The following is a 55,945-nucleotide window of genomic DNA, read 5'->3' as shown; positions in this document are numbered from 1 at the left end:
GATGCACCCAACAGCGGCTGGACCCGCAACGAGGTATCCGACCTGCTCTTTTATGGCTTCCTTGGGGTGATCCTGGGTGGCCGTATCGGCTATGTGCTGTTCTACAACTTCGATCTCTTCCTTGCCGACCCGACCTATCTGTTCAAGATATGGACCGGTGGCATGTCGTTCCACGGCGGCCTCATCGGGGTGATCACCGCCATGATCTGGTTTGCCCACAAAACCCAGCGCCACTTCTTCACCGTGGCGGATTTCGTGGCGCCGCTCATTCCGTTCGGCCTCGGTGTTGGCCGCATCGGCAACTTCATGAACGGCGAGCTGTGGGGTCGGGTCACCGATGTCCCCTGGGCCATCATCTTCCCCGAGGCTGGGCCCGAGCCGCGTCACCCGTCCCAGCTTTACCAGTTCGCGCTGGAAGGGGTGGTGCTCTTCATCATCCTGAACCTGTTCTGGCGCAAGCACCCACCCCGTGGCGCCATTTCCGGGATGTTCCTGCTCTTCTATGGCCTGTTCCGCTTCCTGGTGGAGTTTGTTCGTCAACCAGACAGCCAGCTGGGTCTCTACTTCAACGAGATCAGCATGGGTCAGATCCTCTCTACCCCGATGATAGTGGCGGGGGGGCTCATGGTCTGGGCCGCCTACAAGCAGCCCCGTCTGTTCGGCAATGCACCGAAGGAGGCGAAGTAATGCGTGCCTATCTCGACCTGATGCAGAAAATTCTGGATGAAGGGACCGTCAAATCCGATCGCACCGGCACCGGGACAGTCTCCTTGTTCGGTCATCAGATGCGCTTCAATCTGGCGGAAGGATTCCCGCTGGTGACCACCAAGAAGTGCCACCTGCGCTCCATCATTCATGAGCTGCTCTGGTTCCTCAATGGCGATACCAACACCGCCTATCTGAAAGAGCACGGTGTCAGCATCTGGGATGAGTGGGCCGACGAGCACGGTGATCTGGGGCCTGTCTATGGTGCCCAGTGGCGCTCCTGGCCAGCGGCCGATGGATCTGTCATCGACCAGATCCAGAAAGCGGTGGATGACATCAAGCACAACCCGGATTCCCGCCGCATCATCGTCTCCGCATGGAACGTGGGCGAGCTGGACAAAATGGCGCTGGCACCCTGCCACGCCTTCTTCCAGTTCTATGTGGCGGATGGCAAGCTCTCCTGCCAGCTCTACCAGCGCAGTTGTGATGTTTTCCTTGGCCTGCCGTTCAACATTGCCAGCTATGCGCTGCTGACCCACATGATGGCGCAGCAGTGCGATCTGGAAGTGGGGGACTTTGTCTGGACCGGTGGCGATGTGCACCTCTATTCCAACCACATGGAGCAGACCGCACTGCAACTCACCCGCGAGCCGCGCCCCCTGCCGCAACTGGTGATCAAGCGCAAACCTGACTCCATCTTCGATTACAGATTCGAGGATTTCGAGATCCAGGGCTATGATCCCCATCCTGGGATCAAGGCGCCTGTCGCTATTTGAGTAAGTAGTGAGCCTGGGGCGAGTCCCGCCTCTCAGGTGACGATGAATTGACACTCAGCTGTTAGAGGCGCCTGCGGGCGCCTTTTGCATTTTATGTGAATTTATATGCGATGTTCCGGGTGGAGAGAAGGCTCTTGAAAGAGGGTAGTAATCGGCTTATAGCAGGCATTATCTGTTTTGCTTTCGGTTTTTTCGTTGTTATCGGCCGTTAGAAACGATTTTTCATTGAGCTACTCGGCCCCTAGACTGAAAAAATGGAATCTTATGGGTAGTTAGATATGAGCGATGTATTCAAGCGTTTTCTCAAACTGGAGTCTGCTTCCGGGATCATTCTGATCCTGGCCGCCCTGCTTGCCATCGGCCTGGCCAATTCGGCGCTGGCGCAACACTATCAGAGCTTCCTCAATACCGAGGTGCAGGTTCGCATCGCGGCGCTCGACATCAACAAGCCGCTGCTGCTCTGGATCAACGATGGCTTCATGGCGATCTTCTTCCTGCTGGTGGGTCTCGAGGTGAAGCGAGAGATGCTGGAGGGGGCGCTTTCCTCCCGGGTGCAGGCAACCTTCCCGGCCATTGCCGCCGTGGGGGGGATGTTGGCACCGGCCCTCATCTATAGCTTCTTCAACTACGGAGACGAGGCTACCCGGGCTGGCTGGGCGATTCCGGCCGCAACCGACATCGCCTTCGCTCTCGGGGTCATGGCGCTGCTGGGCAAGCGGGTACCGACCAGCCTCAAGGTCTTCTTGCTGGCGCTGGCTATCATGGACGATCTGGGGGTCATCATCATCATTGCCCTCTTCTACACCCAGCAACTGTCGCTGACTGCGCTGGCGATAGGTGTGGTGGCCACTCTGACCTTGCTCTGGATGAATCGCCGTGGTGAGGACAGGATTGGACTCTATATGCTGGTTGGTCTGGTGCTCTGGGTTGCCGTGCTCAAGTCCGGTGTCCATGCGACCCTGGCGGGGGTCATCGTGGGCTTCATGATCCCCCTCAACGGCAAGCGTTACGCATCGCCACTCAAGCATCTGGAGCATGTGCTGCACCCCTGGAGCGCCTTCCTGATCCTGCCGCTGTTCGCTTTCGCCAACGCCGGGGTATCGCTGGAGGGGATCAACTTCTCGGCTCTGCTCAATCCGCTCCCCATGGGGATCATCCTGGGGCTCTTCGTCGGCAAGCCGCTCGGGATTTTCACCATCAGCTGGCTGGCTGTGAAATCAGGCATTGCCCAATTGCCGCAAGGAGTGAACTTCAGACAGATCTTTGCCGTCAGCATCCTGTGTGGCATCGGCTTCACCATGTCGATGTTTATCGCATCGCTGGCATTCGAGCATGGCGGACTGGACTACGGCAGCTACTCGCGCCTCGGGATCCTGGCAGGTTCCACACTCGCGGCCGTGATCGGTTACATCGCCCTGCGGATATCGCTGCCCAATCGGGAGGCGAATCAAAGTACGGAGGGGTTATGAGAAAACTAGGATGGTTAGTCATGCTGGCGAGCCCTGCACTCTGGGCAGATAGTCTGGCCGATTGTCAGCGGGATGCCACCTCGGCAAGTTGTTCTGCCTATCTCAACGGGGTGGTCGACAGCGCACTCATGCTGGGGGACTCACAGGTAAAAGCCCGGTTCGGAGAGACCTTCGCCGAACGGGCTCTGAGCAGTCGTGCCGGCGAGCGAGTCAAGCTGTCCAACAAGCGCTATTGTACCGAGCGAATGCCGGATGCCGGTCGTCTCAAGGCCCATCTGCAGGCACAGTTCGACGCGAACAAGGTTGACTCGATCAGCGACATGTATGACATTCTGGCGGTTGAACTCAGCTGCTACCGGAGCCCGCCTGGCGCGGGAACCCCATCGGATGTCACACCTTAACTACAACCATCTCTACTATTTTTGGATGACTCAGAAGAAGGGCTCCGTCACGCAGGCGGCGGAAGCCCTCTTTTTGACCCCACAGACCGTGACCGGTCAGATCAAGCTGCTTGAGCAGCGTCTTGGCGGCAAGTTGCTGATCAGAAAGGGGCGCTCCCTTGAGGCCACCGAGCTTGGCCAACTGGTATTTCGCTATGCAGACAAGATGTTCAGCCTCTCCTACGAGATGCTGGATATCGTCAACTACCGCAAGGAGAGCCAGATCCTGTTCGACGTCGGCATCGCCGATGCACTCTCCAAGCGTCTTGCCAGCCGGGTGCTGCTCTCCGTGATCCCCAATGATGGTTCCATTCACCTGCGCTGCTTCGAGTCGACCCATGAACTTCTCCTGGAGCAGTTGAGCGAGCACAAGCTCGACATGATCCTCTCTGATTGCCCGGTGGACTCCAGCCAGCATGCCGGGTTGCTGTCCAAGCGTCTGGGGGGATGCGGCGTCAGTTTCTTCTGCAAGGCGCCTCTGCCCTCCCAGCCTTTCCCTGCCTGCCTGGAAGAGCGCAAGCTGCTCATCCCGGGCCGTCGCACCGCCATGGGTCGTCAACTGACCCAGTGGTTCGAGCAGCAGGGAATTTCCCCCAGCATTCTGGGAGAATTCGACGATGCGGCGCTGATGAAGGCGTTCGGCTTCTTCAACCAGGGCATCTTCATGGCACCGACCATTTATCGGGAGGAGATCCTGGAGGGGGAGGAGGTGATGCTGCTGGGTGAAACCCAGGATCTGATGGAGGAGTATTACGTCATCTTTGCCGAGCGGATGATCCAGCATCCTGCGGTCAAGCGGGTATGCGAGAGTGATTTCTCCTTCCTCTTTGCGGGGCAGGAGGATTTCACGGCCATTCAGCCGGCAAGCCTCTCGTTTTAAATCGAGGGTGACGGCGCTATGATGCCAGTCTTGGAAGAGGAGGGTGAGATGCGATTGGAAGAGATGGAAGCGAATGCCGGGCGTGCCGTCACCCTGCTCAAGGCATTGGCCAATGAGCGACGGCTGTTTATCTTGTGCCAGTTACTGGATAGGGAGCTGTCGGTCGGCGAGCTGAACGAGGTCTTGGGATTGAGCCAGTCAGCCATGTCGCAGCATCTGGCGGTGTTGCGCCGGGATGAGCTGGTGGCGACGAGGAAGGAAGCCCAGACGGTCTATTACTCCCTGCGCAGCCATGAGGTGCGCGAGATGATCGGATTGTTGCACAGACTGTACTGTAGCGACCCCAAATAAAAAACCGGCACTAGGCCGGTTTTTTCAGCTTTCATCAGCGGATGCTGATTAAGCCATGGCTTTGATCTGGGCAGACAGGCGGCTCTTGTGACGAGCAGCTTTGTTCTTGTGGATCAGGCCTTTGGTCGCCATACGATCCATGATCGGCTGAGCAACAGCGAAAGCGGCAGTGGCAGCAGCCTTGTCACCAGAGGCGATGGCAGCGATCACTTTCTTCAGGTAGGTACGGGTCATGGAACGACGGCTGGCGTTGTGCTGACGACGTTTCTCTGACTGAAGAGCACGCTTCTTAGCAGATTTGATGTTAGCCAAGGTAAAACTCCTAAAACTGTCTTAGCGAGTGTATTGAAAAGGCCCGGAAATATGCCTTCCCAACCACATATTGTCAAATGATTTGTGCAAATAAACACCGCCCCCCGGTGGTGTGTCAGATGGGAGACGGTTAAACTGTCGGCCGATTCTAACAGCATTCTTTTCTTTCCGACAGTTCCAGAGGCCTCGTCTTGAGTAAGAAATTGATCAAATCCGGCATGATAGTGTCCGGAATGACGCTGGCATCCCGTGTGATGGGCTTGGTGCGCGATGTGGTCATCGCCAATTTGCTCGGTGCCGGGGTGGCCGCAGACGTCTTCTTCTTCGCCAATCGCATTCCCAACTTCTTGCGCCGGCTCTTTGCCGAAGGGGCATTCAACCAGGCCTTCGTGCCCGTGATGACGGAGTACAAGAAAAATGGTGACGAGCAGGCGGTTCGGGAGCTGCTGGCAGCGGTGGCGGGCACCCTGGGTGGCATCGTCACCGTGGTCACCCTGCTCGGGGTGCTGGGTTCCGGTGTCCTGACGGCTCTCTTTGGCTGGGGCTGGTTCTGGGACTGGCTGCATGGCGGACCGGCGGCGGAGAAGTTCGAGCTGGCCAGTCTGATGCTCAAGATCACCTTCCCCTACCTCTGGTTCATCACCTTCACCGCCATGGCGGGGGCTATTCTCAATACCTTTGGCCGTTTTGCCGTGTCCTCCTTCACGCCGGTATTCCTCAACATCACCATGATTGCGGCGGCCTGGTGGATCGCGCCCTTGATGGAGCGCCCCGAGATCTCCCTGGCGATCGGTGTCTTTCTCGGCGGTCTGGTCCAGTTTTTGTTCCAGTATCCTTTTCTGCGCCAGCTCAACATGCTGGTCTGGCCCAAGTGGGGTTGGCACCATCCCGGGGTCGTGAAGATCCGTACCCTGATGATCCCGGCCCTGTTCGGCGTGTCGGTCAGCCAGATCAACCTGCTGATCAACACCATGCTGGCCTCGTTTCTGGCCACCGGCGCCATCAGCTATCTCTACTACTCTGACAGGTTGCTGGAGTTCCCCCTCGGCCTCTTTGCGGTGGCCATCAGCACGGTGATCCTGCCTGCCCTGGCCAGGAAACACGTGGATGCGGATCCGGCGGATTTCTCTCGCACCATGGATTGGGGAGTACGCATGGTGATGCTGCTCGGCTTGCCAGCCATGGTCGGTATCGCCGTGCTGCGCGAGCCCATACTGCGGGTGCTTTTCATGCGCGGTGAGTTTGGTCTGCACGAGGTGAGCATGTCGAGTGCCAGCCTGCTGGCCTCCACCACGGGGCTGCTCTCCTTGATGCTCATCAAGGTGCTGGCCCCCGGTTATTACGCCCGCCAGGATACCAGGACGCCGGTGCGTATCGGCATCATGGCCATGGTTGCCAACATGGTGTGCAACCTCATCTTCATCTATCCGCTCGGCTACGTGGGGCTGGCTCTCGCCACCGCCTGCTCCGGCACCCTGAACGCCGTACTGCTGTTCAAGGGGCTCTATCAGCAGGATGTTTATCGCCCTTCCCGCAACACCGGGCTGTTCTGCCTCAAGCTCTTGGCGGCAACGGTCTTGATGGGGGGGCTTCTGGCCTATCTGTCACCGGATCTCGCCCAATGGGGGGCCTGGAGCATGGGCAAGGCCAGCCTGGAGTTGACCCTGCTGCTCTGCCTGGGCGGAGCGCTGTATGGCATTGTCCTCTTGGCATTGGGGATCCGGCCACGGCACCTGAGAGCCGGTCAGCAATAAGGAGCCAGCTGCAAGGGAGGGGACAGTACAGGGTCGATGGGGGCGGTCTCAGGGGCTGTCGGGTTGGCCCGCCAACGAGGTGCGATGCTCCTGGCCAAGTCCGAGAAGCGAGCGGGATGGCTAAATCGGGTCAACGGCAGGGCTGACCCTGCCTGCTGCCTGATATATAATCCGCCGATTTCCATGGCAGCAACGCACAAGGCACTGATGGAGCTTATTCGCGGCATTCACAATATCAAGCCCCGTCACCGGGGCTGTGTATTGACCATAGGCAACTTCGATGGGGTTCATCAGGGGCACCACGCGGTGTTGGCCCGTTTGCAGGATAAGGCCGCCCAACTTGGCCTGCCAGCCTGCGTCATGTTGTTCGAACCCCAGCCGCTGGAGCTGTTTGCGGGCAGTGCCGCGCCCGCCCGCCTCAGCCGCTGGCGGGAGAAGTACGAAGCCCTCAAGGGAATGCAGATCGATCGCATGCTCTGCGTGCGTTTCACCCATCGTTTTGCCGAGCAGGCAGCCAGCACCTTCATCGAGCAACTGCTGGTGGAGAAACTCGGCGTGCACTATCTGGTGGTCGGCGACGATTTTCGCTTCGGCAAGGGGCGGGAAGGGGACTTCCACCTGCTGGAGGAGGCCGGTCGGCGCTTCGGGTTCGAGGTGATCAGCACCCAGAGTTTCCAGCTTTCCCGCCAGCGGGTCAGCAGCACCCTGGTGCGTGAGGCCCTCAAAGCGGGCCGCATGGCGGAGGTGGAGCTGATGCTCGGTCGCCCCTATGCCATCAGCGGCCGGGTGGCCCACGGCGATAAGCTGGGGCGCACCATAGGTTTTCCCACCGCGAATCTGGCCCTCAAACGCCAGGTTGTCCCGGTCGGTGGCGTGTTTGCGGTGGAAGTGATATGTTCCGGCAAGACTTTCCCCGGCGTCGCCAATGTGGGTGTACGTCCGACCTTGAGCGGTACACAAGCCAGATTGGAAGTACATCTATTTGATTTTTCTGGTGATCTATATGGTCAGCAGGTCAAGGTGCTGCTTCGCCACAAGCTGCGCGAAGAGCAGAAATTTGACTCTTTCACCGCCTTGAAAGAGCAGATCGAACGAGATGCCCTGGCGGCCCGAGCCTGGTTCGGGCTGCCACAATTTCATTTACCCAGCACTCTTTTAGAAAAGAAGGGAACCCAGGACTGATGAGCGACTATAAACACACCCTGAATCTGCCGGAAACCGAGTTTCCGATGCGTGGCGATCTGGCCAAACGCGAACCCAACATGTTGAAACGTTGGTACGATCAGGATCTTTACGGCGCCATTCGCCGCGCCAAAGCGGGCAAGCCTTCTTTCATTCTGCACGATGGCCCCCCCTATGCGAACGGCAGCATTCACATCGGTCACTCGGTCAACAAGATCCTCAAAGACATCATCATCAAGTCCAAGGGCCTCTCCGGCTTCGATTCCCCCTATGTGCCGGGCTGGGATTGCCACGGTCTGCCCATCGAGCTGAAAGTGGAAGGCATGGTCGGCAAGCCGGGCGAGAAGGTTTCCGCCGCCGAGTTCCGAGCCGAGTGCCGCAAATACGCCAAAACCCAGATCGAAGCGCAGAAGACCGACTTCATCCGTCTGGGCGTGCTGGGTGACTGGGAACACCCCTACCTGACCATGGATTTTGGCACCGAAGCCAACATCATCCGCTCCATGGCCAAGATCGTTGAAAACGGCCACCTGCACAAAGGCTCCAAGCCGGTGCACTGGTGTACCGATTGCGGCTCCGCGCTGGCTGAAGCGGAAGTGGAGTACTACGACAAGAACTCCCCCTCCATCGACGTGCGCTTCAAGGCCGTCGACGAGGCTGCCGTTGCCGCCAAGTTTGATTGCGCCGAAGGCCACACCGGCAAGGGCGCGCTCTCTGCCGTGATCTGGACGACCACCCCGTGGACCCTGCCGGCCAACCGCGCCATCGCCATGCATGCCGATCTGGACTACGCACTGGTGCAGGTAGAGGGCGACAATCCCGAGCGCCTGATCCTGGCTGCCGAGCTGGTCAAGGACGTGATGGATCGCGCCGGCATCGAGCATTTCCACAACCTGGGCTATGCCAAGGGTGCTGCACTCGAGCTGCTGCGCTTCAACCACCCCTTCTACAGCTTCGACGTACCTGTGGTGCTGGGTGACCACGTCACTCTGGACGCCGGTACTGGCGCGGTACACACCGCCCCTGGTCACGGTCAGGAAGACTTCGTGGTCGGTCAGAAGTACGGTCTGGAAGTGGCCAACCCGGTTGGCAGCAACGGCGTCTATCTGCCGGATACCGAACTGTTTGCTGGCCAGCACGTGTTCAAGGCCAATGCGGCCGTGGTCGAGGTGCTGACCGAGCGCGGCGCCCTGCTGCATCACAAGGTATTCAACCACTCCTACCCGCATTGCTGGCGTCACAAGACCCCGATCATCTTCCGTGCCACCCCCCAGTGGTTCATCAGCATGGAGCAGAAGGGTCTGCGCAAGCGTGCTCTGGAAGAGATCGAGCGTATCGAGACTCAGGGCATTGCCCAGCATGGCCAGAGCGGCTGGGTCCCGGCCTGGGGCAAGAATCGCATCCAGGCGATGGTCGAGAACCGTCCCGACTGGTGTATCTCCCGTCAGCGTACCTGGGGCGTGCCCATCTCCCTGTTCGTTCACAAGGATACCCAGGCGCTGCACCCGGATTCCGTGCGCCTGATGGAAGAGGTGGCCAAGCGGGTCGAGCAGTCCGGCATCCAGGCCTGGTGGGATCTGGACAAGGCCGAGCTGCTGGGCGCCGATGCCGACAACTACGAGAAAGTGCCTGACACTCTCGACGTCTGGTTTGACTCCGGTTCTACCCATGCCTCCGTGGTCGATGCCCGTCCCGAGTTCAACGGCAAGCCGGCCGACATGTATCTGGAAGGCTCTGACCAGCACCGTGGCTGGTTCATGTCCTCCCTGATGATCGGCGTGGCGATGAAAGACAAGGCTCCCTACAACCAGGTGCTGACTCACGGCTTCACCGTTGATGGTCAGGGTCGCAAGATGTCCAAGTCCATCGGCAACGTGGTGAGCCCGCAAGACGTAATGAACAAGCTGGGTGCCGACATCCTGCGTCTGTGGGTAGCGAGCACTGACTACACCGGCGAGATGACCGTCTCCGACGAGATCCTCAAGCGCTCTGCCGACGCCTATCGCCGCATCCGCAACACCGCCCGCTTCCTGCTGGCCAACCTGAACGGCTTCAATCCGGCGACCGACATGGTGGCGCCTGCCGACATGGTGGTGGTGGATCGCTGGGCCGTGGGCCGTGCCAAGGCGGTACAGGCCGAGATCATGGCGGCGTTCGACGAGTACAACTTCCACGGTGTGACCCAGAAGCTGATGCAGTTCTGCTCCATCGAGATGGGTTCCTTCTATCTGGACGTCATCAAGGACCGTCAGTACACCGCCAAGGCTGACAGCCTGGCCCGTCGCTCCTGCCAGACCGCCCTCTATCACATCGCAGAGGCCATGGTGCGCTGGATGGCGCCCATCATGAGCTTCACCGCCGACGAGATCTGGGCCCTGCTGCCGGGTGAGCGCGGTGAGTTCGTGTTCACCGAGGAGTGGTACGACGGCCTGTTCGGGCTTGAAGCGGGCGAAGTGCTGAACGACGAGTTCTGGGCCGAGATCCTCACCGTGCGCGGTGAAGTGAACAAGGCGCTGGAAGTGGCCCGTGGCGAGAAGCGCATCGGCGGTTCTCTGCAGGCCGAGCTGACCCTGTTCGCCAAGCCTGAGCTGGCCGCGCGTCTGAACGCATTGGCCGATGAGCTGCGCTTCGTTTTGCTCACCTCCAAGGCCAAGGTCGTCAGCGTCGATGTCGCACCGGCAGAGGCCGTGGCGACCGAGCGCGATGACCTGTGGCTCTGCGTGGCCCAGTCAGCTGCAGCCAAGTGCGACCGCTGCTGGCACCATGTAGAGGACGTGGGTACCATCGCGGGTCACGAAGAGATCTGTGGCCGCTGCGTCACCAACGTCGAGGGTGACGGCGAAACGCGTCAATTTGCCTGATGAACATGACTCAACATAAAAGCGGCCTGCGTTGGCTGTGGCTGGCAGTGCTGGCCTTTGTTCTGGACCAGGCGAGCAAGCTCGCCGTGGTCAAACTGCTGCCATTTGGCTACCCGGGGGTGGAGATCACCCCCTTCTTCAACCTGGTCCATGTCTACAACAAGGGCGCGGCTTTCAGCTTCCTGGCGGATCAGGGAGGCTGGCAGCGCTGGTTCTTCGCCGTGCTGGCGTTCGCCATCTGTGGCCTGCTGATCCACTGGCTGCGCAAGCAGTCGGTCACCCAGCGCTGGAGCGGTATCGCCTACAGCCTGATCATCGGCGGGGCGCTCGGCAACGTGTTTGACCGGCTGGTGCTGGGCCATGTGGTCGACTTCCTCGACTTCTATTGGCAGCGCGCCCATTGGCCGGCGTTCAACCTGGCTGACAGCTTCATCTTCATCGGTGCCGCCATGATCGTGCTGGACGGCTTCCGTGGCGAGAAAAAACAGGACGCGACCTCATGAGCCAGCTGATTGTTGCGGACAGCAGCGTGCTGTTCCATTTCTCTATCAAACTGGAAGATGGCTCGGTGGCCGACAGCACGGCGCTGCACGGCAAACCTGCCCGTCTGCGGATGGGAGACGGCAGCCTGACGCCGAGCTTCGAGCAATGCCTGCTGGGGCTGCGCGAAGGGGAGAGCAAGAGCTTTACCTTGGCGCCGGAAGAGGCGTTCGGCCTTTCCAATCCTGACAACATCTACCATCTCGATCGCGCCAAATTCGGTAACGAAGTTGAGCCCAAGGTGGGTACCATCATTCTGTTTGACCAGCCCAACGGCAGCGAACTGCCCGGGATCATCCGGGCGGTGGAAGGGATGTCGGTTACGGTCGATTTCAACCACCCCCTGGCCGGTCACACCGTCACCTTTGAGGTGGAGATCCTGGGAGTTGATGACGAGGAGAAGGTTCACTGATGGATATTCTGCTGGCTAACCCCCGTGGCTTCTGTGCCGGTGTCGACCGGGCCATCAGCATCGTCGAGAGCGCGCTGGAGAAGTTCGGTGCCCCCATCTATGTCCGTCACGAGGTGGTGCACAACCGCTACGTGGTGAACAAGCTCAAGGAGGCGGGTGCCGTTTTCGTCGAAGAGCTGGACGAGGTGCCGGATGACAGCATCGTCATCTTCTCTGCCCACGGTGTCGCCAAGGTCGTGCGCGAGATGGCCAAATCCCGCGCCCTAAAGGTGTTCGATGCCACCTGTCCGCTGGTGACCAAGGTGCACATGGAGGTCCATCGCGCCAGTCGCAAAGGCTCCGAAGCCGTGCTCATCGGCCATGCCGGCCACCCCGAGGTGATCGGCACCATGGGACAGTACGAGAACAGTGAGGGGGGCATGTATCTGGTGGAGACACCGGAAGACGTGGCCAGGCTCAAGGTGAAGAACCCGGATGACCTCTGCTTCGTTACCCAGACCACCCTGAGCGTGGACGAGACCTCGGATGTCATCGATGCGTTGCGTGCGCACTTCCCCAAGATCCAGGGGCCGCGCAAGGATGATATCTGCTATGCCACCCAGAACCGCCAGGATGCGGTGCGGGAGATGGCCGGGCTGGTGGACGCCATGCTGGTGGTGGGGTCGCGCAACTCTTCCAACTCCAACCGTCTGCGGGAGCTGGCCGAGAAGGTGGGCGCCAAGGCCTACCTCATCGACGATGCCTCCATGATTGAGCCGCAATGGCTGGACGGGGTTGTCCGTATCGGGGTCACGGCGGGTGCGTCAGCCCCCGATGTGCTGGTTCAGAATGTCATTGCTCGTCTGCGCGAGCTGGGAGGCAAGATAGTGACCGAGCATCCTGGCCGAGAAGAGAATGTGGTGTTTGAAGTGCCGCCCGAGCTTAGAATTATTTGAATGTGGCCAGGATGGCCTGAGAATAAAGAGTTATGTTCCTGATGCCGGATTTGTCGTTGCGACCTATCCGGCATTAGACTATATGAACCGCCAGTCACCAAGGATGGGTTATGATTGGGTTCTATCGAGGCTTTTCTCTCATTGAATTGATGATTGTCGTCGCAATCGTGGCGATTCTTGGCACTATTGCCTATCCCTCCTATCAGCGTTACCTGCTGTCCAGCCACCGAATTGATGCCAAAAAAATGCTGTTGGACGCCGCCAACAGACAAGAAACCTATTTTATGGACTTCAATCGGTATACCTCATCCGCAGCCGATTTGAATATCTCGGAGAACTCCGAATCCGGCTTCTATCACCTGGTCATCTCGGCCGGGGTCAATACATACATCCTGTTTGCCACGGCCTCTGGTGCGCAGGGGTCAGACAGCGACTGCATCATTTTCTCCATCGACCAGGATGGCACCCGGAGTGCCACCCGGCTCGGGGATACCGTCAACAATGCTTGCTGGGACTAGGCGATGAAACCACTGCGCCATCGACACACGAGGGGATTCAGCCTGCTGGAGGTGATGATTGCGGCCGTGGTGCTCTCTTTCGGCTTGCTGGGATTGGTTGCCATGCAGGTTACCGCCAAGTTTTCCAGCTACGAAGCGCGTCAGCGCACCATCGCCAACTGGCTGGCCAATGATCTGGTGGAACGCGCCAGGATCAACAAAGACAGCTGGGCTGGTCAGGGAACGACAGTGGTATCCGGCAACGCGATCCTGGATATGCCGAGCTGTGCCAACAACAATGGCACCATGTCAGATTGCAGCAGGACAGAGCGGCAGGCACTGGACCTCTTCTACTGGCAGCAGTCCCTGCTGGGAACCGCGGTATCCGGTGCCGCGTCACCTCTGCAATCTCCGGTCGGCTGCGTGATTCGTGGCGCCAACAACAGTTTGACCATAGGGATCTTCTGGCAGGGGCGGGAGTCTTTGTCCGATGGTGCCGGTGCAGTTGCCGCGGTGCGCAACAGTTGTGGGCTGGGCAATGCGGCAGACAGACAGAGGCGTCAGTTCGTACTGACGACCACACTATGAATGCCCGCGGCTTCACCTTGATTGAATGGTTGATTGCCATGTTGATCGGCGTATTTCTGGTCGGTGGCGGCTTGAGCATCTTCGTGGCTTCCCGTGCCACAACGGAGGATGCTTTCGATCAGAGCGAGTTGCAGGAGAATGGGCGTATTGCGATGCGTCTGGTGACCCAGGACCTGAAGTGGGCGGGCTTCTGGGGGGACTACACCGGTTCCCCTATGGCAACGGGGCAAGGCGTGACTCTCAGCAGCGGGTCTGCGGTGCTTTCGGCGAACGATTGTCTGGACAATTTGGGGCGTGGCAGCTTGCCACCCAGTGTGGGAACAAATCGGGGGGTCTGGGTCGCTCGGGTGGACAACAACAGGGCGATTAACGGGGGGGCTTTTGCCTGTATTCCCGTGACGTCACGTATTGCCAATACGGATGTCATCAGCATCAAGAGATTGATTGGGCTGCCCCTGGCCGATGCCGCAACTACTGGCAATCGCTTCTATCTTGCTACTACGACGCAAGCGGCGCTGATGTTCAAAGGGGGAGAAACAGTGCCCACGATGACAGATATGCCGGCTCGTCAGCTCTGGGAATATCAGCACTTTATCTATTATCTCGCTCCCAATGCCGCAGGCAACCCGGAACTGAGAAAGCGTTATCTGACAGCCAATGGGGGCTCGGTTCTGATCGGAGGCCCCATGGCGGAAGGGATTGAGCGCATGACGGTGTTGTTTGGTGTTGACGACACTCCTGTTGCCGATGGGGTTATTGATCGCTATGTCGCGTCTACAAACGTGACCGAGCAGGAATGGAGCGAAGGGCGTGTCGTTGCTGCCCGTGTCTTTATTCTGGTGCGATCATCGCAAGCATCCAGCAGCTATGTGAACAACAACATCTATCAGGTAGGCAGTACCAGCGTATCAGGCAATGGGGATGGGTTTCGTCGTTTGCTGCTGGAGAGCAGCGTGTCGCTACGCAACCCGGTGGTCATGACTGGAGGTGGTTCATGAAATCACAGCATGGCGTAGCCCTGATCGTCGCGCTGATCATCCTGGTACCTCTGACGCTGATCGCCGTGGTGGTGATGCAGTCCTCCGGGCAGGATCTCAAGATGGCAGGTTCTGCGGCCAATTTCAGGCAGGCAGAACACAGACTGGAAGGCATCATCGAAGCGGCTGTACAGAGCAATAACATATCGACGGTGATTGCAGGCATGGGTTCTGTGCTGGGGGCGAGTGCTGCCATCAGTGTCAATAGCAGCAACAATTCAGCTAATGTTGCCCTCACTAATCGCACAGAAACCGTATGCAAACGCAAGGTGGATGCCAGCAGCAACAATGTGATTCCTGTATGCAAATATGTCGAGCTACAGGCCGGTGTCAATTATGGAAAATATTCTCGCCCGCTGACCTGGACTGCGGGTGTGGAACAGCCACTGCTCACAAAATAGGAGCGAAGGATATGTGGTTACAACGATTCGGTTCAATTTTATGCTGGTGCAGTCTTGTTTTTGGCATGACGTCAACACGAGCCGATGACACCGAGCTTTTTATATACGACTTTAATAAGGCCGGTGATTTCAGACCTAAAGTGCTGCTGATATTTGATAACTCCGGCAGTATGGCTGATACCATGGAACAGATAAAGGAAGCGTACAATCCCGCGACAGCCTATCCTGCTTTGAGCAATGATCCAGACACAAGCAACACTAAACGATATATATATTTCTCAACCGATGGGAGTGTCCCCGCCATTAACAGCAACAAGCGTTTCTCCGACAAATTGAACGCTTGTGCTACTTCCAAGGTGCCTCTTGCAAATATCGGTTATTTTCAGTCGCAAGTCTGGACTTATGAAGTGACAAGCGGCAGTCCTCCGGGGAGAGGTAGGGGAAGCTGGTATTCAATTAGTGGTTATCAGGAAAACAACATCGACTTGGTCGATTGCAAGCAGGATGTCACCGCAAATAACCCTGCGAACCCATACACAGGCACCTGGAGTGTTGGCACCGGGTATCCGGTCAATAAAACCAGCAATAATCAAGGCTCATGGTTTTATACAGCGGCAACAAGAGATTCTGTTAATGCCAGCAATACAGCCGTAGTCCTTTATTCTGCCAACTATATCAGGTGGTATTACGGGCCTACGGGTTACTCTATAGAATCTCGTCTGCGTATTGCCAAAGATGCAGTCAAAGGATTGATATCATCTGCACCCGGGGTTGATTTTGGTCTGGCTATTTTCAACAGGAATGACAGTAGCAGTACCAATGGCGGCAGAGTTGTCCGGGATATTCTGGGTAGCGAGATCACGTTGTCAAATGGCAAGACCGGAGAACAAGACCTGCTCGACAGGGTCGAAGGACTGACTGCCAGTACCAACACACCATTATGCGAGACGTTGAGTGAGGCGTATCGCTTCTTCGGGGGACGAAGCGTTGTTTATGGCTTGCAAGGAGGCACGAGAGATACGACCGCCGAAAGCCCGACAGGTACCTATCAAGCCCCCTATGACAACTGCTCAAACAACGGTTACGTCATATACATCACCGATGGAGAGCCAACTCAGGATGGGGATGCCAATACCTTTGTCCAGGGATTGATAAATACATTGTCCAGCGATGAAAAAGCGGCTTATGGCACTACCGTTACTTATGGGTCAGGGAACAGGTCCAGCAGCTATCTGGCCGCATTGGCGGGTTATATGAAACACAAGGATGTGAATGCCGTTTCCCCTGGTACCCAGACAGTCACGACCTTTACCGTCGGGTTTGGTGACGAGGCGATAAGCGGGGCCGGTAATTTGCTTGCTGAAACTGCCCGTCGTGGTGGCGGCGTTTATTATCCGGCAACCAACGCCTCTGCCTTGAGTGATGCGTTGAAGGCATCGCTGCTAGCGATCCTGCGGATCAATACCTCGCTGGTGTCCCCCGCCATTGCCAGCAACAACTTTGACCGGACACGCAGTCTCAACAACATCTATTACGCTATGTTTGAGCCAGATGATGGTCCCAGATGGCGGGGCAATCTGAAAAAACTGATCTTTTCTCCTGACGGTTATGTGGCTGACAGCCGGGGACTGCCTGCTATCAAGTTTGATGGCACCATCATCGACAGTGCCCAGACTTTCTGGTCATCCGGCCGTGACGGGAACGTTGTGGCCGAAGGTGGGGCGCAAGAGATGTTGGCGGGGAAAAGCAACCGCAGCCTCTATGTCATCAACAATGCCCAGAACCGTCTCGATCAGCTGACCAAGGCAAATCTGGTAACGCAGGCTGGCAGTGAAGCCGCGCTCATGACCTTCATGCAGGCAGTTACGACGACTGAACTCGATTCCCTGATCAACTGGACCAAGGGGTTGGATGTCGATGATGAGGACTTTGATACATCAACCCTGATCCGCGCCCATATCATGGGTGACCCCCTGCACTCACGTCCCCTGGTGCTGAACTATGGCCCGCAATCCGGTAACCCGACAGATGCACCGGACTTGCGTATTCTGTTTGGGACCAATGCCGGTTTCCTGCATATGTTCAAGGACATGGGGAGCACCATAGACGAAAGCTGGGCGGCGATACCTTATGAGTTCATGGCCAATCAGAAGGCGCTGCGTCTCAATGCGGAATCAGCCGAACATATCTACGGTGTTGACTCTTCTCCGGTGGCCCTTATCAAAGATGCCAATCGCAACGGGGTGCTGAAATCCTCGGAGAGCGATTTTGTCTGGGTATTCACCGGCTTGAGGAGCGGCGGCAAAGCCTATTATGCATTCAACGTTTCCAGCCCGGATACGCCGACACTGAAATGGCGTCTGAACAGTCTGACGACTGGTTTTGGTGAGCTGGGGCTGACCTGGTCGGTGCCGGAAGTCGCGTTTGTGCCGGGAGTCAGTGATCCCGTGCTTATCTTTGCTGGCGGTTATGACGTGAACAAGAGCGTGCTGGGATTGGGAACCAGTGACAGCATGGGGAGAGGTATCTACATCGTCAATGCCGATACTGGGGCGCTGATATTCAGTGCGACCCCTGCTGCGACTTCAACCAGCAACCTCAGAGTCACGGGGATGACCGACAGTATGCCCGGGTCGGTAGCTACGCTTGACAGCGATGGTGATGGCAAAGTCGATCGCATCTATGTGGGTGATACGGGGGGCAATATCTGGCGCATGGATCTCCCAGGCACCAACAAATCTGACTGGAGCGTCTTCAAATTTGCCAGCCTGGGGTCGGATGTCACTCAAGCAGATGATCGCCGTTTCTTCACCCAGCCTATCGTGGTGCGTACCATCAACAAGCAGGTCACCCGCACCGTTGTGGGGGGGAATGTGGTCTACTCCTATCAGGATCGTCCCTTTGATGCAGTGCTGATTGGGAGTGGAGACCGCAATCGCCCCTCATCGGAAGCGACCGTCCGCAATGGCTATTTCATGTTGCGTGATTATGATGTCGTGCCGCGTGCCGCCAATGCGCAGGCAAGAAGCCCCATCTTGATTACTGACCTTTATGATGTGACCTCTGATCCTTTGTCTGCCCAGACAAACACGGATGGAATATTGGTGACCAAGGCGGGAATTACCACTGCCAAAGGGTGGGTCAATTGGTTGAACGAACCGGGTGAGAAATCCATGGGGGCCGGGGTCGTACTTCAGGGCAAGCTTTACTTCACCTCGTTCCTGCCGCAAGTGCAGTCGTTCCAGCAATGCACCATTCAATCCATCGGGGCTGCACGCCAATACATGGTAGACATGCATTATGGCAGTTCCTTCCGTTATGTGGTTGATCTTGAAGGCAACCAGACACCTGAGCGTTATGTCGAAGTACAGAACAAGGTTGCCGACGATTTGGTGGTGCATGCAGGAGACGATGCCAAGATCCGCATTATTGGAGGCGGTGTCGGGGAAGAGGTCATCCTGAAAGATGAAGGGGATGGTGAGCCTGAGCGTTGTACCGGAGCGGGAGAGTGCAACCAGGGGGCAGAGGAGGCTGAGATGGATATGTCGCCCAAGAAAATTTACCTCTACGAAGGAGAGGCACAATGAAAACACGCAGCGGGGTGTTGGGTTTGTGCCTCTTGTTATCCGGGTCCGTCTTGGCAGATGACATAAAATGTTATGTCGAGCTGGTTAACGGCCAGAAGGTTGTCCTGCACGGTACTGTGGCAGACAACACGCCAAAGGCGGTGCAGGATAAATTCAAACAAAGAGGATACGAGGTGGATGGTGCGGTACAGCCTGTGAAGAAAATCCTGGAATGCCGCACTGCGGAGGAAAATTTCCAGTCAAAAGAGGGTCAGCAACAGGATGCCCGTCAACTGCGATAGCGAAGGACTTCATTCAGAGGCAGATATTTGCCTGGGTAGATTGGGTGGTGCGGCCGGAGGGAGAGATGACCAGATTTATCTGGGCATTTCCTGAACGACACAGCGTGATGGTGGCATTGGTACCCAGGCTGGTGCCATCAGGGCTGAAGGTAGTGGAAGTTCGATTGTTTGCAGCAGTCAGCGAGTCAGATAGCTGAGGGCTTCTTGCCAGAATCTGCTCACCGTTATTGAAAATGTCATTGCCATTACCGTCGACGAACACGAGGAATTGGGTCGGATTGGCGGTGACACAATTGTCACTGGCATTGGCAAGGCACACAGTGACAGATTGCTGGTTGTCGATGGCTTGGCTACGAGCAAAACGCAGATATTTCAAGAGTGTGCGAGATTCAAATTTCAAGGCATTCTCATTGAGCAGGCTCGACATGGCCGGTGCACCAATACCAAGCAAGATGACCCCCAGACTGACGGCGATCATCAGTTCCAGCAGGGTGAATCCTTTCTCGTCCTTGATCATGGCAATATCTCCCTCGATTAGTTACATCTTATCTCCAGACAGCCAGAACACCAGCGCAAAGCCCAAGTGTTGAGCTGGCACAGCCAGCGCCTTTTCTTTATCATTCCCCATCATTTTCGAATTCAAGATGCATCGCCATGGCAAAAGCCCTCTCTCTGATGCTTGCCCAGTTAAATCTGACGGTAGGCGCCATCGAAGATAACTGTGACAAGGTACTGGCGGCAGCAGCCCTGGCCGATCAGCAAGGGGCCGATCTGCTGGTTTGCTCCGAGCTGGCCCTGACAGGATACCCGCCTGAGGATCTGCTGCTGCGCGCCGACCTGATGATCCGGGTCGAGGCCGCTCTGTCCCGCATCGCGGCATGGCAGGGACAATGTGCCATTCTGGTGGGCCATCCCTGGCGCGAAGAGGGGGCGCTTTACAATACGGCCTCTCTCTACGAGCGCGGTCAACTGCGGGCACGTTATTTCAAACAGGACTTGCCCAACTACGGGGTGTTCGACGAGAAGCGCTACTTCACTGCGGCGACCGATACCTGTGTGGTGCCGTTCCGTGGCCATCAGCTGGGTTTGCTCATCTGCGAAGATCTCTGGCAGCCGGGTCCGGCGCTGGCCGCCAAGGCGGCGGGGGCCGAGCTGCTGCTCACCATCAATGCCTCTCCTTATGATCAGGAAAAACCCTGGATCCGCCGCGAACTGATGGCGGAACGCTGCGATCAGACCGGTCTGCCGCTCATCTACCTCAACCAGGTATGCGGCCAGGACGAGCTGATCTTCGACGGCTGCTCCAAAGTGTTCAACAGCCAGGGCGAGCTGACCCACAAGCTTGCTCCGTTTGCCGAAGAGCTGGCGCTGGTGCGCTTTGCCGATGGTCAGCCGGTGAAGGAGCGGGAACCCGCCGCGCCGCTGGAGCCGTTGGCCGAGACCTATCAGGCCCTGGTGCTGGCGGTGCGCGACTATGTCACCAAGAACGGTTTTCAGGGCGCCGTGCTGGGCCTCTCCGGCGGTATCGACTCGGCGCTGACCCTGGCCATTGCGGCTGACGCCATCGGGGCGGACAAGGTGCAGGCGGTGATGATGCCGTTCCGCTACACCGCCCAGATGAGCGTGGAGGATGCCAAGGAGCAGGCCGAGCGGATGGGGGTGGAGTTCAACATCATCTCCATCGAACCCATGTTCGAAGGCTTCATGACCCAGCTGGCACCTCTGTTTGAAGGCACCGCCCGCGACACCACCGAAGAGAACCTGCAGGCCCGCTGCCGCGGTGTGCTCTTGATGGCGCTGTCCAACAAGCGCCGCCGTATCGTGCTGACCACTGGCAACAAGAGCGAGATGGCTGTGGGATACGCCACGCTGTATGGCGACATGGCGGGTGGCTTTGATGTGCTCAAGGACGTCCCCAAGACCCTGGTCTTCAAGCTGTGCGAATATCGCAACAGCGTGGAGTACGTGATCCCGCAGCGGGTCATCGATCGTCCCCCGTCGGCAGAGCTGGCACCGGATCAGGTGGACCAGGACAGCCTGCCCCCCTATGACATCCTGGATGCCATCCTCAAGCGCTACGTGGAAGAGGATGCGTCTGTCGCCGACATGGTGGCGGAAGGTTTCGAAGAGGCGGTGGTACGCAAGGTGATCCGCCTGGTGGATCTCAACGAATACAAGCGCCGTCAGGCCGCCGTCGGCCCCCGCATCACGGCTCGCAACTTTGGTAAGGACCGCCGCTATCCCATCACGTCCGGGTTCGGCAAACAGAACTGGTAAGGAGTCACCATGAAGAAGATTGAAGCCATCATCAAACCGTTCAAGCTGGACGATGTACGCGAGGCCCTGGCCGAGATCGGCATCAACGGCATGACAGTGTCCGAGGTCAAGGGGTTCGGCCGCCAGAAGGGCCATACCGAGCTCTATCGCGGTGCCGAGTACATGGTCGACTTCCTGCCCAAGGTCAAGGTGGAGCTGGTTGTGCAGGACGAGGATCTCGATGCCTGCCTGGAAGCCATCCAGAACACAGCGCGTACCGGCAAGATCGGTGATGGCAAGATCTTCGTCTGCGAGGTGGAGCGCGTCATTCGTATTCGTACTGGTGAAGAGAACGAAGACGCGATCTGATGTGGTGGATGTGCCCTGTGATGAACAGCAAGAGTCTGTCGTTCTGATGTCGTTGTACCGTATCGGGGTCGTGGCGGCGTGCTTGATGGCACTCACCGCGTGCAGTACCCGGCCGCCGGCCCAGCCGGAAAACCTGTGCCAGATCTTTCGGGAGAAACCCGAATGGCACGAGGCGGCGCTCAAGATGAACGAGAAGTGGGGGACACCTGTCCAGGTAGTGATGGCCATGATGTACCAGGAGTCCTCCTTCGTGCACGATGCCCAGCCGCCGATGCAGTATTTCCTCTTCATCCCCACCGGGCGGGCCAGTTCAGCCTACGGCTATGCCCAGGTGAAAGACGAAACCTGGGCCGACTACCAGCGGGAAACCGGCAACGGCTGGAGCGATCGCGACGACTTTGCCGACGCCATCGATTTCATGGGCTGGTACACTCACAAGGCACAGCGGCTCAACGGCACGTCCAAGTGGGATGCCTATGGCCAGTATCTCAATTATCACGAAGGCTGGGGGGGCTACCGACGTGGCAGCTACCGCAGCAAGGGATGGCTGATGAAGGTCTCCCGCAAGGTGGAGGCCCGTGCCCAGCGCTACGGTGCCCAGTATCGACAATGCAAGGATCAGCTCTCCAGCGGGGGCTGGTTCTGGTAACCAAATCAGGAGTCAGAAATGCCGTTATTGGACAGTTTTACCGTCGACCATACCCGCATGGCCGCCCCGGCAGTGCGGGTGGCGAAGACCATGCAGACCCCGAACAAGGACACCATCACCGTGTTCGACCTGCGTTTCTGCGTGCCGAACGAGGAGATCCTCTCCGAGCGCGGCATCCATACTCTGGAGCATCTGTTTGCCGGCTTCATGCGTGACCACCTCAATGGGAATGGGGTGGAGATCATCGACATCTCTCCCATGGGTTGCCGCACCGGCTTCTACATGAGTCTGATCGGTGCGCCGGATGAAGCCCGTGTTGGCGCTGCCTGGCAGGCCGCCATGAGCGACGTGCTGACCGTGCAGGATCAGGGCAAGATCCCCGAGTTGAACGAATACCAGTGCGGTACTTACAGCATGCACTCGCTGGAAGAGGCCCATGCCATCGCCCGCCATGTGCTGGAGCGCGGTATCGGTGTCAACCACAATGACGAGCTGGCCCTGCCGGAAGAGAAGCTGAAAAGCCTCTGATCCCGAGAAGGGAAGCATGAAAAAGGCCGGTCAATGACCGGCCTTTTTGCATCTGGTGGGATCAGGAGGGCAGTGGCATCACCCGATTGCGTCCCAGCTCTTTGGCCTTGTAGAGCAGCTTGTCGGTACGCTCGATCAGGGTGTCTGCCGTCTCCTGGGGGATGTATTCCCCCACACCGAACGAGGCGGTGATGTGATCGATGCGTCGCCCGGATTTGCGATCCAGAATCGACATCCGCTCGATGACGCGACGCAGGCTCTCGGCCATCTGGCGGGTCAGCGCCAGGGCGCGGTTTGGCACCAAGAGGGCAAACTCCTCACCCCCCAGGCGATAGGCGGTTATGCCCTCCTTGCTGGCCTCTCGCAGCCGCTTGCCGACGATGCGCAGCACCTGGTCCCCCAGCAGATGTCCGTATTCGTCGTTGAAGTTCTTGAAGCGATCGATATCGGTCAGGATCAGGGAGAAGGGCTGCTTGCTACGGATGAGGCTGTCCATCTCGAGATCGAAGGCGCGTCGATTGAGCAGAGACGTGAGCGGGTCCTCGGTGGCCAGCTTCCTCGTCTCGTTCAGGGCCTGTTTCAGCTCTTTTATCTCTTTCTCGGCGCTGCTGAGCTGGTTGCGAAAGTGGAGGGTGGACATGCGTACGTCACGCGACTCGCGCACGAGATCCCGCAGGATCCCCATGGTGTCTTCCAGGCTGAGCCCCTCGTCGTCTATCTTGCTCAGCTTGTCGAAACTCTTGTCGAGCATCTCCTGAAACAGCCCGGTATCGGAGATGGCATCCTGCATCGAGTGACTCAGCTCGCTGGCCATGGCCGCCAGGTTGAGTTTCATCGCCTCGATCTGCTGCTCGTCCTGAGCCGCAAGGTGCTGGTGGTAGAGACGCTCACAGGTGGTCAGGGAGAAGGTCCCCTGTTGTTTTATCGCCTGATCGACGGCATGGTTGAGTTCGGGCATGTCGCCGGAGACATAGCTGTACCAAAGGTGATAGTTGTTCGGCGTGGTGGGAATTTGATACTTGATCATCAGGGGAACCGCCTGTTTCAAATAGGCGGCAGATTGGGCGAACGAGTCCTTGCTCATGAGTTCCGAGTCTCACATACCTGCAAACTGTGTCCAGTATGACAGAGAGAATGGCCAAAAGGCAGTCGATGGATGCCATTAGCTCCCCCCTCCGATATAATGTCTGCGTTATTACCTACCCTAAGGCCTGCTTATGTCTCAAAAAGATCCTTTCCTCCAACGCGAGGCCGAAAAATACGAAAACCCCATCGCCAGTCGCGAGATGCTGCTGGAGCTCATCAAGGGCCATGAGAAACCCATGTCCCGGGAAGAGCTGGCCAAGGTCCTCAAGCTGACCGATGAAGAGCCGTTGGAAGCCTTGCGACGTCGTCTGCGCGCCATGGAGCGCGACGGGCAGCTCGTGTTCACCCGCAACCAATGTTACGCCCTGCCGGATCGCCTGAATCTGGTCAAAGGCTATGTGCTTGGCCACAAAGATGGATTCGGTTTTCTGCGCCCCGAGGGTGGTGGAGCGGATCTCTTCCTGAACAACCGCGAGATGCAGCGCCTGATGCATGGCGACTATGCCCTGGTGCAGCCGACCGAGATCGATCGCAAGGGTCGTCAGGAAGCGCGTCTGGTGCGCCTGCTCAAATCCCGCGAGGCGGACATCGTTGGTCGTTACTTCGTCGAGAACGGCGTCGGTTTTGTGGTACCCGATGACAGCCGCATCGGCCAGGACATCATCATCCCGGAAGGGGAGAACAAGGGGGCTCGCCAGAGCCAGGTCGTGGTCGTGCGCATCAACCAGCGCGCCACTGCCCGCTTCAATGCGGTCGGTACCGTCTTGGAAGTCCTGGGTGAGAACATGGCGCCCGGTATGGAGATCGAGATCGCCCTGCGTACCCACGGCATTCCGCACACCTGGCCGGAAGAGGTGACCAAGGAGGTCGCCGGTCTGGGCGAGCAGGTGCCGGAGAAGGCCAAAGAGGGTCGCATCGACCTGCGCGCCCTGCCGCTGGTGACCATCGACGGGGAAGATGCCCGTGACTTCGATGACGCCGTCTTCTGTGAAGCCAAGCGCGGAGGCGGCTGGCGCCTGTGGGTCGCTATTGCCGACGTTTCTGCCTATGTGAAACCGGGCACGGCCCTCGACACCGAAGCCTATCAGCGCGGCAACTCGGTCTATTTCCCCGAGTTCGTGGTGCCCATGCTGCCGGAGGTGCTCTCCAACGGTCTCTGTTCCCTGAACCCGCAGGTCGACCGGCTCTGCATGGTGTGCGAGATGACCATCTCCGCCGCCGGCCGCATGTCCGGCTACAAGTTCTACGAAGCGGTAATGAACTCCCACGCTCGCCTGACCTACACCAAGGTAGCGGCGATCCTGGACGGGGATCCCAAGCTGCGTCAGCAGTATGATCCGCTGGTGGGCCACATCGAGGAGCTGAGCAACCTCTACAAGGCGCTCAAGCATGCCCGTCATCAACGCGGTGCGGTGGAGTTCGAAAGCGAGGAGACCCGCTTCATCTTCAACGCCCAGCGCAAGATCGACCGTATCGTACCGCTGGTGCGCAATGACGCCCACAAGATCATCGAAGAGTGCATGATCCAGGCGAACGTGGCAGCCGCCCGCTACATCGAGAAGAACGAGGCCGCCGCCCTGTTCCGGGTGCACGACCGCCCGGGCGAGGAGCGTCTCACCGGCTTCCGCGACTTCCTGGCCGAACTGGGTCTGGAGCTCAAGGGGGGCCTGGAGCCCGAGCCGAAGGACTTTGCCGACCTGGCCGCCAAATTCGAAGGGCGCCCGGATGCGGAATTGCTCTCCACCATGCTGCTGCGCTCCATGCGTCAGGCCATCTATCAGGCCGACAACATCGGTCACTTCGGTCTGGCCCTGAAGTCCTATGCGCACTTCACCTCGCCGATCCGTCGCTACCCGGATCTCATCCTGCACCGGGCGATCAAGTACCAGACCGCCAAGGAGCAGCAGGCCAACCTGCGCCACAAGTGGACGCCGAGCGGTGGCTACCACTACCAGCTGGAAGAAGTGGACCCGATGGGCGAGCACTGCTCCATGACGGAGCGCCGTGCCGATGATGCCACCCGCGACGTGGCAGACTGGCTCAAGTGCGAGTACATGCTGGATCACGTGGGTGACGAGTTTGACGGCGTCATCGCCAGCGTCACCGGTTTTGGCTTCTTCGTGCGTCTGGCGGAGATCCACATCGACGGTCTGGTGCACGTCAGCACCCTCACCAACGACTACTACCAGTTCGACCCGCTGCACCAGCAGCTGATCGGCGAGAACTTCCGCCGTCGCTATCGTCTGGGTGACAAGGTGCGGGTCAAGGTGATGGGCGTGAATCTGGACGATCGCAAGATCGACTTCGTGATGGTGGAAGAGCCCCTCAAGGCCACCGGCAAGAATGCCAAGGAGATGGCGCGCAAGCAGGCCGAGATCAAGAAAGAGAAGGCCAAGAGCGCCCAGCGCCACGAGAAACGCAAAGAGGGCAAGGAGAGCGGCAAATCCGATAAGGGTGGCCGTGCCAAGCCCAGCAACAGACGACCGAGCAAAAAGGCTCGCGACAAGGCCAAGAGCACTAAATGAGTACTGAACTGATCTACGGCATTCACGCCGTCTCCGCGCTGCTGGAGCGTACCCCCGAGCGCTTCATCGAGGTATGGGCTCTCAAGGGCCGCGATGACGAGCGGCTGCATCCCCTGCTGGCCGAGCTGGAGTCCCTCGGTATCAGGGTGCAGAGCGTGAACCGCAAGACGCTGGATGACAAGGCGGAAGGCAACAATCACCAGGGCATCATGGCCAAGGTGATTGAAGCGCCCAAGCTGGCCGAGCACGACCTGGCCAGCCTGCTGGACGGTCTGGCGGCGCAAGAGACAGCGCCCTTCCTGCTGGTACTGGACGGGGTGACCGACCCGCACAATCTCGGCGCCTGTCTGCGCAGTGCCGATGCGGCCGGGGTACATGCGGTGATCGTGCCGCGGGACAAGGCCACAGGCCTCACGTCCGTGGTGCGCAAGGTCGCCTGTGGCGCTGCCGAAGTGGTGCCGCTCATCCAGGTCACCAACCTGGCCCGCAGCCTGCGCGAGCTGCAGGAGCGCGGCGTCTGGATCGTGGGTACCGCCGGTGAGGCGGATCACGATCTCTATCAGGCCAAACTCACCGGCCCCATGGCGCTGGTGATGGGGGCCGAAGGCAAGGGGATGCGCCGCCTGACCCGCGAACATTGCGACGAGCTGGTGAGCATCCCGATGGCGGGGGCAGTATCCAGCCTCAACGTCTCGGTGGCGAGCGGTGTCTGCCTGTTCGAAGCCGTGCGCCAGCGCCGCGTCTGACAAGACGATGACCGACAGACCCCCCTTTGTCTGGGAACGGGTTGCAGATGAGCAGGAGGCCGAGCGCCTCCTCTCTTTTGTCCGCTCCCTGACCTTGCCCCCTCGCACCTGCCTCTGGCATGCCGGTGACAGTCCGGCGCTGCTGGTCAGAGTGGAGGAGGGGTTGCTGCGGGCCAAGGTGGTGCTGGCGGATGGCCGCGAGTACATCAAGGAGTTCTATTGGGAGGGGGACGAGTTTATCGACTTCCACCACCTGCTCAGTGGTGAGCCCGCCCGCTACAGCGTGGAGGCGCTGGAGCCTTGCCGGCTGCAACTTCTTCCGCTGGCGGATCTGCGCCGACTCCCTTGCTGGCCCGCCTGGTATCACCATCTCCTTGAAGTGCAACTGCGCATCAAGGAGGAGAAAGAGCTGTTGCTGCTGACCGGGGGCCCAGAGGCGCGCTATCAGCATTTTCTGCGAAGCTTCCCCGCGCTGGATGCCAGGGTCCCGGATCACCAGATTGCCGCCTATCTGGGGATCACCCCCATCAGCCTGAGCCGCATCCGCAGGCGGCTGAAAACGCGCGATCAGGGTTGAGCCAGGGGGGGGCCGATGAACCTGGGCAGAGATCGGCTCTTTGCCGGCCATGTCCGCATTGGATGAAAAGGGGGGCAACTTAACCAAGGTTAATGCCCCTCGTCGGGGGCAAGATTATGCTGTCAGACCCCATTAAACAGGAGTCATTCATGAACTGGAGTATGAAATCCTGGTCCGAGCTGACCACGGATGAATTGTATGAGCTGCTTGCCCTGCGCGCCGAGGTGTTCGTGGTGGAGCAGACCTGTCCCTTCCAGGATCTGGACGGCCTGGATCGCCGTGACGGCGTGCTGCATCTGCTCGGTCGTGAGGGGGAGCACCTGGCGGCCTATGCCCGCATCATGGCACCTGGCATTGGTGATGACAGCGGCGCCGCCATCGGCCGCGTGGTCACCTCTCCCACGTTGCGGGGGGGCGGACTGGGTCACCGCCTGCTGGCGCAAGCGGTCAGAGAGTGCGAGACACGCTGGCCTGCACACAGCATCTGGCTCGGTGCACAGGCCCACCTGCAAGGTTTTTACGGCCAGCATGGCTTCGTGGCCGAAGGGGAAGGGTATCTGGAAGATGACATCCCTCACATGGGGATGCGAAGGGAGCCTGCCTGACGCCGTCAGGCGCCAGGAAAGGGGCAACTGGCCCCTCACCCGTGGTGCATCGCATGGTTTTTTGCTACCCCGTGGCCATGGGGTCGTCAGCCCGGGGTGAGATACCGCCGCGCTGATCTGCCTGCGGTCTCTCTGTTGGGACACCGCCCCGGTCAGGGTGGTGCGGCATCAGGCGGGTTGGGCTAGTTCAGGGGGTGACCCGGGTGGTGAGGGTAAATCCCTCTTCACTGGAGGCCAGCGTCACCTGAACCTGGCCCAACTCGGTCAGAGTGCCCACATGGGTGCCGCCACAGGGAATGGTGATCTCCCGACCGTCCACCATGCCATGCCAGTAGCGGGAATCGATGATGGCATCACCGGCCCGGCTGCGGCGGATCTCGCCTCCCTCTTTGAGCCAGCGCATCAGCTGCTCGTTGACCTGGAGCGCTATCCTGTCGAGGTCGGCCAGCAGTGCCTCGCTGTTGATTCCCTTTTTCCGAAGGCTCTTGCCGATCCGGTACTGCTCCTTTGATCCTCTGGGCTCGACCCGGGAGTGCTGGATGGCGAGGCGGTCGAAATCCGGCTGCCCGAGAGCGTCAAGCTCGCTCGTCTCCTTTCGCCAATAGGGCGTGAGCGCCCGATTGAGGGCCAGTGCCACCAGGTGGCAGGCGCTGTGGCCCAGGCTCAGGGCATGGCGTGCCTCGGCATCCACTGTCAGTTCCACAGGCGAGCCAATGGCAAGGTGATGGGAACCGGCGAGGGGATGCACCACCACGAAAGCCCACCCATCCGCCCCTCGCTTGACCGGAATCTCCGTATCCACGAACAGCTCGCCCTCGGGACTGATGGCGCCCATGCGGCAGGGGCCCACGGCCGCTTCCCCCCCTTCCCAGCGCACTGTGCCCACGTCACCGGGTTGATCGGGCCAGAGGTGGCTCTGGGGATGAAAGGGGGTGAGGTCGGTGACCAGCAGGGTCGGATCCCCCTGTTTGCAACAGACGACGCTGGCCTGTTCCTGATGGTGGCCCAGTACGAAGCTGGCTCGGGTATGTTCCATGGCAGGGCTCCCGCAACGAGATGATGAGAAGGGAAAGGGGCAGCATACGCGAAAGTGCGAAGAGGCTCATCAACCCGGGTCAATGAGCCTCAAGATGGCGTTAGAGGGTGGTGACCAGCAGATAGGCATTGAGGCCGATCACCAGGGCGACGATGAGGCGCCCCACGGCCTGGGTGACGGGGTGATTGCGATGTGCCCCCATCAGGGCGCGATCACCGGTCAGGATCAGCAGCGGAATGAGAGCGAGGGCGATGCCGAAGCTCAGCACTACCTGGCTCAACACCAGGATTTCAGTGGTGTTGAGGCCCATGGCGATCACCACGAAGGCGGGAGCCATGGTGATGGCTCGGCGCAGCCAGAGCGGGATGGTGAAGCGCACGAAGCCCTGCATCACCACTTGGCCGGCCAGCGTGCCCACCACGGTGGAGGAGATGCCGGAGGCGACCAGGGAGAGGCCGAACAGGGTGGCGGCTGCCGGTCCCAGCAGGGGCGTGAGGGTCTGGTAGGCCGATTCCAGCTCGGCCACCTGCTGGTTGCCGGAGCTGTGGAAGGCGGCCGCCGCCATGGCCATCATGGCCAGGTTGACGAAGCCGGCGATGGTCATGGCGATGGCCACGTCGACCCGGGTGGTGTGCAGTCGCTGGGTCACCGTGCCCTGCTCCTGGGTGTGCTGGGTCAGGGCCGAGTGGAGATAGATGACATGGGGCATCACGGTGGCACCAAGCACGCCGGCAGCAAGATAGACAGCATCACCATTGGGGAGACCGGGGAAGAGTGCCCCTTCCAGCAGACTCGGCAGATGGGGGCGCGAGAACACCAGCTCGACGATGTAGGCGGCGGCCACGAACAGCAGCAGGCCCCCCACCACGAACTCCAGCGGCTTCTGGCCGCGGGATTGCAACATCAGGATCCCCCAGGTGACCACGGCGGTGATGCAGGCCCCTTCCAGCAGGGTGATGCCGAGCAGCAGTTTGAAGCCGACCGCAGCGCCGATGAACTCGGCGAGATCGGTGGCCATGGCGATGATCTCGGCCTGCACCCAATAGGCCCAGACTGCGGGCCTGGGCAGACGATCACGAATGTGTTCCGCCAGGTTCTTGCCAGTGACGATACCGAGCTTGGCCGAGAGGGTCTGCACCAGCATGGCCATCAGGTTGGCCCACACCACTACCCACAGCAGTTGATAGCCGAAGGTGGAGCCGGCCTGGATATTGGTCGCAAAATTGCCCGGGTCGATATAACCGATGGCGGCGATGAAGGCGGGGCCGAGCAGGGTCAGCTTGAATTTGCGGGCCGGGATGGCCGTGGTGAGCGCAGGTTGCATACTGTCATCCTCCGTGGGGATATGAGGAGAGTATGGATCTAAATGATAATTGTTATCAATTAAAGTTTTGTATCGGGCTCATCGAGAAAAACATCTCGCTTCGCCAGTTGCAGTGGGAGAGGTGATTTCGTACAATACGCCGCCCTAGAAAGCAGCGTCTAAACATCACTATGTTCCTTGCCTCCGAGGTCTGGCTGCACCTGGGCGGAGGCTGAATTAATCCGTAAGGAGCTAAAATGCGTCATTACGAAATCGTCTTCATGGTTCATCCGGACCAGAGCGAGCAAGTACCTGGCATGATCGAGCGTTACACCGGCGCTATCACCACCGCTGGTGGTACCATTCATCGCCTGGAAGATTGGGGCCGTCGTCAACTGGCTTACCCGATCGACAAGCTGCACAAGGCTCACTACGTTCTGATGAACGTAGAAGCTGAACAGGCCGTTATCGATGAGCTGGAAACCAACTTCCGCTTCAACGATGCCGTTATCCGCAACATGATCATGCGCACCAAGCACGCCGTGACTGAAGTTTCTCCGATGGCCAAGGCCAAGGAAGAGCGCTTCACCCGTCGTGACGACGAGCGTCGCGAAGATGCTGTTGAAGCGTCTTCCGAAGAGTAATTCTTAGATCACCGCATTAGAGGATAAAGGCCATGGCACGTTATTTCCGTCGTCGTAAGTTCTGCCGCTTCACCGCCGAGAACGTTACCGAGATCGACTACAAAGATATCGTTACTCTGAAAAACTACGTCACTGAATCTGGCAAGATCGTACCGAGCCGTATCACCGGTACCCGCGCCAAGTATCAGCGTCAGCTGGCACGCGCCATCAAGCGTGCTCGTTACCTGGCTCTGCTGCCGTACACCGATCTGCACAACAAGTAAGAATCGGCCCGGCGCTTACGCCTAACTCAACGAAATCTATAGAGGAAAGGTAATGCAAGTTATCCTGCTCGATAAGATCGCCAAACTGGGCGGTCTGGGTGACCAAGTTTCCGTAAAAGCTGGTTATGCCCGTAACTACCTGATCCCGCAAGGCAAAGCTGTTATGGCCACCAAGGCCAACATCGAAGCCTTCGGTGCTCGTCGCGCTGAGCTGGAAGCCAAACTGGCTGCCAACAAGGCTGCTGCCGAAGAGCGCGCTGCCAAGCTGGGTGAGCTGGCTGCCGTTGTCATCGCCTCCAAGTCTGGCGACGAAGGCAAGCTGTTCGGTTCCATCGGTACCCGTGACGTGGCTGAAGCCATCACTGCTGCCGGCGTAGCCGTTGCCAAGAGCGAAGTCCGCATGGGCAACGTTCTGCGTAACACCGGTGAGTACGAAGTTGTTGTTCAGCTGCACGCTGACGTCAAAGCAACCGTACAAATCCAGGTTGTTGCTCTGTAATAGCGTTCCGCTCTTGCAGAAAAACCCGCGCACATGCGCGGGTTTTTTATTTTCAGATCAAGGGGTAAAGTGAAGGTCTGTTCCTCTGGAGGAGAACCTTTATGGCTGCCTGGGTTGAAGGTCGGGTCATCGAGCGCATCGAGTGGACACCCACCCTGCTCTCCCTGCGTGTGGAGGCGGAACTTGCCCCCTACAAGGCGGGTCAATTCACCAAGCTGGCCCTGGAGCAGGGCGAGCGTCGAGTCCAGCGTGCCTACTCCTTCGTCAATCCTCCCGGCACGCCCTATCACGAATTCTATCTGGTGGAGATCCCCGGCGGTGAACTGAGCCCCTCTCTCGGTTCCCTGCAGGTGGGCGACGGCCTGCTGGTGCAGTCCCAGGCCACCGGTTTTCTGACCCTGGATGAGATTCCCCCGGGACGGGATCTCTGGCTGCTCTCAACCGGCACCGCCATCGGCCCCTTCCTCGCCATGCTGGCAGAAGGACAGGTCTTCGACCGCTTCGAGCATCTGGTGCTGGTACATGGGGTGAGAAAAGGGGAAGAGCTCAGCTATCAGCCGCTTATCGCCAGTTTTGCCGAGCAGCATGGCGAGCGTTTTCGCTATGTTCCCTTCGTCAGTCGTGAGACCTGGCCGGAGGCGATGGCAGGGCGTATCCCGGCAGCCATCGTCGATGGCAGCTTGCAGGCGAGGGTGGGGCTGAACTTCTCCCCCGAGTTGAGCCAAGTGATGATCTGCGGCAACCCCGCCATGGTGAAAGAGACTCAGCAGGCCCTGCTCGGGCTGGGGCTTGCCAAGAACCTGCGTCGCGCCCCCGGCAATATCAGCATGGAAAACTACTGGTAGGGGACATGACTCCAGGGGCCACAGGCCCCTCAACCATGTCCATGGGCATGCTGGTCAGTGTTTTTGGTGGCCGTTGCCGCCGTGCTTGTTCCTGGGCTTGTCATGGCCCTGACCCGGGTTGTTGCCACTGTGAATGCTGCGGTTGTAATGGTCGCGGTATTTTCCATCCATGTTGTCGCAGTTGAGCTGGATGCGGCTGGTCCGGGTGCTGACATCCAGGCAGTTGTGCTGCCACCACTCGTACTCCTTGTCGTCCCAATCCAGGCTTACCCGGCCCTGGTCGGTGGAAATCCGGATGTCGTCATCGTGTTTGGAAGGGGGGGCAGCAAAGGCCATTCCCTGAACCAGAAGCAGGGAGAGCAGCAGTGCGCCGCGGGAAGTCATGGTCATGTGGGTCATCGCATCAAGGCTCCTGTCAGGGGGATCATTGATCCGGTCGCGTGCTGATCTGGTTGGTGCTGGGGGGCTGGTTGCGCTGCGTCTCGTCCTCCAGACTGAGGTTGATCCTCTTGCAGTCGGCGGCGGCCGTGTCACCGCTCCCGAGATCGAAGCAGTTGCTCTGGGACCAGTCAAACTGCGTGTCATTCCAGTCCAGATTGAAGGTCAGCGCATCCACGGAGAAGGTCTGGCTCCCTTCGTCCTGTGCCAGGGCGCTACCAGTGATCAGAAAAAGAGAGAGCAACAAAGCCGTCGTTCTGTTCATGATGTCCTCGAGTCGTGTTCGGTGGAAATGAGTGTAATGCGGCGGGCTTAACCCGAGCATAACCGCAGATGTCCTTCAGGTACGGGGTCGATTGTAGTGTTTTTCTGCTGCCGATTTGCACGTTTTGGTCGCACTCTGGGCAGCTGATCGTCCATCGGCGGGAATTCGGGGATTTGCCCTTCTCTCCGGGGGAGTGGCGACTATAATCGGCAGCCAACTTTTCCTGCAGATGTTTCCCGCTTCATCATGACTACACAGGCTTGCGCCGCATTGCGTTACCCCAAGGGATGGTTCGCCCTCACGACAGTCTACAGTTTTACCGGGCTGGCCATTCTGGCTTCCATCGTCTTCTCCCTGCTGCTGTTTCTCTCCATCGACGAAAACCCCCTGATGAAGTGGCTGTTCGGCGGGCTGGCCATCATCTTCGAGCTGGGCAAGTTCTACGTCTGGTACGAGTACGGCGAGTGCAAGGCGAGGCGGGATCTGGGCGGCGCCTTCTGGTCGCTGCTGTTCTACAGCGTGCTGGCCGCCATCTCCATCGGGGGCAGTATCGGCGGCATCAACAGCGCCACCAACACCATCCTGAGCCAGCAGGCGCGTCACGAGCGGGAGATAGCCCGTTTCGACGAGCAGATAGCCAGCATAGAGCGGCAGATCCAGCTCAACGAAGAGGCGGCCCGCAAATACATCGAGATGGCGCGTATCTCGAGCGGCGTCAGCGGTTTGCAGCAGGCCAACACCAAGCTCAGGCTGCGTCAGGACGAGCTGCGCCAGGAGCGGGACGCCAAGCCGCTGGGGGAGCAGTCCTCCATGCTGGGGCTGATGAGCAGTCTGGCGGACGGGGTGGGCATGAGCATCGGCCAGGTGCAGTTCCTGCTGGTCTGCTTCCTGTCTATCCTGCTCGATGCGTTTGGTGCCTTTTTCGTCAGCCTGATCGGTGAGGAGAACCGCTTCCGCCGTCAATGGATGTGGCAACGGGAGAAGGCGCAAGCCGAGGCCCGGGTCGCAGTGCCGACCCCGGAGCCGCCAGCCATCAGCAGACCCATGCCCGAGCCAGCCGTGGTCGCCCAGGTGCGCGACGCGCTGGAGAGCGGCGAGCTCAAATGCAGCAAACGCAAGGTGGCAGAGGCATTGTCACTGTCTCTGGAGGAGGTGGACCGGGTGTTCCAGCATCTGCTGGCGCAGGGCGTGCTGGGGCAGGGCAGCAATCGTCACTACCATCTTCGTGCCGAGCAGGGGTGAATTCGGCTCAGTCGAACCAGATAAGACCCTCATAGGGTTGCTGTCTGAGAGAGGCGAGGCGGCTATCCAGGTTGCCTGCATGGATTTCCAGTCGGTGCCCGTCGGGATCCAGCAGATAGAGTGAATCCCCTTCGCTGCTGTTCTTCTTCCACTCCACGACGCCCGCCGCGCGCAGACGGGCGCAGAAGGCTGGAAACTGTTCAGGCGAGATGCCAAACGCGACATGGCTGTAATCTCTGGCCGGTTGGGGAGGATCGCAGGAGAGACAGAGCCAGAGATCGCCGAGGGTGAGATAGGCTCCCCGTGCCCATCTCACCCTGGGGCGACATCCCAGCAAGTCGACATAAAAGGCAACGCTGCTGTCGAGATCGCCGGTTGCCAGCGTGAGATGGTTCAGTCCATGCAGCATCTTCTCTTCTTCCCCCTTGTCCCCGAACCCTAGTGAGTGAGCACCATCATCAGGCTGAGGAAGGCGGCAAGCCCGCCGCCGATGCCGATGATCCAGTAAAAGCCCTTGGCCCCCTGTTTGAGCGGAATGCGGAAGTAGAGCAGAAACGCCCACCACCCCAGGGCCAGCAACAGAGGAATAAGAAACATTCGAGCCATGGTGTCCTCGCTGTTATTCTGTTGACCCTTGATCAATCAACAGGATGGATTGTGCAATGACGCAGCTACAGATTACCGCATTCGGCGACCCCTCGGTACTCAGGCTCAACCCTTCCCTGGACAAGGTGCCCGCGGAGGGAGAGGTCCGGGTGCGCATCTGCTTTGCGGGGGTCAACCCCATCGATGCCAAGACCCGGGCCGGTCTCGGCTGGGCGGCCGCCCAGAACAAGGACAACCTGCCCTGGACGCCGGGTTATGACGTCTCCGGCGTGGTGGAAAAGGTGGGGCCCGGCGTGACCTCCCTGGCCGAGGGGGATCAGGTGTGCGGCATGGTGGGTTTCCCCCTCGCCGCCGGTGCATATGCCGAATCCGTGGTGGCCCGCGAGGAGGAGCTGGTCAAGCTCGATGGGGTGAGCCTCAGGCAGGGAGCGGCCCTACCGCTGGCGGGTCTCACCGCCTGGCAGGGGCTGCTGGAGCACGGTGGCCTGCAGTCGGGGCAACGGGTACTGATCCTGGCCGGTGCCGGTGGCGTCGGCCACCTGGCGGTGCAGTTTGCCGCCGCCTATGGTGCCCACGTGGTTGCCACGGCAAGCGGCGACAATCACAGCTTCCTTCATAGTCTCGGGGCGAGCCGGATGGTGGATTACCACCAGGCCGGGTGGTGCACCGAAGCGATCACCGATGGTCCGTTCGATCTGGTGCTGGATCTGGTGGGGGGCGAGAGCGGCAAGGCTGCGCTGGCCTGCGTCAAGCCGGGCGGCCGTCTGGTGACGGTCCCCACCATCACGGCCCAGCAGATCAAGGACGCGGGAGCCGAGCTCGGCGTCGAGGTTGTCGGCATGCTGGTCCATCCCGATCGAACGCAGCTGACCCAGATGCTGACGCTGCTTCGCCAGGGGGAGGTGAAGATCACTGTCTCCGGTGAATACACGCTGGCAGAAGGGGCGCTGGCCCATCAGGCCATCGAGCAGGGCCATGTGCGCGGCAAGCTGTTGCTGCGCATGTCCGCCGCAGACGGCCAGCCCGGATGATAGACTTCACCGGGATGGGGCTGGGAGGGCTGTTTCTGAGCGCCTTCACCTCCGCCACCCTGTTGCCCGGCAGCTCGGAAGTGCTGCTGGGCGCCATGGCGGTCAAGGGGGAGTGGAGCATGACCAGCCTGCTTTTCTGGGCGACGCTGGGCAATACCCTGGGCTCCATGACCACCTGGTGGCTCGGCTGGCTCGCCACCCACAAGAAAAAACCGGAAGATTTTCAAGGCCGTGGGGAACAAAAAGCCCTTGGTTGGCTCAAACGTCATGGCCACTGGTGTCTACTGCTTGCTTGGACGCCTGTGGTCGGCGATGGTCTCTGTCTGCTGGCTGGTTGGCTGCGCCTCTCCTTCTGGCGCTCCCTCATCTTGATCGGGCTCGGCAAATTGCTTCGTTATGCCCTGGTGTTTCTGCTGGCCAGTCAGATCTTCTAGCCCTTTTGTCACTCACGAGGTACCCGTGAACAAACTCATTCCATTAAGCATGCTGCTGGGCTTCTCCCTTCCCGTGCTGGCGGCCCCGACCCTGGTGTCCGAGCAGGTCAAACAAGAGGGCAAGCTCGGCATCCCCTACCAGATGTACAAGCTGGACAACGGTTTGACCGTGATCCTGGCCCCCGACCACTCCGATCCCCTGGTGCATCTGGACGTCACCTATCACGTCGGCTCCTCCCGGGAAACCGTGGGCAAGTCGGGCTTTGCCCACTTCTTCGAGCACATGATGTTCCAGGGCTCCAAGCACGTTGGTGATCAGGAACACATGCGGATCATCAACGAGGCGGGCGGTGACATGAACGGCACCACCAACAAGGACCGTACCAACTACTACGAAACCGTGCCGGCCAACCAGCTGGAGAAGGTGCTCTGGCTGGAGGCGGATCGCATGGGCTTCCTGCTCGATGCGGTGAGCCAGAAGAAGTTCGAGATCCAGCGCGCCACCGTCAAGAACGAACGGGCCCAGCGCATCGACAACCAGCCTTATGGCCTGGTGGGCGAGCGGGTGGGGGAGGCACTCTATCCGCGCACCCACCCCTACTCCTGGCAACCCATCGGTTATGTGGAGGACCTCGACCGGGTCGACGTCAACGACCTCAAGCAGTTCTTCCTGCGCTGGTACGGCCCCAACAATGCGACCCTGACCCTGGGCGGCGACTTTGATACCAAGCAGGCGCTGGCCTGGATTGAGCAGTACTTCGGTTCCATCCCGCGCGGTCCGGACGTGGCCGAACCGACGCCTCAGCCTGCCACCCTGCCGGCAACCCGCTACGTGACGCTGGAAGACAAGGTGCATCTGCCGCTCCTGTATATCAGCTACCCGACCGTCTCCCTGGGTGACCCGCAGGAGCCGGCGCTGGACATCTTTGCCGATGTGCTGGGGGGCTCTGCCAGCTCCATGCTCTACCAGTCCCTGGTGAAAACCGGCAAGGCCATCGAGGCGGGTGCCTCCCACTCCTGCGAAGAACTTGCCTGTACCCTGACGGTCTATGCCTACCCCAATCCGGCGGCGGATGGCAGCCTCAAGACCCTCAAGGGCGAGGTGGACAAGGTGATCGGCGAGTTCGCCCAGCGCGGCATCAAGCCCGCGGATCTGGAGAAGGCCATCAGCAGCTATCGCGCGTCCGCCATCTGGGGACTCGACAGCATCGAGGGCAAGGTCAGCCAGCTTGCCATGGGGCAGGTGCTGGCCCGGGATCCCGACTATGTGTTCAAGAATCTGGATGCCATCGCCCGGGTCAAGGGGTCTGACGTCAAGGCTGCCTACGACAAGTTCATCCAGAACAAGCCTGCCGTGGTGCTGAGCGTGGTGCCCAAGGGCAAGAGCGACTGGCAGGCCGCGACCCCGAACTTCACTCCCGCCAAGCGGGAGCTGCCGGATTACAGCAAGCATGACAAGGTGCTGGCCGAGCGGCCGGTGAAAGATGACTTCGATCGCAGCGTGCAGCCCAAGGCGGCCGATGCGGTGAGCGTCAAGGTGCCCGCCATCTGGCGTGGCAAGCTCGACAAGGGGATCGAGATCATCGGCACCCACAGCGACGAGATCCCGGCCGTCTCCATCATGATCGCCCTGCCGGGTGGCATCCGGGCCGAAGGCAAGGGAGAGCTGGGGCTGGCCAGCCTCACCGCCGCCATGCTGGAGCAGGGGACGACGCGCCTCTCCGAGGCCGAGCTGAGCGACGAGCTGCAAAAACTCGGCGCCAGCATCAGCGTCTCCAGCGCCCAGTACAACAACCTCATCACCATCAGCAGTCTGGCGGACAAGCTGCCCGAAACCCTGGCGCTGGTGCGGGAAGTACTGCTGCAACCCGGCCTGCGGGAAGCGGACTTCGAGCGGCTCAAGACCCAGATGCTGCAAGGCATGAAACAGAGCGAGCAGCAACCCGAGTGGCTGGCGGGTCAGGCGTTCCGCGAACTGGTCTATGGCAAGCAGAACCGCCTCGGCCAACCCTCTGACGGGGTGCTGGCGGACGTGGAGAAGCTGACCCTGGCGGATGTGAAGCGCTTCTATGAGGCTTATTACAATCCGACCAATGCCAAGGTGGTGGTGACAGGTGATGTGACCGCCCAGCAGGTGGAATCCGGTCTCGCCTTCCTGACCCAGTGGCAGGGGGCCGCCCCGACCCTGGGGGATCTCAAGCCCGGGGGAGAGCAGGCCAAGCCAGGCATCTATCTGGTGGACAAGCCGGGGGCCCCCCAGTCGGTGATCCGCATCGGCCGCCGCGCCATGCCGTTTGACACCACGGGAGACTATTTCATCGCCAACCTGATGAACTTCAACCTGGGTGGCAACTTCAACAGCCGCATCAACCTCAACCTGCGGGAAGACAAGGGCTACACCTATGGTGCCAGCTCGGGCTTCCAGGCCAACCGCGAGGCGGGTGTCTTCGCGACCGGCGCCAATGTGCGCACCGATGCGACCGTGGATGCCATCCGCCAGTTCCTCAAGGAGATGGACGGCTACCGCAAGAGCGGGCCGACCCCAGTGGAGCTGGCCTACATGCGCAGCGCCGTCTCCCAGCAGGATGCGCTCTCCTACGAGACCCTGGGGCAGAAGGCTGGCTTCCTGCTGCAGATGATCATGTACGACCTGAAGCCGGACTATGTGCAGGCCCAGAACAACCTGATCAAAACAGTGTCACCCGAGACGCTGAAGGCCAGTGCAGCCCGCTGGCTGGATCCGGCCGAGATGGTGATTGTGGTGGTGGGAGACAAGCAAAAGCTTGAAAAACCCCTGAGTGAGCTTCATCTTCCCATCTATCCACTGCAACTGCCCTGAGGGGCGTCGCAACAATAAGTGCCGCCCCGGGTGGGGCGGCCACACATGAGCCGTGAATATGACTACTACTAGCTTGTCGCTCACCGAGTTGCTGGCTGCGCTGGGCACCCCGGAACGGGTGACCGCCCTCAAGGGGATCCGGCGCGGGATCGAGCGCGAATGTCTGCGCATCACCCCCGAAGGGACCCTGGCCCAGACCGATCACCCCAGAAGCCTGGGGTCGGCCCTGACCCATGCCAACATCACCACCGATTACTCCGAGAGCCTGCTGGAGTTCATCACGCCGGCCACCGACTCCATCGAGAGCCTGATCGAGCAGCTCGGCGACATTCACCGCCACACCATTCATCATCTGGGAGAGGAGCGGATCTGGCCCCTCTCCATGCCCTGCTTCGTCGGTGACGAGGAGAGCATCCGCCTGGCCCAGTACGGCAGTTCCAACATCGGGCGGATGAAGACCCTCTATCGCCAGGGTCTGAAGAACCGCTACGGCAGCCTGATGCAGGTGATCGCCGGGGTGCACTTCAACTTCTCCATGCCGGACAGCTTCTGGTGCGAGTGGCAGGATCTGGTGGGAGAGGGCTGCTGCAGCCAGCGCTTCATCTCCGACAAGTACATGGGGCTTATTCGCAACGTCTACCGCTTCGGCTGGCTGGTGCCCTATCTGTTCGGCGCGTCTCCTGCCATCTGCGATTCCTTCCTCAAGGGGCGCAAGAGCAGCCTGCCGTTCCAGAAGACCGGCAAGGGCACCCTTTACCTGCCCTATGCCACGGCTCTGCGCCTGTCCGATCTCGGTTACACCAACAGCGCCCAGGCGGGGCTCAAGATCAGTCATGACAGCCTGCCCGCTTATGTGAGCAGTCTGCGCCGGGCCATCAATACCCATGATCCCGACTTCGCCAGGATAGGGGTCAAGGTGAACGGCGAGTACCGCCAGCTCAACGACAACGTGCTGCAGCTGGAGAACGAGCTCTACGCGCCGATCCGCCCCAAGCGCACCCCCCGCAGCGGCGAGAAGCCCTCGGATGCGCTGGAGCAGCGCGGCATCGAATACATCGAGCTGCGCACGGTGGACGTCAATCCCTTTACCCCGTTCGGTATCGAGGTGGATCAGATCCGCTTCTTCGATCTCTTCCTGGTCTGGTGCCTGTTGCGCCCGTCCCCCGTGCTCTCGGATGATGAGGTTGCCCGCAACCGCCGCAACCAGAACAAGGTGGTGCTGGAGGGGCGTCGCCCCGGCCTGACGCTTGAAGATGAACAGGGCAATGCCATCGGCCTCAAGGAGTACGGCCTCAAGCTGTTCGACGAGCTGGCCGAGGTCGCAGCGCTGCTGGATCGCTGCTGTGGTCGCAACCGCTATCGCGAGACGCTGGCGATGCACCGTGAGAAGCTGCTCGACCCCGAGCAGACCTACTCCGCCCGCCTGCTCAAGCAGTTGCTTTCAAGCGGCCAGGACAACGGCTGCTTCGGCGATGCGCTGGCGAGCCGCTACCGGGAAGAGATGCTGGCCGGCGATCTGCAGTACTGGGACGAGGCCTATTTTGCTGGCGAGGCACGGGACTCCCTGGCCAAGCAGCGGGAGCGGGAACGCAGTGACAGCCTGTCGTTCGACGACTTCCTGGCTGACTATTTCGGTACCCGCCAGACCACGGCCTGAGGATGCCGCCAGGATGACGAAAGCCGCTCCCGGGAGCGGCTTTTTCATGGGCGCCCGGCGGTGGCCGGGCATAAAAAAACGGCCCGTTCGGGCCGTTTTACATGGGGTGGTTCATCGGTCAGAGGATGAGACCACCGAAGAAGAAGCCGAGCGCCACTGCCATGGCGATGGTGGCCACACCCGGGATGAAGAAGGGGTGGTTGAACACGGCCTTGCCGATGCGGGTGGAGCCGGTGTCGTCCATCTCGACCGCGGCCAGCAGGGTCGGGTAGGTCGGCAGTACGAACAGGGCGCTCACGGCGGCGAAGGAGGCGATGGCCGCCAGCGGGCTGACACCCAGTGCCAGGGCGGCAGGCATCAGGGCCTTGGTGGTGGCACCTTGCGAGTAGAGCAGCATGGAGGAGAAGAACAGCACCACGGCCAGCAGCCAGCTGTATTGGCTCAGCAGATCGCCGGCGAACGCCTGGATCTCGACCATGTTGCCCTTCACGAAGACGTTGCCCAGCCAGGCTACGCCCAGCACGCAGATACAGGCGGACATACCGGACTTGAAGGTCGGCATGTTGGTGATCTGGGCCGCGTCCAGTTTGCAGAACAGGACCATCAGGGTGGCGGCGGAGAGCATGATGCCCATGATGGCGCCATCGCGGGGGATCGGCGGGCTGCTGATGAGGCCGACGTTGCCGGAGATGGCGGTGGCATAGGCCATCACGGCCACGATGGAGGCGACGAAGATGCCGACGGAGAGCTTGGCATAAGGCTTGATCTCAACCTGGCTGGTACCGCGCAGCTTGATGAGTCCCTTGGCTTTGCGCTCCAGATAGACTTCGTCCTGATCCAGCGGCTTGCCCAGCAGGTTGGCGATGAAGGCCCCCAGCAGACAGGCGATGAAGCTGGACGGGATGCAGATGGCCAGCAGGGTCAGGTAGTCGACGCCAAGCGGCTCCAGCATGCCGGAGAAGGCGACCACGGCCGCCGAGATGGGGGAGGCGGTGATGGCAATCTGGGAGGCAACGACCGCGATGGAGAGCGGACGGGAGGGGCGAATGCCCTGCTCCTTGGCCACTTCGGCGATCACCGGCAGGGTGGAGAAGGCGGTGTGACCGGTACCGGCCAGCATGGTCATCAGGTAGGTGACGACCGGCGCGGCGAAGGTGATGTGCTTGGGATTCTTGCGCAGGGCTTTTTCGGCCAGGTGCACCAGATAATCCATCCCGCCAGCCAGCTGCATACAGGCAATGGCGCAGATGACGGACGCGATGATCATGATCACGTCCCACGGGAGATAGGTCACCAGCTGATCGCTCGGGATGGGCATGCCCAGCCCCCAGGTCAGTACCAGTACCCCAAGACCACCGGCAAAGCCGATACCTATACTGCCTATCCGGGCCCCCAGATAGATAGCGGCGAGCACGACAAGTAACTCGATTCCAATCATAGCGAACACTCCATTTTCCAGTTTTTTTAGGTTTTATTAGGCTGAAAAGCCAATTCCCGATGGGGCTGTGGAGAGACCGCTCGGGAATTGACTTTAAATGGGCCGGGATAACCCCGGCCCATCTGCTCGCTTATACGGTGGCTTCGCGGGTGTAACGCTTGGCTTTGTATTGCGGGTTCATCAGGTTCTCGATGGAGAGGATCTCGTCCAGCTGTTCGGCGGTCAGCAGGCCGCGTTCCAGCACGACTTCGCGGACGTTCTTGCCGGTCTGGGCACAGATCTTGCCGACGATGTCGCCTTCATGGTGACCGATGAAGGGGTTCAGGTAGGTCACGATGCCGATGGAGTTCAGCACGTGGTTCATGCAGATGTCCGGGTTGGCGGTGATGCCTTCCACGCACTTCTCGCGCAGGGAGATGCAGGCTTTTTCCATCAGGCTCAGAGATTCGAACATGGCCTGACCAATCACCGGCTCCATGACGTTCAGCTGCAGCTGACCGGCCTCGGCGGCGAAGGTGATGGTGACGTCGTTGCCGAATACCTTGAAGCAGGACTGGTTGACCACTTCCGGAATGACCGGGTTGACCTTGGCCGGCATGATGGAGGAGCCAGCCTGCATTTCCGGCAGGTTGATCTCTTTGAGCGCGGTGCGCGGGCCGGAGGAGAGCAGACGCAGGTCATTACAGATCTTGGAGAGCTTCATGGCCAGACGCTTGACCGCACCGTGCAGCATCACATAGGCGCCGCAGTCGGAGGTCGCTTCGATGAGGTCCTCTGCCGGCACGTAGGCACGACCGGTGATCTCGGCCAGACGCTTGATGGCAAGACCGGAGTACTCGGGCGGAGTGTTCAGACCGGTACCGATGGCGGTGGCGCCCAGGTTCACTTCCAGCAGCAGCTCCTGGCAACGCTTGATGGATTTGATCTCTTCACGCAGGGTGACGGCGAAGGCGTGGAACTCCTGACCCAGGGTCATGGGCACGGCGTCCTGCAACTGGGTACGGCCCATTTTCAGGATATGTTTGAATTCCTTGGCTTTGACATCGAAGGCGGCGATGAGGGCTTCCAGAGCGTGCAGGGTGGTGTCGGTGCTGTTGACCACGGCCACGCGGAAACCGGTGGGGTAGGCATCGTTGGTGGACTGGCACTTGTTGACGTGATCGTTGGGGTTGATGACGTCGTAGCGACCCTTTTCAAGTCCCATCAGCTCGAGGGCGATGTTGGCCAGCACTTCGTTGGTGTTCATGTTGACGGAGGTACCGGCGCCGCCCTGATAGACATCGACCGGGAACTGATCGAAGCACTTGCCGGTGTTCAGCATCAGGTCGCAGGCTTCGACAATCTTGTCTGCGATCTCGGGACGGATGGTGCCCAGCTCACCGTTGGCCAGTGCAGCCGCCTTCTTAGTCAGGACCATGCCACGAACAAACTCGGGAACGTCAGAAATCTTCTGAGTGCTGATCTTGAAGTTCTCAACAGCGCGCAGGGTGTGCACGCCGTAGTAGAGGTCGTTGGAAACTTCTTTGGTGCCCAGCAGGTCTTCTTCAATGCGGACGTTCTTGATGTCGCTCATTGTTATGCCTCAGAAATCAAATAAATGGAAACGATCCTCACCGAGTGGTCGCGATTTCCCTACGCACATTTCATCCTGAAGCACCACACATCGGGTGGGGCAGTTGGGAGCCAGTTGCTCCCTGTGCAATGACTGGTGTTGATGTTACCCCAATTGAGGTATCCGGTATTAGACCTGGATCACTAAATTTGAGGCAACCTCAAATTTCTTGTGGTCATTAAACAGATATTGCAATCGGGCGATTAACTTTGACAGAACAACCACCTCAATCCCAGTTGGGCGGACAAATATTTATCCGTATTCCGGGGCCTGCGGCAGGAGAGGCTTGAAAAATGATCAACCAGCCCCATGTTAATGTCAGAAGACCTGAACCCGGCGCGTCAGCATCAGCGATGTGCGGCTGCCGGCCGGACACCCCGGGTCCATTCATTCATCGCTCCGAGGTTGCTATGGGCAAGTTGTTACTGTTGTTGGTCGGGCTGGTATTGCTGGAGCTCACTGTCATGATCAAGGTGGGCTCCGTGATCGGGGCCTTGCCGACCGTTGGCTTGCTGGTGCTGACCGCCGTGCTGGGATCGTCGCTGGTGCGCAGCGAGGGGATCAAGACCCTGCTCACTGCCCAGCAGAAGATGCAGCTGGGGGAGATGCCCGGCCGCGAGGTGATGGGTGGCATGATGCTGGCGCTGGCGGGCTTGTTGCTGATTATCCCGGGATTTGTGAGCGATATTGTCGGCATCCTGCTGCTGCAGCCCTGGCTGCGCAACATGCTGGCCGACAAGCTGATTGGCAGCAATCAGTTCAGGATGCAGATGGGGGGCTTCCAGGCTCGCCAGCAGCCGTTCGAGCCGGGTCCCGGCGATGACAGGCCCGGACAATCCCCGCGAGGGGGTGGCAACACCATCGAAGGGGAGTTCGAACGCAAAGAGTAATCACGAGCCTCGGGCTGTGCCGTCAGGATCTCCCCTGATGGCACAGCCGCTCGAATCTGTGGCGGGCATACCCCCATGCCAGCAATCCGGCGGCCAGGTTCGCCAGCAGCATCCCCAGATAGATCCCCTGTTCTCCCCCCAGTTTTGCCCCCAGCCAGGCCCCCGGCAGCAAGAAGACAAACAGTCTGATGCCGTTTATCAGCAGTGACACCGCCGATGCCCTGACGCCGTTGAGGGCCGAGGCCAGCAGCATCACCATGCCCTGAAAGCCGTAGCCGATGGGGACCAGATGCAGATAGAGCACGATGAGTCGCACCACTTGCGGATGATCGCTGAACAGATCGGCGATGAAGGGGGCGAGAAGCCAGGTCAGCGCGTAGACCCCAAGCTGGAACAGCAGGGCGAAGCGCATGCAGAGCAGCAGGGCGGCCTTGGCTCGGGCCGGATTCCCGGCGCCGCAGTTCTGCGAGATGAAGGGGGCCAGCACGGAAGAGAGCGCCATCATCACGATGAGCAGCAAGGCCTCGACCCGGGATGCAGCGCCGTAGGCGGCGACCACCTCGGTTCCGAGCCCGGCGAAAATGATCATCAACACGGCGTTGGCCAGTGGGTTGAGCATGTTGGTAAACGATGCGGGCACAGCCACATGGAGCAGGGCGCGCCAATGGGCCAACAGCTGAGGGCGGGGAGAGAGGCGCCAGGTCAGCAGCGTCTCCCGCTTGCGCAGCAGATGGAGGCTGACCAGCATGGCCATCAACCAGGAGAGGGAAGTGGCGATGGCGGCTCCCCGAATGCCCCACTCGGGGAAGGGGCCCGGCCCGAAGATGAGCAGAGGATCCAGCACGCCGTTGACCAGACCGGCGACCCCCATCACCAGACTGGGGGTCTTGGTATCCCCCGTGGTCCGGATGGCCGCATTGCCGACCATGGGCACGACCAGCATGGGGACGGTCAGATACCAGATGAGCATGTAATCGTGGATGAGGGAGATGAGCTCGGGGCTGGCCCCCAGCAGGGTGAACAGAGGGGTAATGGTCATTGCCCCCAGTCCGGCAAGCAGACTCACCAGGATGACGGCGAGTAACAGGCAGTCTGTGGTGATGCGGGCAGCCTCGTCATGGCGACCCTGCCCCAGGGCATGACCGAGCAGGGCGCACAGGCCCGCTCCCAGCCCCATGGTCAGGGAGGTGACGACAAAGGTGACCGGGAAGGTGAAGCTGATGGCGGCCAGCGCCTGGGTACCCAGCATGCCGATGAAGAAGGTATCGACCAGGTTGAAGGCCAGGATGGCGATGATGCCCAGGATCATGGGGCCCGTCATGCGCAGCAGCATGGGCGTCATGGGAGCGGTCAGCATGGGATTGGGTCGGCTCAAGGCAGAGTCTCTAGGTGCTTTGGGCCTGAATGCTGGCCGTCTCCATCCGCCTTCCTGATTGGGGATGGGTGATCCATCGAAGGTGTTCATAGTACGTGAAAATATTTTTTTTGTATTTGCCCTTGAAGGGCTAGCCCTGTTGCCCCAGATCAGGGACATGACAAATTTGGCCGATTGCGGCCATTCCTCAAGCAACACAGAGACTCATTTTGGGAGAGTTATCGATGAAAATTCGTCCACTGCACGACCGCGTCATCATCAAGCGCATCGAAGCTGAAGCCAAATCCGCTGGCGGCATCGTCTTGACTGGCACTGCGGCCCAGAAGTCCACCCGTGGTGAAGTTCTTGCCGTGGGGACTGGTCGAATTCTGGACAATGGGGATGTCAAAGCACTGGCCGTCAAGGTGGGTGACAAGGTGATCTTCAACGAAGGCTACGGCGTGAAGACCGAAAAGCTGGATGGCCAGGACGTACTGATCCTGTCCGAGACCGACATCCTGGCGATTGTCGAAGAGTAATCACCCTCCCTCTTTTCCCGAATTGATTTAAGGATTGAAGAACATGGCAGCTAAAGAAGTTAAGTTTGGCAACGAAGCTCGCATCAAAATGCTGGAAGGCGTCAACATCCTGGCCGATGCCGTCAAGGTGACCCTGGGCCCGAAAGGCCGCAACGTGGTGCTGGACAAGTCCTTCGGCGCCCCGACCATCACCAAGGATGGCGTCTCCGTTGCCCGTGAAATCGAACTGGAAGACAAGTTCCAGAACATGGGTGCCCAGATGGTCAAGGAAGTCGCTTCCAAGGCCAATGACGCCGCCGGTGACGGTACCACCACTGCCACCGTACTGGCTCAAGCCATCGTCAATGAAGGCCTGAAGGCCGTTGCCGCCGGCATGAATCCCATGGATCTGAAGCGTGGTATCGACAAGGCCGTTGTGGCTGCCGTTGCCGAGCTGCAAGCTCTGTCCACCCCCTGTGCCGACAACAATGCCATCGCCCAGGTCGGCACCATCTCTGCCAACTCCGACGAGAAGGTCGGCAAGCTGATTGCCGAAGCCATGGACAAGGTCGGTCGTGACGGCGTCATCACCGTGGAAGACGGTCAGGGCCTGGACGACGAGCTGGCTGTGGTAGAAGGCATGCAGTTCGACCGCGGCTACCTCTCCCCTTACTTCGTGAACAAGCCGGAAACCGGCTCCGTCGAGCTGGATGACCCCTTCATCCTGCTGGTGGACAAGAAAGTCTCCAACATCCGCGAAATGCTGCCGGTGCTGGAAGGTGTGGCCAAGGCAGGTAAACCGCTGATCATCGTGGCCGAAGACGTGGAAGGCGAAGCGCTGGCGACCCTGGTGGTCAACACCATGCGTGGCATCGTGAAAGTGGCCGCCGTCAAGGCGCCGGGCTTCGGTGATCGCCGCAAGGCCATGCTGCAGGATATCGCCATCCTGACCGGTGGTACCGTGATCTCCGAAGAAGTGGGCATGGAGCTGGAAAAAGCGACCCTGGAAGATCTGGGCCGTGCCAAGCGCATCGTCATCACCAAAGAGAACACCACCATCATCGATGGCGTGGGCGATGCCGCCCTGATCGAAAGCCGCGTGGCCCAGATCCGTCAGCAGATCGAAGAGACCTCTTCCGATTACGACCGTGAGAAGCTGCAAGAGCGCGTGGCCAAGCTGGCCGGCGGTGTTGCCGTGATCAAGGTGGGTGCTGCCACTGAAGTTGAAATGAAAGAGAAGAAAGCCCGTGTTGACGATGCCCTGCACGCCACTCGCGCAGCCGTGGAAGAAGGCGTGGTTGCCGGTGGTGGTGTAGCGCTGGTGCGCGTTGCTGCCAAGCTGGCCTCCCTGCGTGGTGACAACGAAGACCAGAACGTCGGTATCAAGGTTGCCCTGCGCGCCATGGAAGCCCCGCTGCGTCAAATCGTCATCAACGCCGGCGAAGAAGCCTCCGTCATCGCCAATGCCGTGAAGAACGGTGAAGGCAACTACGGTTACAACGCCTACACCGAACAGTACGGCGACATGCTGGCCATGGGTATCCTGGATCCGACCAAGGTAACCCGTTCTGCCCTGCAGTTCGCCTCGTCCGTCGCTGGCCTGATGATCACCACAGAGTGCATGATCTCCGAGCTGCCGAAGAAAGATGCACCTGCCATGCCTGATATGGGTGGCATGGGCGGTATGGGTATGATGTAATCCCGTCAAGTCATCAAACGGCTCGCTTTTGCGGGCCGTTTTTTTTAGTGCTACTAAGCTGAAGTTGTTGATAGTGAAATGATCTGAGGTGAACATGCGATACTTAGGGCTTCTCCCGTTACTCCTTTCCCTGGCTTTGCCGGGCATGGCGCTGGCGACACCGCAGGGGCCGGTCATTCTCAAGGTGACGGGGAATCTGGACCCTGCCGACCCGGCAGATGGAGAGGTGCTGTTCGATATGGCCATGATCCAGGCGCTGCCGCAGCATGAGGTGGTGACGAGCAATCCCTGGGTGGACAAACCGCACAAATACGTAGGGCCGAAACTGGCGGACGTGCTGACTGAGGTGAAGGCCAACGGCAAGAGCATCACGCTCACCGCCCTGAACAGTTTCCAGATCCGGATCAACTGGGATAAGGTCAAGCAATACGATCCTATCCTGGCCTGGCAGGATGACGGGATGACCATGCGGGTACGTGACAAGGGGCCGCTCTGGTTTATCCTGCCACTGGATCAGCATCCCGAACTCAGGCGTTCCGAGTTCACCGACATGATGATCTGGCAACTGAGTGCGATCGACATTCAGCAGTAAAAACGGTGGTTTACGGGAGTACTGGGTGAAAGCGAAGACCAGGGCCTGGCCCTTACTCGGCGTTCTTTATCTATCCATTCTGTTGTTCACGGGTAGCACCCTCTATTGCCTGGTGCAGATACAAAATGCGACCCGGGTGATGGAGAAGTACACCTATGACGTCTCCTGGGCATTGATGCAGTTGCAGCTCGAGCTGGGCCGCTTTCTCAATGCCGTCGAGATTTACCACTATGGCGGCATAGACCAGGAAGCCCTGCTGCTCCGCTATGACATTCTCTGGAGTCGTACCCCCATCCTCCTGAGCGGCCAATTGAGAAAAAGCCTCGCGGACAATCCGAAGACGCTGCGGCTGGTGAAACTGACTGAAAGCAGTATCCGCAAGCTGGAGCCTGATTTGGTCAAGCTCAAACCGGGGACGCCGGATTACCAGCAAGTCATGATGACACTGGCGCCCCTGCAGGAACCCCTCTCTTACTCTCTTGCTTCCGTCATGCAGAACAACATCAACGTCTATACGGGCAACGACGCGCGTTTTGGCCAGTTGCGCAATGCCCTGCTGTTCATGGTGTCGGGGCTGGTGGTGTCCGTCATTCTGCTCAGCGGCCTGCTGGTGCGAGAAGCCAGGCGCCATTTCAGGACCGCTAGGATCGATCCCCTCACCGGGCTCGCCAACCGACTGGCGCTGCTGGAAAAGATGGATGCCTATGTCACCCGTGACACCTCCTTCGGACTGGTGCTGGTCGACATCAACGACTTTCGCGATATCAACAGCAAATTTGGCTACAACACAGGGGACCTCCTGCTGCAGGAGGTGGCAAAGCGGCTGCGCGCCCTGTGCGAAAACGGGGAGTGGGTGGCGCGTTTGGGGGGAGATCAGCTTGCCATGCTGCAACGGGAGGGGAGCGATCTTCGCCAGGTCAGGGAGCTCGTGGCCAGAGTACTCCACTCCATCAAGCAAGACATCATCATCGACAACTACCCTTTCCGGCTTGAGGTTGGTATTGGTATCGCCTTCTTCCCGACCGACAGCAACCAGACCCAGGAGTTGCTCAGCCGGGCGGAGCAGGCCCTCTCTCACAGCCGCAAGACCCATGTTCCCTATGTCATCTATGACAGTTCCCTGCTCAACGAGACGGCCAGGCGCAAGCATCTTGCGTCTGACATGGTGATGGCGCTGGAGCACAATGCGCTCGAGCTCTATTACCAGCCCATCGTCAATCTGGAAAGTGGCCGCTGTGAAGCCGTGGAGGCGCTGCTGCGCTGGCGCCATCCCGAGCTCGGCTTTATTCCCCCCAACGAGGTGATCCAGGTGGCGGAAGAGTTCCAGCTGGCCGAGAAACTGGGTGGCTGGGTATTGAATACCGCATGTGAACAACTGCATCAGTGGCAGCACTTGGGGTTGGTGGACTTGCAGATGTGCGTGAATATCTCCCCGGGCATGTACCAGCGCAACCTCTTGAAGCTGGTGGCCAGAGCGCTGATGGAGCACCATATCCCTGCGTCCAGCCTGGTGCTGGAGGTGACGGAAGACACCACCATGCGCGAGGTCAAGAACTCGCTGCAGTTGATGCAGGATCTCAGCCAGCAGGGGGTACATCTGGCCCTTGACGACTTCGGCACCGGCTACTCCTCCCTCAGCTATCTGCAGAAGCTGCCGGTGAGCAAGGTGAAGATAGACAGGTCCTTCATCCAGGGTATCGACACCTCTATCGAGGCGGCCGAACTGGTCGCCAACATCTGCCGTATGGGCTCCATGCTTGGCAAGAAACTGGTATGTGAAGGGATCGAGACTCAGGGGCAGCTCGATGTGCTGCGTTCATTGACCGACATACATCTGTATGGGCAGGGATATCTGTTCAGTCGCCCGGAGCATGCCGAAAAGGCCTATCAGACATTGCTGGAGATGGAAGAGCGCTGGTTGGCCCGGCGCTCGCCGGACAAGGCATATCTGCGTTGAACGATATGGCTCATCTCTCACCGGGCCCGGCCGATAGTCTCTTGGCAGGAGGTACACAATGGATATTTCTAGTTCTGCAAATGCGTCGTTCGGTTCTGCACTGATGGTGGCCAGCCTGGCCAAAAAGCAGCAGACCCAGGAAGGCGAATCCGCACTGAAACTGCTGGAAACAGCAGCGCAATCCGCTCCGGCTGCGCCGACATCGGCCAGCGCTTCCCTCGGAAGCAAGATCGATATCCGCGTCTGAGCGATAAAAAAGCCCCCATCTCTCGATGGGGGCTTTCTTTTTATTTGGTTGTTACCTGTCAGGCTCAGACCGGGAAAGGGGCCGGTGCCTCGAAGGTCATCCGCTCGCCGCTGCGGGGGTGGCTGATGGTCAGGCTGGCCGCATGAAGATAAAGGTGCGGTGCAGCCGCCAGCGCATCCGGGTTGGCGTAGAGGTTATCGCCGAGGATGGGGTGACCCAGCTCCAGCATATGGACCCGCAGCTGATGAGAGCGACCGGTAATCGGGGTCAGCTTGATCAGGCTGTTGCCGTTCTCCACCTTCAGCTTCTGCCACAGGGTCAGGGCATGACGCCCCTCCTCAAAATCCACCTTCTGCTTCGGCCGGTTGGGCCAGTCGACGCAGAGCGGCAGATCCACTTCGCCCGCATCCTGTTCCGGTTCACCCCACACCCAGGCGAGGTAGTGCTTCTCGGTCTCCCGCTCGCGGAATTGCCGGCTCAGCTCCCGGTGGGAGTTGGGGGTGAGCGGGATCACCAGCACGCCGGTGGTCGCCATGTCGAGGCGATGGGCAGCCGCCGCTTTGGGGTGCTGCTGCTTGACCCGATGGAGCACGCTGTCTTCATTCTCGGGGCCGCGCCCGGGGACGCTCAGCAGGCCAGTGGGCTTGTTGACTACCATGATGTCCTTGTCCTTGAACAGGATATCGAGCCAGGGTTCCAGGGGCGGGGAGTATACAAACATAGCGTCTCGCATCTTGGGTCAAAGCGGGGGCAAGCCCCCATCAGTTATGGGTAACCACGATAAAAAGTGCATGGCATCCAGCCTGAGTTGGGTCTGGTCGTTAGCAACCAGATGATGCCTGCACCGTTTTATCAGTTATGGGTAACCACAATAAAGCGGATGGCATCCAGCTTGAGTTGGGTCTGGTCGATCAGGTGGTGCAATTCTGCCTGCAGATTGCGCAGATAATCCAGTTCGCTGTCGCGCACATTCGGGTTGACCGCCTTGAGTGCCTCCAGCCTGTCCAGATCCTGTTGCAGGGTCTGCGCCATCTGGGCACGGGCCTTGTCGACAATCCCGGCTTTCAGTTCGTTGGCAATGACCTCGCCCTTGCCAATCAGTCCGTGGATCACCGGCTGGGATGCGGTAACCAGCTTGCTGCCAAGGTGGCGGTTGACCGGTGTCAGCTGGCGGTTGAAGGCATCAAACGCCACTTTCTCGCCCAGATTCTGGCCGTTCTTGTCCATCAGCAGACGGATCGGCGTCGGCGGCATGAAACGGTAGAGCTGGGGATGAGCCGCGGACTCGGCAACGAAGATCAGCTCAAGCAGGATGGAGCCGACCGGCAGCGCCTTGTTCTTGAGCAGTGCCACCGAGGTGGCACCGATCTCGGAACCCAGGATCAGGTCGATACCGCCGCGCATCATGGGGTGATCCCAGGAGAGCAGCGCCATGTCATCCCGCGACAGGGCGGTGTTGCGATCGAAGGTGATGGTCATGCCGTCTTGCGGCAGGCCCGGGAAGCTCGGCACCAGCATGTGATCCCCGGGAGTCAGCACCAGCGCATTTTCACCGCGATCATCCTGGTTGACGCCGATCTCGTCGAACATCTTGAGGGCGAAGGAGATCATGCCGGTGTCGTCATCTTCGGCGGCGAGCTTGTCGACCAACTGCTGGGCGGCCTCGCCACCGCTGGAGTGGATTTCCAGCAGGCGATCACGACCCTGTTCCAGCCGGGCCTTGAGCGGCTCGTGCAGTTCGCGGGTCTTGGCCAGCAGGGCGTCGAGGGGGCCCTGCTCGCCGGTGTTGGCGGCCAGCAGCTCGAACAGCTCGTCACGTACCGCTTCGAACACCGGGCGGGCCGTCGGGCAGGTCTGCTCGAACGCATCCAGACCATTGTGATACCAGAGCTGCAGGGCGCGCTGGGCAGTCCCTTCCAGATAGGGAACGTGGATCTCGACGGTATTCTGCTGACCGATACGATCCAGTCGGCCGATACGCTGTTCCAGCAGATCCGGGTTGAGTGGCAGATCGAACAGCACCAGATGGCTGGCAAACTGGAAGTTGCGACCTTCTGAGCCGATCTCGGAGCAGAGCAGCACCTGAGCGCCCCCCTCTTGCTGGGCGAAATAGGCGGAGGCCTTGTCCCGCTCGAGGATCGACATCCCTTCGTGGAACACGGCGCCACGGATCCCTTCACGGGTGCGCAGCGCCTCTTCCAGGGCGATGGCGGTGGCTGCTTCAGAGCAGATCACCAGCACCTTCTGCTGACGGGCGGAGAGCAGCAGTTCCAGCAACCATTCGACGCGCGGGTCGAACTGGGTCCAGGTAGCGTTGTCGCCTTCGAACTGCTGGAAGATCTTCTCGGGATAGAGGTAGCGCAAGGCACGGGTCTGCAGATCGCCTCCATTGCCACCCATCATGCCCATCACCTTGATGGCGGTCTTGTACTGCTCCGGCAGCGGCATGGGGTAGATGTTGAGATGACGCTCCGGGAAGCCCTGAATATTGGCGCGGCTGTTACGGAACAGCACCCGGCCGGTGCCATGTTGATCCAGCAGCTTGGCGACCGCCTGCTGACGGGCGGCTGCATCGTTTAAGTCCAGCCCTTCCAGCTGGCTGGCGAGGATTTGCTTGGCTTCATTGCTCAGGGTTTCGCCATCCAGCAGCTCCTGGGCTGCGCTCGCGACCTGACCGTAGGCCTGCTCCTCGGCGAGGAAGGCGTCGTAGTCGTAGAAACGCTCCGGGTCGAGCAGGCGCAGACGAGCAAAGTGACTCTGGTGGCCCAGCTGATCAGGGGTCGCGGTCAGCAGCAGCACGCCCGGTACTTGTTCGGCCAGCGCTTCCACCATTTCGTAGGCGCGGCTGGGGGCCTCCTCACTCCACTCCAGATGGTGCGCTTCGTCGACAACCAGCAGATCCCACTCGGCTTCCAGCACTTGTTCGAAGCGACGACGCTTCTTGCGCAGGAAGTCGAGGCTGCAGATCACCAGCTGTTCGGTCTCGAAGGGGTTCTCCGCATCGGCGAACGCCTCGATGCAGCGCTCCTCGTCAAACAGGGAGAAGTGCAGGTTGAAACGGCGCAGCATCTCGACCAGCCACTGGTGCTGGAGCGTTTCGGGCAGCAGGATCAGCACCCGATGGGCGCGGCCGGAGAGCAACTGCTGGTGAATGATCATGCCTGCTTCGATGGTCTTGCCCAGACCCACCTCGTCTGCCAGCAATACGCGCGGGGCGTAGCGGTGACCCACTTCATGGGCGATGTAGAGCTGGTGCGGGATCAGACTGACTTTCCCGCCAGCCAGGCCGCGAGTCGGGTTGCGGCGACGCTGGTGCTGGTTGACCAGCGCTTCGTAGCGCAGGGTAAAGCGGGACATCCGGTCAATCTGGCCGGCGAACAGGCGATCCTGCGGCTTGTTGAACTTGATGAAGTTGTTGAGAAACACTTCCTTGAGGGCAACCGGCTCACCATTGTCGGTGCGGACACCTACATATATAAGCAGGCCATCTTTCTCCTGCACTTCGTCGACCGTCATGGTCCAGTCTTCGTGACTGGCTATCTGATCGCCCACATTGAAGCTGACCCGGGTCACCGGCGCCTCTTCTTTGGCATACATGCGGTTTTCACCGGTAGCCGGAAACAACAGGGTAACCATGCGTCCTTCAACAGCAACGACAGTCCCCAACCCCAGATCCGTCTCTGTATCACTAATCCAACGCTGGCCAAGTGCAAAAGGCATTAAACTCTCCAAAGCCCAAGAGTGTGAGAATCGCAAAGGGGCGCTATGTTACCCGAAGGCGGAAAGCCGATCATCATGGTTGTGCAGCAGGGGAAAGCCAAATCGACACAAGCTTGATCTGCCAACCTGCCAGCCTCAATACAGCATCCGGAATATCAATCTGCAGATCCTTTTCGTGCATTAATACATCACCGCGGTTGCTTTGTGAGCGGTTGAACGATGGAAGCCATCTTTTTGCAATTATCCCCTTGCCAGAACGAATTCGCTCCCTATAATGCGCCTCCATCGACAGGGCAAGCGGCAACGCAAAGCCTGAGTCGATAGCCTCGAAAAGCCTGTGAAAATAAGGCTTGACTCGAGAAGGCGGTTGAGTAGAATGCCACTCCCGCAGCAGCCAAAAGCTGCGTCGCTCTTTAACAATTTGAATCAAGCAATCTGTGTGGGCACTCACAGCATCGAGCATCAAA

General features: G+C 59.6%; 56 protein-coding genes (1 of these 56 cut by a window edge). 41 read left to right on the top strand and 15 right to left on the bottom strand.

Features of this window, described 5'->3' with window-relative positions; genetic code table 11:
- The 6 genes from lgt to AB7E19_RS14885 all read left to right on the top strand — a co-directional run.
- Positions 1-687: the 3' portion of a prolipoprotein diacylglyceryl transferase gene (gene lgt, locus AB7E19_RS14910; protein ID WP_043153049.1), read on the top strand. It extends 138 nt beyond the left edge of the window; only the last 687 of its 825 coding nucleotides appear in the window; its start codon lies off the left edge, out of view; it ends in the stop codon at positions 685-687.
- Complete coding sequence (gene thyA, locus AB7E19_RS14905; RefSeq protein ID WP_039039983.1) at positions 687-1,481, top strand: thymidylate synthase; 795 nt, start codon at positions 687-689, stop codon at positions 1,479-1,481. The genes lgt and thyA overlap by 1 nt, the downstream gene beginning before the upstream one ends.
- 278 nt (positions 1,482-1,759) lie before the next feature.
- Entirely contained in the window at positions 1,760-2,950 is a 1,191-nt protein-coding gene (gene nhaA, locus AB7E19_RS14900) for a Na+/H+ antiporter NhaA (protein ID WP_045523258.1), read from the top strand.
- A gap of 20 nt (positions 2,951-2,970) precedes the next feature.
- Entirely contained in the window at positions 2,971-3,351 is a 381-nt protein-coding gene (locus AB7E19_RS14895) for a hypothetical protein (RefSeq protein ID WP_175429470.1), read from the top strand.
- Positions 3,338-4,270 (top strand): transcriptional activator NhaR, encoded by a 933-nt coding sequence (gene nhaR / locus AB7E19_RS14890; RefSeq protein WP_010673095.1) that lies wholly within the window; start codon positions 3,338-3,340, stop codon positions 4,268-4,270. Before AB7E19_RS14895 ends, nhaR begins: the two co-directional genes overlap by 14 nt.
- Positions 4,271-4,318: 48 nt before the next feature.
- Positions 4,319-4,621, top strand: coding sequence for an ArsR/SmtB family transcription factor (locus AB7E19_RS14885; protein WP_042878863.1), 303 nt, complete (start codon positions 4,319-4,321; stop codon positions 4,619-4,621).
- 48 nt (positions 4,622-4,669) lie between these two features.
- Here AB7E19_RS14885 and rpsT read toward each other — a convergent pair whose 3' ends face one another.
- The gene (gene rpsT / locus AB7E19_RS14880; RefSeq protein WP_005308808.1) at positions 4,670-4,933 is read right to left on the bottom strand and encodes a 30S ribosomal protein S20; all 264 of its coding nucleotides are present in this window, start codon (positions 4,931-4,933) and stop codon (positions 4,670-4,672) included.
- Positions 4,934-5,124: 191 nt separating this feature from the next.
- Here rpsT and murJ point away from each other — a divergent pair, with 191 nt between their 5' ends.
- From murJ to AB7E19_RS14820, 12 genes are all read left to right on the top strand, one after another.
- Positions 5,125-6,687, top strand: coding sequence for a murein biosynthesis integral membrane protein MurJ (gene murJ / locus AB7E19_RS14875; protein WP_029313784.1), 1,563 nt, complete (start codon positions 5,125-5,127; stop codon positions 6,685-6,687).
- Positions 6,688-6,894: 207 nt separating this feature from the next.
- The gene (ribF, locus tag AB7E19_RS14870; protein WP_048209146.1) at positions 6,895-7,869 is read left to right on the top strand and encodes a bifunctional riboflavin kinase/FAD synthetase; all 975 of its coding nucleotides are present in this window, start codon (positions 6,895-6,897) and stop codon (positions 7,867-7,869) included.
- Positions 7,869-10,730 carry an isoleucine--tRNA ligase gene (gene ileS / locus AB7E19_RS14865; protein WP_201985220.1) on the top strand — a complete coding sequence of 954 codons (2,862 nt, stop codon included), beginning with the start codon at positions 7,869-7,871 and terminating at the stop codon, positions 10,728-10,730. Before ribF ends, ileS begins: the two co-directional genes overlap by 1 nt.
- A complete protein-coding gene (gene lspA, locus AB7E19_RS14860) occupies positions 10,730-11,233 on the top strand; it encodes a signal peptidase II (protein WP_010673100.1) in 504 nt (167 codons plus the stop codon). Before ileS ends, lspA begins: the two co-directional genes overlap by 1 nt.
- Positions 11,230-11,682: an FKBP-type peptidyl-prolyl cis-trans isomerase gene (fkpB, locus tag AB7E19_RS14855; RefSeq protein ID WP_010673101.1), complete on the top strand. Its 453-nt coding sequence runs from the start codon at positions 11,230-11,232 to the stop codon at positions 11,680-11,682. The genes lspA and fkpB overlap by 4 nt, the downstream gene beginning before the upstream one ends.
- Positions 11,682-12,617, top strand: coding sequence for a 4-hydroxy-3-methylbut-2-enyl diphosphate reductase (gene ispH / locus AB7E19_RS14850; RefSeq protein ID WP_244053630.1), 936 nt, complete (start codon positions 11,682-11,684; stop codon positions 12,615-12,617). Before fkpB ends, ispH begins: the two co-directional genes overlap by 1 nt.
- A 110-nt stretch (positions 12,618-12,727) precedes the next feature.
- On the top strand, positions 12,728-13,135 hold the full coding sequence (gene tppA / locus AB7E19_RS14845; protein ID WP_039039991.1) for a type IVa pilus pseudopilin TppA: 408 nt from the start codon (positions 12,728-12,730) through the stop codon (positions 13,133-13,135).
- A gap of 3 nt (positions 13,136-13,138) precedes the next feature.
- Positions 13,139-13,702, top strand: a complete 564-nt coding sequence (gene pilV, locus AB7E19_RS14840; protein WP_134997696.1) for a type IV pilus modification protein PilV — start codon at positions 13,139-13,141, stop codon at positions 13,700-13,702.
- Positions 13,699-14,700 carry a PilW family protein gene (locus AB7E19_RS14835; protein ID WP_143238102.1) on the top strand — a complete coding sequence of 334 codons (1,002 nt, stop codon included), beginning with the start codon at positions 13,699-13,701 and terminating at the stop codon, positions 14,698-14,700. The genes pilV and AB7E19_RS14835 overlap by 4 nt, the downstream gene beginning before the upstream one ends.
- The gene (tppD, locus tag AB7E19_RS14830; RefSeq protein WP_143238101.1) at positions 14,697-15,140 is read left to right on the top strand and encodes a type IVa pilus pseudopilin TppD; all 444 of its coding nucleotides are present in this window, start codon (positions 14,697-14,699) and stop codon (positions 15,138-15,140) included. The genes AB7E19_RS14835 and tppD overlap by 4 nt, the downstream gene beginning before the upstream one ends.
- A gap of 65 nt (positions 15,141-15,205) precedes the next feature.
- On the top strand, positions 15,206-18,727 hold the full coding sequence (locus AB7E19_RS14825) for a pilus assembly protein (protein ID WP_427935890.1): 3,522 nt from the start codon (positions 15,206-15,208) through the stop codon (positions 18,725-18,727).
- Positions 18,724-19,008, top strand: a complete 285-nt coding sequence (locus AB7E19_RS14820; protein WP_041210962.1) for a TapY2 family type IVa secretion system protein — start codon at positions 18,724-18,726, stop codon at positions 19,006-19,008. The genes AB7E19_RS14825 and AB7E19_RS14820 overlap by 4 nt, the downstream gene beginning before the upstream one ends.
- Before the next feature lie 13 nt (positions 19,009-19,021).
- Here the strand turns inward: AB7E19_RS14820 and AB7E19_RS14815 are convergent, their stop codons facing one another.
- Entirely contained in the window at positions 19,022-19,525 is a 504-nt protein-coding gene (locus AB7E19_RS14815) for a GspH/FimT family pseudopilin (protein ID WP_010673109.1), read from the bottom strand.
- A 137-nt stretch (positions 19,526-19,662) separates the two neighbouring features.
- On the opposite strand from AB7E19_RS14815, the gene AB7E19_RS14810 reads away from it, so the two are divergent.
- The 4 genes from AB7E19_RS14810 to luxS are packed head-to-tail and all read left to right on the top strand — an operon-like array spanning position 19,663 to position 22,810.
- Positions 19,663-21,285 carry an NAD+ synthase gene (locus AB7E19_RS14810; RefSeq protein WP_201926774.1) on the top strand — a complete coding sequence of 541 codons (1,623 nt, stop codon included), beginning with the start codon at positions 19,663-19,665 and terminating at the stop codon, positions 21,283-21,285.
- Positions 21,286-21,294: 9 nt separating this feature from the next.
- Positions 21,295-21,633: a nitrogen regulatory protein P-II gene (gene glnB, locus AB7E19_RS14805; protein ID WP_005308848.1), complete on the top strand. Its 339-nt coding sequence runs from the start codon at positions 21,295-21,297 to the stop codon at positions 21,631-21,633.
- A 46-nt stretch (positions 21,634-21,679) separates the two neighbouring features.
- Complete coding sequence (locus tag AB7E19_RS14800; RefSeq protein WP_041214486.1) at positions 21,680-22,282, top strand: transglycosylase SLT domain-containing protein; 603 nt, start codon at positions 21,680-21,682, stop codon at positions 22,280-22,282.
- A gap of 18 nt (positions 22,283-22,300) precedes the next feature.
- Positions 22,301-22,810, top strand: coding sequence for an S-ribosylhomocysteine lyase (gene luxS / locus AB7E19_RS14795; protein WP_010673112.1), 510 nt, complete (start codon positions 22,301-22,303; stop codon positions 22,808-22,810).
- A gap of 61 nt (positions 22,811-22,871) precedes the next feature.
- On the opposite strand, the gene AB7E19_RS14790 is transcribed toward luxS, so the two are convergent.
- Complete coding sequence (locus tag AB7E19_RS14790) at positions 22,872-23,894, bottom strand: GGDEF domain-containing protein (protein WP_010673113.1); 1,023 nt, start codon at positions 23,892-23,894, stop codon at positions 22,872-22,874.
- 133 nt (positions 23,895-24,027) lie between these two features.
- On the opposite strand from AB7E19_RS14790, the gene rnr reads away from it, so the two are divergent.
- The 4 genes from rnr to AB7E19_RS14770 all read left to right on the top strand — a co-directional run bounded on the left by rnr (position 24,028) and on the right by AB7E19_RS14770 (position 28,349).
- A complete protein-coding gene (gene rnr, locus AB7E19_RS14785; RefSeq protein ID WP_049636454.1) occupies positions 24,028-26,421 on the top strand; it encodes a ribonuclease R in 2,394 nt (797 codons plus the stop codon).
- Complete coding sequence (rlmB, locus tag AB7E19_RS14780; RefSeq protein WP_041214488.1) at positions 26,418-27,167, top strand: 23S rRNA (guanosine(2251)-2'-O)-methyltransferase RlmB; 750 nt, start codon at positions 26,418-26,420, stop codon at positions 27,165-27,167. Before rnr ends, rlmB begins: the two co-directional genes overlap by 4 nt.
- A gap of 7 nt (positions 27,168-27,174) precedes the next feature.
- Positions 27,175-27,744 (top strand): Crp/Fnr family transcriptional regulator, encoded by a 570-nt coding sequence (locus AB7E19_RS14775; protein ID WP_010673116.1) that lies wholly within the window; start codon positions 27,175-27,177, stop codon positions 27,742-27,744.
- Positions 27,745-27,893: 149 nt separating this feature from the next.
- On the top strand, positions 27,894-28,349 hold the full coding sequence (locus AB7E19_RS14770) for a GNAT family N-acetyltransferase (RefSeq protein WP_113069612.1): 456 nt from the start codon (positions 27,894-27,896) through the stop codon (positions 28,347-28,349).
- 187 nt (positions 28,350-28,536) lie between these two features.
- Here the strand turns inward: AB7E19_RS14770 and AB7E19_RS14765 are convergent, their stop codons facing one another.
- Together AB7E19_RS14765 and AB7E19_RS14760 are read right to left on the bottom strand one after the other, a co-directional pair.
- Positions 28,537-29,385, bottom strand: coding sequence for a hypothetical protein (locus tag AB7E19_RS14765; protein WP_102949179.1), 849 nt, complete (start codon positions 29,383-29,385; stop codon positions 28,537-28,539).
- Between the two features lie 100 nt (positions 29,386-29,485).
- Positions 29,486-30,709: an Nramp family divalent metal transporter gene (locus tag AB7E19_RS14760; protein ID WP_322130929.1), complete on the bottom strand. Its 1,224-nt coding sequence runs from the start codon at positions 30,707-30,709 to the stop codon at positions 29,486-29,488.
- Between the two features lie 236 nt (positions 30,710-30,945).
- On the opposite strand from AB7E19_RS14760, the gene rpsF reads away from it, so the two are divergent.
- From rpsF to AB7E19_RS14740, 4 genes are all read left to right on the top strand, one after another.
- Positions 30,946-31,332: a 30S ribosomal protein S6 gene (gene rpsF / locus AB7E19_RS14755; protein WP_005331771.1), complete on the top strand. Its 387-nt coding sequence runs from the start codon at positions 30,946-30,948 to the stop codon at positions 31,330-31,332.
- Between the two features lie 32 nt (positions 31,333-31,364).
- Positions 31,365-31,595, top strand: a complete 231-nt coding sequence (gene rpsR, locus AB7E19_RS14750; protein WP_005313392.1) for a 30S ribosomal protein S18 — start codon at positions 31,365-31,367, stop codon at positions 31,593-31,595.
- Positions 31,596-31,647: 52 nt separating this feature from the next.
- Positions 31,648-32,094 (top strand): 50S ribosomal protein L9, encoded by a 447-nt coding sequence (rplI, locus tag AB7E19_RS14745; protein ID WP_010673120.1) that lies wholly within the window; start codon positions 31,648-31,650, stop codon positions 32,092-32,094.
- 101 nt (positions 32,095-32,195) lie between these two features.
- Positions 32,196-32,939, top strand: a complete 744-nt coding sequence (locus tag AB7E19_RS14740; protein WP_319884633.1) for a ferredoxin--NADP reductase — start codon at positions 32,196-32,198, stop codon at positions 32,937-32,939.
- A 54-nt stretch (positions 32,940-32,993) separates the two neighbouring features.
- Here the strand turns inward: AB7E19_RS14740 and AB7E19_RS14735 are convergent, their stop codons facing one another.
- Positions 32,994-33,338 (bottom strand): hypothetical protein, encoded by a 345-nt coding sequence (locus tag AB7E19_RS14735; protein WP_010673122.1) that lies wholly within the window; start codon positions 33,336-33,338, stop codon positions 32,994-32,996.
- Positions 33,339-33,363: 25 nt separating this feature from the next.
- A complete protein-coding gene (locus AB7E19_RS14730; RefSeq protein ID WP_322130930.1) occupies positions 33,364-33,642 on the bottom strand; it encodes a hypothetical protein in 279 nt (92 codons plus the stop codon).
- A 246-nt stretch (positions 33,643-33,888) separates the two neighbouring features.
- Here AB7E19_RS14730 and AB7E19_RS14725 point away from each other — a divergent pair, with 246 nt between their 5' ends.
- Complete coding sequence (locus AB7E19_RS14725; RefSeq protein WP_045523277.1) at positions 33,889-34,884, top strand: hypothetical protein; 996 nt, start codon at positions 33,889-33,891, stop codon at positions 34,882-34,884.
- A gap of 7 nt (positions 34,885-34,891) precedes the next feature.
- On the opposite strand, the gene fos is transcribed toward AB7E19_RS14725, so the two are convergent.
- Both fos and AB7E19_RS14715 read right to left on the bottom strand, forming a co-directional pair.
- Complete coding sequence (fos, locus tag AB7E19_RS14720; protein WP_039040005.1) at positions 34,892-35,293, bottom strand: fosfomycin resistance glutathione transferase; 402 nt, start codon at positions 35,291-35,293, stop codon at positions 34,892-34,894.
- Positions 35,294-35,322: 29 nt separating this feature from the next.
- Positions 35,323-35,490, bottom strand: coding sequence for a hypothetical protein (locus AB7E19_RS14715; protein ID WP_005308905.1), 168 nt, complete (start codon positions 35,488-35,490; stop codon positions 35,323-35,325).
- 56 nt (positions 35,491-35,546) lie between these two features.
- Here AB7E19_RS14715 and AB7E19_RS14710 point away from each other — a divergent pair, with 56 nt between their 5' ends.
- Genes AB7E19_RS14710 through gshA form a run of 4 tightly spaced genes read left to right on the top strand, consistent with a single transcriptional unit; the run spans position 35,547 to position 41,451 of the window.
- On the top strand, positions 35,547-36,521 hold the full coding sequence (locus AB7E19_RS14710; RefSeq protein ID WP_191967193.1) for an NADP-dependent oxidoreductase: 975 nt from the start codon (positions 35,547-35,549) through the stop codon (positions 36,519-36,521).
- Positions 36,518-36,955, top strand: coding sequence for a YqaA family protein (locus AB7E19_RS14705; protein ID WP_029313803.1), 438 nt, complete (start codon positions 36,518-36,520; stop codon positions 36,953-36,955). Before AB7E19_RS14710 ends, AB7E19_RS14705 begins: the two co-directional genes overlap by 4 nt.
- 25 nt (positions 36,956-36,980) lie before the next feature.
- Positions 36,981-39,794 (top strand): M16 family metallopeptidase, encoded by a 2,814-nt coding sequence (locus AB7E19_RS14700; RefSeq protein WP_102983754.1) that lies wholly within the window; start codon positions 36,981-36,983, stop codon positions 39,792-39,794.
- Between the two features lie 58 nt (positions 39,795-39,852).
- Positions 39,853-41,451, top strand: coding sequence for a glutamate--cysteine ligase (gshA, locus tag AB7E19_RS14695; RefSeq protein WP_049636442.1), 1,599 nt, complete (start codon positions 39,853-39,855; stop codon positions 41,449-41,451).
- Between the two features lie 118 nt (positions 41,452-41,569).
- Here the strand turns inward: gshA and AB7E19_RS14690 are convergent, their stop codons facing one another.
- Both AB7E19_RS14690 and aspA read right to left on the bottom strand, forming a co-directional pair.
- Positions 41,570-42,889 carry an anaerobic C4-dicarboxylate transporter gene (locus AB7E19_RS14690; RefSeq protein ID WP_041210978.1) on the bottom strand — a complete coding sequence of 440 codons (1,320 nt, stop codon included), beginning with the start codon at positions 42,887-42,889 and terminating at the stop codon, positions 41,570-41,572.
- Between the two features lie 130 nt (positions 42,890-43,019).
- Positions 43,020-44,462, bottom strand: a complete 1,443-nt coding sequence (aspA, locus tag AB7E19_RS14685) for an aspartate ammonia-lyase (protein WP_010673133.1) — start codon at positions 44,460-44,462, stop codon at positions 43,020-43,022.
- A gap of 449 nt (positions 44,463-44,911) precedes the next feature.
- Between aspA and AB7E19_RS14680 the strand changes: the two genes are divergently transcribed.
- The gene (locus AB7E19_RS14680; RefSeq protein WP_039040009.1) at positions 44,912-45,391 is read left to right on the top strand and encodes an FxsA family protein; all 480 of its coding nucleotides are present in this window, start codon (positions 44,912-44,914) and stop codon (positions 45,389-45,391) included.
- Positions 45,392-45,413: 22 nt separating this feature from the next.
- Here the strand turns inward: AB7E19_RS14680 and AB7E19_RS14675 are convergent, their stop codons facing one another.
- On the bottom strand, positions 45,414-46,748 hold the full coding sequence (locus AB7E19_RS14675) for an MATE family efflux transporter (protein WP_427935888.1): 1,335 nt from the start codon (positions 46,746-46,748) through the stop codon (positions 45,414-45,416).
- Between the two features lie 242 nt (positions 46,749-46,990).
- Here AB7E19_RS14675 and AB7E19_RS14670 point away from each other — a divergent pair, with 242 nt between their 5' ends.
- The 5 genes from AB7E19_RS14670 (at position 46,991) to AB7E19_RS14650 (ending at position 51,758) form a co-directional block, all read left to right on the top strand.
- Complete coding sequence (locus AB7E19_RS14670; RefSeq protein ID WP_005309514.1) at positions 46,991-47,284, top strand: co-chaperone GroES; 294 nt, start codon at positions 46,991-46,993, stop codon at positions 47,282-47,284.
- 43 nt (positions 47,285-47,327) lie between these two features.
- Complete coding sequence (groL, locus tag AB7E19_RS14665) at positions 47,328-48,962, top strand: chaperonin GroEL (RefSeq protein ID WP_010673136.1); 1,635 nt, start codon at positions 47,328-47,330, stop codon at positions 48,960-48,962.
- 94 nt (positions 48,963-49,056) lie between these two features.
- Positions 49,057-49,554: a molybdopterin-binding oxidoreductase gene (locus AB7E19_RS14660; RefSeq protein ID WP_316286893.1), complete on the top strand. Its 498-nt coding sequence runs from the start codon at positions 49,057-49,059 to the stop codon at positions 49,552-49,554.
- 25 nt (positions 49,555-49,579) lie between these two features.
- Positions 49,580-51,511, top strand: a complete 1,932-nt coding sequence (locus AB7E19_RS14655) for a putative bifunctional diguanylate cyclase/phosphodiesterase (protein WP_039040011.1) — start codon at positions 49,580-49,582, stop codon at positions 51,509-51,511.
- Positions 51,512-51,569: 58 nt separating this feature from the next.
- On the top strand, positions 51,570-51,758 hold the full coding sequence (locus AB7E19_RS14650; RefSeq protein WP_010673139.1) for a hypothetical protein: 189 nt from the start codon (positions 51,570-51,572) through the stop codon (positions 51,756-51,758).
- A gap of 64 nt (positions 51,759-51,822) precedes the next feature.
- Here AB7E19_RS14650 and rluA read toward each other — a convergent pair whose 3' ends face one another.
- The 3 genes from rluA to AB7E19_RS14635 all read right to left on the bottom strand — a co-directional run.
- A complete protein-coding gene (rluA, locus tag AB7E19_RS14645) occupies positions 51,823-52,479 on the bottom strand; it encodes a bifunctional tRNA pseudouridine(32) synthase/23S rRNA pseudouridine(746) synthase RluA (protein ID WP_042864434.1) in 657 nt (218 codons plus the stop codon).
- Positions 52,480-52,610: 131 nt separating this feature from the next.
- Positions 52,611-55,478 carry an RNA polymerase-associated protein RapA gene (gene rapA, locus AB7E19_RS14640; protein ID WP_427935733.1) on the bottom strand — a complete coding sequence of 956 codons (2,868 nt, stop codon included), beginning with the start codon at positions 55,476-55,478 and terminating at the stop codon, positions 52,611-52,613.
- A gap of 73 nt (positions 55,479-55,551) precedes the next feature.
- Positions 55,552-55,945, bottom strand: a 394-nt coding sequence (locus AB7E19_RS14635; RefSeq protein WP_427935731.1) for a hypothetical protein, incomplete at its 5' end; no start/stop codon positions are given.

It is taken from the genome of Aeromonas sp., from assembly GCF_050252055.1.
Lineage (GTDB): Bacteria > Pseudomonadota > Gammaproteobacteria > Enterobacterales > Aeromonadaceae > Aeromonas > Aeromonas caviae.
Note: the sequence above shows the minus strand (reverse complement) of the source record. Positions and strands in the feature narration are given on the sequence as shown.

Coding starts and splice junctions, on each gene's coding strand:
- lspA (WP_010673100.1), top strand. CDS start 10,730: ATGAACATGACTCAACATAAAAGCGGCCTGCGTTGGCTGTGGCTGGCA.
- AB7E19_RS14765 (WP_102949179.1), bottom strand. CDS start 29,385: ATGGAACATACCCGAGCCAGCTTCGTACTGGGCCACCATCAGGAACAG.
- AB7E19_RS14800 (WP_041214486.1), top strand. CDS start 21,680: ATGTCGTTGTACCGTATCGGGGTCGTGGCGGCGTGCTTGATGGCACTC.
- rapA (WP_427935733.1), bottom strand. CDS start 55,478: ATGCCTTTTGCACTTGGCCAGCGTTGGATTAGTGATACAGAGACGGAT.
- AB7E19_RS14650 (WP_010673139.1), top strand. CDS start 51,570: ATGGATATTTCTAGTTCTGCAAATGCGTCGTTCGGTTCTGCACTGATG.
- fos (WP_039040005.1), bottom strand. CDS start 35,293: ATGCTGCATGGACTGAACCATCTCACGCTGGCAACCGGCGATCTCGAC.
- AB7E19_RS14770 (WP_113069612.1), top strand. CDS start 27,894: ATGAACTGGAGTATGAAATCCTGGTCCGAGCTGACCACGGATGAATTG.
- rluA (WP_042864434.1), bottom strand. CDS start 52,479: ATGTTTGTATACTCCCCGCCCCTGGAACCCTGGCTCGATATCCTGTTC.
- AB7E19_RS14670 (WP_005309514.1), top strand. CDS start 46,991: ATGAAAATTCGTCCACTGCACGACCGCGTCATCATCAAGCGCATCGAA.
- nhaR (WP_010673095.1), top strand. CDS start 3,338: ATGTCACACCTTAACTACAACCATCTCTACTATTTTTGGATGACTCAG.
- rplI (WP_010673120.1), top strand. CDS start 31,648: ATGCAAGTTATCCTGCTCGATAAGATCGCCAAACTGGGCGGTCTGGGT.
- AB7E19_RS14725 (WP_045523277.1), top strand. CDS start 33,889: ATGACTACACAGGCTTGCGCCGCATTGCGTTACCCCAAGGGATGGTTC.
- nhaA (WP_045523258.1), top strand. CDS start 1,760: ATGAGCGATGTATTCAAGCGTTTTCTCAAACTGGAGTCTGCTTCCGGG.
- thyA (WP_039039983.1), top strand. CDS start 687: ATGCGTGCCTATCTCGACCTGATGCAGAAAATTCTGGATGAAGGGACC.
- rpsR (WP_005313392.1), top strand. CDS start 31,365: ATGGCACGTTATTTCCGTCGTCGTAAGTTCTGCCGCTTCACCGCCGAG.
- AB7E19_RS14885 (WP_042878863.1), top strand. CDS start 4,319: ATGCGATTGGAAGAGATGGAAGCGAATGCCGGGCGTGCCGTCACCCTG.
- AB7E19_RS14735 (WP_010673122.1), bottom strand. CDS start 33,338: ATGACCCACATGACCATGACTTCCCGCGGCGCACTGCTGCTCTCCCTG.
- AB7E19_RS14760 (WP_322130929.1), bottom strand. CDS start 30,709: ATGCAACCTGCGCTCACCACGGCCATCCCGGCCCGCAAATTCAAGCTG.
- gshA (WP_049636442.1), top strand. CDS start 39,853: ATGACTACTACTAGCTTGTCGCTCACCGAGTTGCTGGCTGCGCTGGGC.
- AB7E19_RS14675 (WP_427935888.1), bottom strand. CDS start 46,748: ATGCTGACCGCTCCCATGACGCCCATGCTGCTGCGCATGACGGGCCCC.
- rnr (WP_049636454.1), top strand. CDS start 24,028: ATGTCTCAAAAAGATCCTTTCCTCCAACGCGAGGCCGAAAAATACGAA.
- AB7E19_RS14775 (WP_010673116.1), top strand. CDS start 27,175: ATGACCGACAGACCCCCCTTTGTCTGGGAACGGGTTGCAGATGAGCAG.
- rpsF (WP_005331771.1), top strand. CDS start 30,946: ATGCGTCATTACGAAATCGTCTTCATGGTTCATCCGGACCAGAGCGAG.
- ispH (WP_244053630.1), top strand. CDS start 11,682: ATGGATATTCTGCTGGCTAACCCCCGTGGCTTCTGTGCCGGTGTCGAC.
- AB7E19_RS14810 (WP_201926774.1), top strand. CDS start 19,663: ATGGCAAAAGCCCTCTCTCTGATGCTTGCCCAGTTAAATCTGACGGTA.
- AB7E19_RS14790 (WP_010673113.1), bottom strand. CDS start 23,894: ATGAGCAAGGACTCGTTCGCCCAATCTGCCGCCTATTTGAAACAGGCG.
- groL (WP_010673136.1), top strand. CDS start 47,328: ATGGCAGCTAAAGAAGTTAAGTTTGGCAACGAAGCTCGCATCAAAATG.
- AB7E19_RS14715 (WP_005308905.1), bottom strand. CDS start 35,490: ATGGCTCGAATGTTTCTTATTCCTCTGTTGCTGGCCCTGGGGTGGTGG.
- luxS (WP_010673112.1), top strand. CDS start 22,301: ATGCCGTTATTGGACAGTTTTACCGTCGACCATACCCGCATGGCCGCC.
- tppD (WP_143238101.1), top strand. CDS start 14,697: ATGAAATCACAGCATGGCGTAGCCCTGATCGTCGCGCTGATCATCCTG.
- fkpB (WP_010673101.1), top strand. CDS start 11,230: ATGAGCCAGCTGATTGTTGCGGACAGCAGCGTGCTGTTCCATTTCTCT.
- AB7E19_RS14740 (WP_319884633.1), top strand. CDS start 32,196: ATGGCTGCCTGGGTTGAAGGTCGGGTCATCGAGCGCATCGAGTGGACA.
- AB7E19_RS14825 (WP_427935890.1), top strand. CDS start 15,206: ATGACGTCAACACGAGCCGATGACACCGAGCTTTTTATATACGACTTT.
- AB7E19_RS14835 (WP_143238102.1), top strand. CDS start 13,699: ATGAATGCCCGCGGCTTCACCTTGATTGAATGGTTGATTGCCATGTTG.
- AB7E19_RS14690 (WP_041210978.1), bottom strand. CDS start 42,889: ATGATTGGAATCGAGTTACTTGTCGTGCTCGCCGCTATCTATCTGGGG.
- ileS (WP_201985220.1), top strand. CDS start 7,869: ATGAGCGACTATAAACACACCCTGAATCTGCCGGAAACCGAGTTTCCG.
- AB7E19_RS14660 (WP_316286893.1), top strand. CDS start 49,057: ATGCGATACTTAGGGCTTCTCCCGTTACTCCTTTCCCTGGCTTTGCCG.
- AB7E19_RS14705 (WP_029313803.1), top strand. CDS start 36,518: ATGATAGACTTCACCGGGATGGGGCTGGGAGGGCTGTTTCTGAGCGCC.
- tppA (WP_039039991.1), top strand. CDS start 12,728: ATGATTGGGTTCTATCGAGGCTTTTCTCTCATTGAATTGATGATTGTC.
- AB7E19_RS14820 (WP_041210962.1), top strand. CDS start 18,724: ATGAAAACACGCAGCGGGGTGTTGGGTTTGTGCCTCTTGTTATCCGGG.
- rlmB (WP_041214488.1), top strand. CDS start 26,418: ATGAGTACTGAACTGATCTACGGCATTCACGCCGTCTCCGCGCTGCTG.
- pilV (WP_134997696.1), top strand. CDS start 13,139: ATGAAACCACTGCGCCATCGACACACGAGGGGATTCAGCCTGCTGGAG.
- AB7E19_RS14680 (WP_039040009.1), top strand. CDS start 44,912: ATGGGCAAGTTGTTACTGTTGTTGGTCGGGCTGGTATTGCTGGAGCTC.
- AB7E19_RS14815 (WP_010673109.1), bottom strand. CDS start 19,525: ATGATCAAGGACGAGAAAGGATTCACCCTGCTGGAACTGATGATCGCC.
- AB7E19_RS14895 (WP_175429470.1), top strand. CDS start 2,971: ATGCTGGCGAGCCCTGCACTCTGGGCAGATAGTCTGGCCGATTGTCAG.
- ribF (WP_048209146.1), top strand. CDS start 6,895: ATGGAGCTTATTCGCGGCATTCACAATATCAAGCCCCGTCACCGGGGC.
- AB7E19_RS14710 (WP_191967193.1), top strand. CDS start 35,547: ATGACGCAGCTACAGATTACCGCATTCGGCGACCCCTCGGTACTCAGG.
- AB7E19_RS14730 (WP_322130930.1), bottom strand. CDS start 33,642: ATGAACAGAACGACGGCTTTGTTGCTCTCTCTTTTTCTGATCACTGGT.
- aspA (WP_010673133.1), bottom strand. CDS start 44,462: ATGAGCGACATCAAGAACGTCCGCATTGAAGAAGACCTGCTGGGCACC.
- glnB (WP_005308848.1), top strand. CDS start 21,295: ATGAAGAAGATTGAAGCCATCATCAAACCGTTCAAGCTGGACGATGTA.